The organism is Paenibacillus taichungensis (assembly GCF_003287275.1).
Classification (GTDB): domain Bacteria; phylum Bacillota; class Bacilli; order Paenibacillales; family Paenibacillaceae; genus Paenibacillus; species Paenibacillus taichungensis_A.
This window is the reverse complement of sequence record NZ_QEVW01000014.1, coordinates 1-57,671: the sequence shown is the minus strand read 5'-3', so window position 1 is coordinate 57,671 and position 57,671 is coordinate 1. Positions and strand designations below refer to the sequence as shown.

The window sequence follows — 57,671 nt, the reverse complement described above, 5'->3', positions numbered from 1 at the left end:
GCCAGTGCGCGTGAACCTCTGATGCAGCTCTGTGATCGCTTAAAATCCCCTATGGTCATTGCTTTGCGAGGCAAGGAATATCTGGAATATGATAACCCGTATTCGGTGGGACTCACGGGATTAATCGGGTATTCCTCCGGTTATCATGCCATGATGGACTGTGATGTGCTCCTGATGTTGGGAACAGATTTTCCGTACCGCCAATTCTTCCCGGAAGATGCGGTTGTACTTCAAGTAGATATTCAGTCTTCACACCTTGGTCGCCGTACAAAGCTCGATTATGGAGTGTGCGGAGATGTGAAAGCTACCATTGAAACATTATTACCTTATCTTACGGAAGAGCATAGCGACAAACATTTGCATAAAAGTGTGGAACGTTACGAGAAAGTTCGTAAGGAATTGGATGAGCTTGCCGTAGGTAAACCCGGAAAAACGCCAATTCATCCTCAGTATTTAACCAAGGTCATCAGCAATGCTGCAGCAGAAAATGCAATCTTCACCTGCGATGTAGGTACACCTACGGTATGGGCAGCTCGCTATATTGAAATGAGCCGCAATCGCCGTTTGTTAGGTTCATTCAGTCATGGCACCATGGCAAATGCTCTTCCACAGGCGATTGGAGCGCAAGTGTCTGATCCGGGAAGACAAGTGATTTCATTATCTGGTGATGGTGGCATTGCCATGCTGATGGGTGATCTTCTGACGCTTAAACAGCATAATCTCCCAATAAAAGTTGTCGTGTTTAACAACGGTGCACTCAGTTTTGTTGAACTGGAGATGAAAGCTGCCGGATTGCTTGAATCCGGTACCGATCTCGTAAACCCCAACTTTGCTATGGTAGCTCAAGCGATGGGCCTGGAAGGGATACGGGTTGAAGATCCAGCTGATCTGGAAGGGGCTGTAGAGCGTGCATTGCAGCATGATGGCCCTGTTCTGATTGATGTTGTGGTGAACCGTCAGGAACTGTCCCTGCCTCCGAAGATTAATATAAAACAGGCCGAAGGCTTCACCTTATGGATGATGAAGGCGGTGCTGAATGGGCGTGGCGATGAGCTGATCGAGCTGGCCAAAACGAATTTTCTAAGATAAGTATTAGGTTTTCCTTAGCAATATCGCAACATGTTCCACCGGCGTTCCGACAAAGTAAATGCATGAAAATATACTGTACATCTCACTAAAAAGAAGGGGAATGTTACACGCTTTTATTAAGGAGTTCTCCTTCTTGAGATGTGTGGAATGTGATGAATTATATAGTATGTATTCATATTATATGGTTTGTTTTTAAATTGAAACTCCTTTAAAATAGGTAAAGTCAGGCAGGATTCAAGGCTTTTTACCCTACATATGTTGCATTCCAACGCAATACCGCTTCATATCGAATTAATCGATCCGATGACAGATGACGAACACACATGGAGGAGATCAAAATGAGTCACAAAGGAAAAGTAGCAATTATCACTGGAGCAGGAAGTGGATTGGGCCAAGCGACTGCACTGAAGCTGGCAGAGAAGGGCGCATTTATTGTGGTCGTTGATCTCGTGGCAGAGACGGGTCAGGAAACTGTAAAACAGATTGAGAAGCTGGGCGGTAAAGCCATTTTTGTACAAACAGATGTAAGCAAGGCGAACGAGGTAGAGAATTATGTTAACAAAACGATCGAGGAATTCGGTCGAATCGACATGTTCTTCAATAATGCCGGGATCGCTGGTCCTGGTGTCAAACTAATTGAGCATACTATCGAGCAGTTTGACCAAATCATTGATATTAACCTGAGAAGTGTATTTTACGGATTGAAGTATGTGATTACCGAAATGCTCAAAACTGGCGGTGGTTCCATCGTCAATACGGCATCTACAGCAGGAATTGTGGGTGTTCAAGCAGTTGCACCTTATGCAGCGACAAAGCATGGCGTAGTTGGACTAACACGTACTGCGGCCATTGAGTATGGCAAAGAAAACATTCGTGTGAATGCTATTGCCCCAGGTACGATTGAAACTCCAATGGTGGTTCAGTTTGGTAAGGATAATCCTGAAGTATTCAAAGCAACCCTTGATAGCATTCCGTCCGGTCGTCTCGGTAAGCCTGAAGAGATTGCCAATCTGGTATCCTTCCTGCTGGGAGACGAAGCTCCTTATATTAATGGTGCTGTATATCCCATTGATGGTGCTGTAACTGCACAATAAGGCATTCATCAAACGGAATAAGAAAGAGAGGCGACTGTAATGTTACAGTGCCTCTCTTTTTGCGTGGTTTCATTTTATTCTTGAGCTTACGCTCCATTATGCCACATTGGAAGATTCGGTCTGAGCTGTTGTGGTAACTGCCGGACGATAGGCAAGTATGATGATGATCATTGCAATGACCACCCCTGCAGCTCCTATCCAGGTGATAGATGACAATGAAACTGCGCTGACGGCGATTCCCCCAATACCAGCACCCGCAGCCATGGCGAGCTGCATAACGGAACTGTTCAGACTTAACATAATCCCGGACGATTCTGGAGCCATTGTAACCAGATTATATTGCTGTGTTGGGCCGGAAGACCAGGCGGAGAAGGACCATAGAATTAACACAATGAAGATGGCCATACCTGAATGAGCCGTGATGTTCAGCATCAGCAGACTTATGACATGCAAGGCCATTCCCAGGATGAGTGTTCTCTTTACCCCCATACGATCTGCGCTGTACCCTCCCGATTTGGAACCAATCAGACTTGCGATCCCAAAAGCCAGCAAAGCGGAACTTAACAACGTTTCGCTCATGCCTGCAACAGATACCAAGTAGGGTGAAATGTAGGTATACGCAATAGAATAGCCTCCTAACCAGAAAAAGCTGACAAGCAGCGCAAATCCAATACGAGGTTGTTTGAGGAGCGCTAATTGTTTTCTCAAAGGAACGGGTGCTTCACCTTCAGATGGGGGAATCGTAGATGCAATAACAATCATGGCAATCACGCCCAAAATCGCGATACCTGCAAAAATCAGTTTCCAATCCCAAGCTGCAGCGACCATTCTTCCCAGTGGAACTCCCACGATCAGAGATGCGGTAAACCCTGTAATGACCGTTGCGATTGAGCTGGCCTGTTTGCCTGCGGGCGCTATTTTGGAAGCGACTGTCAAGGCAGTTACAACAACAACTCCGGCTCCCAGCGCCATGAGGACACGTGCGGCGATAAAGAGTCCATATCCAGGTAACAGGTAGGCCAAAACGTTACCTGCAACAAAAAGTCCCAGAAAGTATAGCAGCAGCTTTCTTCGGTCCATGCGGGATGTTAAGGCAATGATGATGGGCGTACCGAGTGCATAAACGAGTGAAAAGATTGTGATCAGCTGTCCCGCAGCAATCAACGATATATTCATGGTGTCCGAGATCCGATCCAGAATGCCCGCAATGACATATTCGGAGGTCCCTACAAGAAAGCTGACCAAGGCCAGGACATAGATTTTCCATGTGTTAGACATGAGTATATAACCTCTTTCTGATTGTAATTATTATATTTTTAGAAATATAGAAATAAAGACGAGAGAACAGGATTAAGATAAAACTAATCTACCAATGAGGCAAAGCGAGTACTTAACTTATCAAATGTACCGCGTGTTATAGCAAAAGGGTATTTATGCGACTATGATAAGGCTCAGCGGACTAGGTAGCATTACTAATCATTGATTTTATATTTCTAGTATTATAGAAATATAAAACAAAAATTTCACTTCTCCAACAGATAAGGAGCGAATCTCTGTACCGTGTCCGTATTCAGACTGTAGTAAATATACGTACCTTTCTTTTGTGAGGTCAACAAACCACAATCGGAAAGTTGTTTCAGGTGATGAGATAAAGTGGAGAGTGCTACGGTCACAAGCCGATTCTCCAAATCAGCTGGGCACAGGTTGCTTTCACCCGAAAGGATCTGAATGATTTTATATCTCGTTTGTTCACCCAGAGCTTTATGAATTTTGACGGCCTGTTCAGTTTCAATCGACTTGGATTGCATCAAAATCGGTCCTTTCGTCTTTATTTCTTATTTCTATAAATATTGAAATAACTTTATCATGTCTTTAGAAAAAAGTAAACTCCCCACGAAGATCGTTGTTTCCAGTCAAACTATGAAACAACTGAAAGCAAAACCTTTGCAGGGAGTTGGGAAGTCCATCTAAACTCATTAATTACAGGCGTTCAAGAGACTCAACGTAATCTTTGGCTTCTTTAAGAGACAGGTTTCTGGCTTCACGAGCCTTTTTGATTGCTATTATTTTTTTGCCCTGTTGTGCAAGTGCCTGCAATTCTTTATCAAGTTCAGTCAGCCCAGCCTTTGCCGGTGGAAGTGGAGATATATTCACTGCAGAATTGTTATAACTGAGAGGGGAGTGTGTGTTAAGGCCTGAACTATTCTCCAGACGTTCAACATCCCTTTTCAATTCATTCAACTGTGTCTGTAAGCTAATGACGCGAACTAATAAGATGAGAATAAGAAATAAAAAAACGACTAGAACAATGGTGTTAATTCCCATGCAGTCAGGTGCCTCGCTTTCCTTCCTTCAAATACATAACTATTTAAGCTGTACCGGGATCTCCTTAACGCCTCGAACAATCATTCCGGGTCTCCATTCAAGTTCATTAACATCCGTCTGAAGCTGCATATCGGGAAAGCGGCGAAGCAGTGTGTTAATCGCAATCTCGCCTTCAAGTCGCGCGAGAGGGGCTCCCAGACAGAGATGAATGCCTTTGCCAAAAGCCAAATGTGGGCTCTTCTCACGAGTGATATCAAAAACATCCGCATCCTTGAACTTCTCTTCATCCCGATTGGCTGAATCCAGTGCTACAATAACAAGTTCACCTTCAGCGATGTGATGTCCATGAAACTCTATGTCCTCGGACGCCCAGCGAGACGTGCTGAATTCAACCGGGCCGTTATAACGCAGCATTTCTTCAACAGCATTATGGATTAACTCAGGTTGCTTGATCAGCAGGTCGCGTTGCTCCGGATGCTCCAATAGCGCAAGTACACCATTACCAATTAGGTTAACAGTGGTTTCATGTCCGGCAATGATCAGCAGAGCGACAACACCAAGCAGTTCCTTTTCTGTGAGTTGTTCTCCTGATTCTTCTGCCACAACGAGCTGACTGATCAGATCGTCACCCGGCTGCTCACGTACTTTGGCAAACCAATTATTCAGGTAATCAATGAACTCCTGGGCATGCTTCTCAAACACTTCGGAATGCTCCGCACTTGTCGCATCGATAATGGAATTGGACCATAAACGGAATTTGTCCTGATCTTCAAGAGGTACACCCAGGATCTCGCTGATGACAATGATCGGTAATGGAAATGCAAACTCATCAATCAGATTCATCTTTTCCTGGGAATTGAGATTATCCAGGAGATCGTCAGCAATATCTTGAATATGGCTTCTCATGCCCTCAATCAATCTGGGAGTAAAAGCCTTCTGTACGAGTCCACGTAACCGGCGATGATCAGGTGGATCGGAAAAAAGCATGTTATGCACGAATATGTTTTGTTGATCGGGTCCATAACGTTTGACTACATCCTTGCTGAAACGGTTGTCTTTCAATACTTCCACTGCATCCTCATAGCGGCTAATAATCCAACCGAAATCACCATGAGGGAAAAGGACTCTGTGAATAGGATCATTTTGTCTCAGCTTTTCGTATACGGGGTAAGGATTCTGTGTAAATTCACGGGTGAATAACTCAGACTGTGAAGTTTCATTAGTACTCAAATGGTTAATCTCCTCTCATCAAAAGCTCGTATTGTTACGCATCTTATCTAAGGGATCATATGTTAATTTCGGTGGCTTCATACGAAAAGCCTGCACCATCTATATATTCAATATTGGAGCAATTGAAACCTTGTTTTTGACTAAGGGAAAGCTTACATATTTTAGAGGGAATAGCACTCGGAATAAGGAATAAAATCAATAGAAATGAAGTAAAGACACAGACTACTGGGCTGTGTTTTTTTGTGAGATTGGACTTAATCTGCTTGAACCATATTACGTGGTGTTTAATGAACTATAGGGACGTATGACCTATAAATTGAAGTTTTCTACAACAACAACACGGAATCAAATTAGTTTTGAATGCAACCGCCATGATGTAACGATATAAGTAATTCACAATTGTGCTATGCACCATGTCCACGGACTTATGAAGAATGCTGATAAGAAGGACGTTTCAACCATTTTTGTCGTTTTCTACGTTCGTTCAAAGGCTGCTGTGATAAGATAAAATGTAATAAGAACATACGATCTGTTTATGCGAGAGGAGAAACCTTGACGATGGAAATGCTTAAGCCGCCCGCCGAGACACTATATGAGACAGAATTAAGGGCACTGCGAGAAGAAGATACGGGAAAACGTCCTCCAAACTGGCTGCTGTCCCCAGCCTATGTCAGAGATTTTATTATTGGCAGGGATAAACCTGCCATATTGGACGGAGAAGAGATCACAATTACACGGAAATTTTATGGCAACGATGTTCTCATTGAACGAGCCGTGGTAACCTTGGCAGGAAATCGGGGATTGATGCTCGTTGGAGAACCCGGAACTGCCAAGACTATGCTCAGCGAATTGCTGACCGCGGCCATTTCTGGAACCAGTTTGAACACAATTCAGGGTACGGCAGGTACAACTGAAGACATGATCAAATATTCCTGGAATTATGCCATGTTGCTGGATAAGGGTCCATCCGAAGCGGCGCTTGTGCCCTCACCGTTGTACAACGGAATGAAGAAGGGGATTCTTACGCGTTTTGAGGAAATTACGCGTTGTCCTGCTGAAGCGCAAGATAGCCTGATCAGTATTCTCAGTGACAAGGTAATGAGTATTCCTGAACTGGACGGCGGTGTGCTGTTTGCCAAACCAGGGTTTAACGTGATTGCTACGGCGAACATTCGCGATAAAGGTGTCAATGAAATGAGTGGTGCACTGAAGCGCCGTTTCAATTTTGAGACGATCAAACCGATTAGCAGTGTGAAAATGGAAGCCAAAATTATTGAATCCCAGGCACGAAGCCTATTATTACATAGCGGAATAGACACCGAGATTAATACGGATGTGGTTGAATTACTGGCCACGACTTTTATGGAGCTTCGCACAGGAATGACGCGGGAAGGTTACAAGCTCGATACGCCCCAAGCGTCCATGAGTACGGCTGAAGCCGTATCTGTATATGTACAGAGTGCAATGACTTCCTATTATTACGAAGACAAGGGGATTGCATTGGATCGGCTGGTACAAAACATGTTGGGGACGATAGCGAAAGAAAGCGACAAGGATCTGTCCATTCTCAAAACCTACTTCTCTAAGGTCGTAAAGGAGCGTTCGAGAGAAGAAGGGATTTGGAAGGATTACTATGAGGAAAAGAAATGGATCGGTTAACAGGAAAAGCGGATTTGGATGTTGCCCGGTTACAGACGCTATTTGAGTTCCAAGTGTATAACCTGAACAACGGAACGCTTTATTTTCCCATACGCCATCATAGCCCGGCCTGTTCCTATCATTTGCTGCGATTGATTGAAGAATACAAGCCGGACATCATTCTAATCGAAGGCCCTGAGAGCGGCAATCCCTTACTTCAAGTTCTGGCTGATGAGGCGACGATACCTCCTGTCAGTCTTTACTACACCTATGAGAATGAAGATGAGAGAGCAGCCTGTTATTATCCGATGCTTCGTTACTCTCCTGAATATGTAGCGCTGAAAGAAGCAGCTCGGCTGAGCATCCCTGCGACTTTTATCGACCTGGATTATCATCATTTCTCCAAGCCCAACAAGGCAGAACAGCGTGAGATATCCATTCAAGACGAGACATTGCTTGCAGGGTCTGAGTTTATCCACCGTTTATGTCAGAAAACAAACTGTCGAAGTTTCGATGAGTTGTGGGAGAACGTATTTGAGATTGGTGGTCTGGAGAAGTCAACACAGGCATTTGTACAGGATGTATTTACGTACTGCACCTTATCTCGGATGTGTTATTCTTCGGAACGCTTGCACAGTACAGGTGATTTGGCAAGAGAAGCTCATATGAGAAGTCGTATTAAACAAGCTGGGCAGGATCATGAACGTGTGCTTGTCATCACTGGCGGATTTCATACGTATGGACTGGTGATGCCCGAGAATCATGTGACGGATTCAGAAGAGATGACGATGCAAGAGCATGTGAAGGCTCAGAATTCGGTGCATCAGCAGATGTATCCCATGGTCTACACGTTTGCCGAAGCAGATCGGCTGAATGGGTATGCAAGCGGTATGCCTTATGTGAATTATTACGAACAGATCTGGACCCAGCTGCTTCGGCATAAGAACTCCGTGTATAATTTGACCGCTTTGGACTTGTTATCACGACTAACCCGCAAGCTGAGGGAAGGGCATGAACATGTATCAACCAGCGACGCTATTGAGGCTTACAGCATGGTTCAAGGACTCGCAGGACTGAGAGGGAAAAGGGAAGGCGGAGTCTATGAGCTGATGGATGCAACCCTTTCTTCCTTTGTTAAGGGTGAACTTACGTTAGCTTCAGACAAACCTCTGCAAGAACTGCACAGCTTGCTAACCGGGGATGTCATCGGAAAAGTGGCTCCCAACCCATTCAGTATTCCGATCGTTGAGGATTTCAAAGAACGTTGTGGAGAATCAAAACTTCTAATTCGTACTACAGGCCAACATAAGAAGATACTTGATTTATATGCCAAACCAGATCATCGTCGGCAAAGTCAATTGTTTCAATGTATGGTCTATCTCGTTCCGGATTTCGCGAAGCGACAATCAGGCCCGGATTGGATTGCTCAGCGTGACATGAACCTTGTTCGGGAGACGTGGGTATATACCTATTCCTCCAGAATTGAGGCTCGATTAATCGAGAATTCTCTCTATGGAGGCACAATTCGGGAAGCCTGTACGCGCAAGATGGAAGAGGAAATGCAGGGAATACCGGATCATCACAGTGGTGACCTCGCCAAATCCATGCTTCAGGCTCTGCTCATGGGCCTGCAGGATACCGCCATGAAGCTGTATGAACAAGTGAAGTCAGCACTCCGAAAGGATGGAAATTTCTTGTCGTTGTGCGGAAGTCTGCATATTTTGAATCGAATTCAGCAGCATCGCAGACTTCTTGGGTTGTCTGAGGAACAGCAGCTCCTTAATCTCGTATCCGAAGCTTATAACAATGCCGTTGACAAACTGATACTACTCTCAAGAACGAATCCGGATGAACATGAAGCGATTGTCCAGGGACTAAAGCTGCTTGCCATGCTGGCGGAATCGTCCGAAGAGCATTTCCGGGATGAACCATTCAAGGCACACCTGGATGAACTTCTGTCAGACAGCCAGCTTCCGGCACAGCTGGAGGGGGTGTGTATTGCCATATCTTCAGGACTTGGGGACAGGCCTAGAGATGAGATCGTGGATCGGGCACGTGCATATATCCGGGGATCGCAAGAACAGACTCACCAGACTGCACTTTATCTACAGGGTGTTTTCTCTGTAGCACGGGACGCTTTTCTGTATGAAGATCAGCTTTTATCAGAATTGAACTATATGATCAAGCAACTTGATTATGAAGAGTTTATTCGCATGATCCCTGAGCTTCGCTTGGCGTTTACTTACTTTACCCCCATGGAGACAGGCCTGATTGCGGATCGGGTTGCGAGCTTGCATCAGGTAGAGAACGAAGAGATGTTATGGCCTTCCGTTGACGAGCGATTGCTGATCCAGACGAAAACATGGGATGAAGCCCTTCGGAAGGAGTTTGATGCATGGAAACTGATCTGAATGAGCTGGATAAAACCAAGGAAATGGTGAAAGACAATGCTGAGCTGAATCGGGTGGAAACCTTAAACCGTTGGCGCCTTATTCTAGGTGAATCCGCCGAAGAAGGACTGTCCAATGCAGAAGATTACTCCCCTGATGATTTTAAATATACCGAAGTCGATGAGATTCTAGGATATCTGTATAATCGCGAATACGGTGAAGAGCAGGGTTACAGAAAAGGGGGAGGTAGGGGCACCTCGGATCTAACCGTTCCCAAATGGTTGCATAAGGTCAGGGAACTGTTCCCGAAATCAACGGTAGAAATTCTGGAGAAACAGGCGCTTGACCGTTATGGTCTAACCGAATTGTTAACGGACAAAAAGCTGCTGGAATCCCTCGAACCCAATATGAACCTACTCAAGAACATCATGCAATTTAAAGGACGAATGAAAGGCGACGTATTAAAGAGCGCCAAGGAAATCGTACGAGTCGTGATTGAAGAGCTGCGACGCAAACTCGAATCTCAGACCAAAGCGAGCATTATGGGGAAACGCAGCCGTTATGCATCCAGTTCGGTGCGTTCCTTACGCAATTTGAATTTCAAGCAGACGATTACCAAGAACTTGAAGAACTATGACAAAAACAATCGAAGATTTGTAATTGATCGTCTATATTTTGACGGGAATATCCAGTCTCACAACAAGTGGGACATCATCATTGGTGTGGATGAGAGCGGAAGCATGTTAGATTCAGTGATATACAGTTCGGTGATGGCAAGCATTTTCTATCGCCTAAATGCACTACGAACGAAATTGTTCATTTTTGACACACAGGTCGTCGATTTGAGTGACAGGCTGGAAGATCCGGTAGATGTGCTCATGAATGTGCAGCTTGGCGGGGGAACACATATTACCAAGGCACTCCGTTATGGTGAGACGTTAATCGAAAATCCTGGTAAAACAATATACATTCTCGTTAGCGATTTGGAGGAGGGTTATCCGATCCAGCACATGTATAAGGCATGTAAGGATATTCTGGATACGGGCTGCAAATTGCTTGTGTTGACTGCACTCGATTTTAACGGAGATACTGTGTACAACAAACATGCTGCGCAGACGTTATCCAATATGGGTGCACATGTTGCTGCGATTACACCCAATGAGTTGGCGGACTGGATTGGCGAAATTATTACTTAATTGGTTATATACAAGATGATTTATACACTCATATTCAAGGAGGAATGTGTAATGTTAACCGCAGACCGCGCAGTAGAAGCTTTGGTGGAGAAGTTTGCAGAGGTGTGTTCCAATGAATATTCGTTGAAAACGGATCGGAGTTCGGAAATCATTGATTTTGTGATGGGAACGACAGACAAGTTTCCGGATATGATGGGAGGTTCCAGTCATTATGCCTACCAGACGATAGACGTACTCATGAAAATTGCCAAAAAAGATGACGGAGATATCTTTTTTCGAGCTGGAGCCATTGTAATTCATATGGAATCCAATTATTCCAGAAGAAATTCATGGAGAACCGATGGTTTTACACTCTGCCTTGGGAACGACTCCGAAGCTTATGGACTGAGTGGAAAGAGCAAAACCAATGATCGGATGGGCGGGTTGCTGTCCCGTTTGGAGAAAATCAATCGCTATGCTGGAGAGAAGGAAATTCTGGATGAATTGAAGAGCAGACTGAAGGGGAATTTCAAGGATGTAATCAATGGAATGATACTCCTGCGACTCTATTCAGATCTCAATGATAGCCCTTCTCATTTTGCCCAGGTGCAACAGTTCACTCAATCTCTGCCAACATTGTTTCAACATGTGATGACCCATGATACAAGTAAGCTGCGGAACGAATTGCATGCATTGATTGAGCCACTGGTGGTTTGCAATTTTCAAACGAAACATAACAGATCTGCATATGAATTGAATGATGAATTCCTCCGGGAGAAGCATAATCAGGTTATAGCTGAGAACTATTCGAGTTCTTCTCTCTCCAAAAAGGAGCAGCTGTCTTACAGTGAGTTCGACAAAACGATGATCCTTTTGAGCAATGCATTATTGTATTTGGTTAACATCAGTGGCGGCAAACAACGTTTCCTTGAAGATCAAAGTGAGACCGGTCTTATTTTGCTCGAAGCCATAAACCAATTACATGAGATCTATCCACTTGAAGTCCGTCGCTACTTGTTAAGCATGGATCCAAGAACAAAAAATGCTAATGAATTGCTGTCAGGGCTGTTGCCTCTAGACGAGCCATATCAACTCATCGAAATGTTGCGTAATGAACTCGAATCGTACACCATACCCTGGCAATTTCTGCAATCCGCGATTGTGAATGAGCCGCAGCAAGCGATTCGTGCATACCACATTTTAAAACCCCCGTTCCTCAAATTGTGTATTCAAAAAATGCTGGAGGACCATGGAATCGAAGTGCCAGATGTGGATGAAACGGTTGAACAAGCCGTGTTCAGTGCGCTTCGACATCCATTAGATGGAGGGAGACAGGGGCTTGCAATTGCACGATATTTGCACGGTGAAAGCTCCCTTGAAGAATACTGGGAAGATCCGAATAGTCGTGGGCTGTTTAATAACCTGAATCGTGACAAAAAGCGCGTTCATAACTTGATCAGCATTAGCTTCCTGCCTTTGGATTCGGAGGCGATGCGTCGGTTTGTGATTCTGACTACGTATCCCGAGTGGACTCTGGATATCGTTTCTGATATGTATCAGTCTTACGCGTTTAGCGGAGAGAAGCTGTTGGAACTTTACGGCCAAGATCCAGAGGTAAAACAAGAGAAATTGCTGTCCAGTCTGATTTCTCTCAACGGTATGACCGATTACAAGTACAAATCGATGCCTCAGGATGAATATCGCCGGATCATTCAGCAAAATCTGGACTTTGCTCTGGCACAGTACAAGAAACTACCCACGGACACGCGCATCATCATTTTGGAAATCACCTTTGAACAACGTCACGAGCTATCAACAAAACAAGTAGCTGAAGCGATTCGTGCCGGATTGCAGGATTCATCCAAAAAGGCAAATGGCGTGGCGTTATCTGAATTCAATCGGATTCCTGACCAGGACTTATACACGACAATATATCGTTCGGAGAAAAAAACGGGTGTGAAAGAAATGGCTCTGAGCGCCATCCGCAGTTTGGATAATAGCAAGGATATATACTTTGGGCTTCTGGAGGGTGAGAAGTCTGCCGAATGGAAGAACCTGATTCAAATTCTGCTGGATACCACGGATCAAAGCCCAGAGTATGCTCATGCGGCACTTGCAGATCAGGCAGATGCCAAAAAGCTGACCAGACTAAGCTGGTTGTCTTTGAACGATCTTCCTTCTCTGATACGTTCAGAGGACAATCAACCATTAGATGATCGAATCAAGCAGTATATCTTGGTGCAATCAATAGATCATACATCTGCTCCAAACGAAAGACTGAATGAACTACGTGAGTATGCAAGCGAGGAGTCGCTCGCAAGGTTTGCTAGCGAGCTGCTACAGTTGTGGATTCAGGACGGTGCTTCTGCGAAGGAGAAGTGGGTAATGTACCTCTCGGCACTCTTTGGCGATATTCAAATTGTGAATACATTGGCTCCCCAAATTAAGGAATGGACAGAAAACAGCCGAGGGGCCATTGCGGCTGATGCTGTAAAAGTACTGGCCTATCTTAAGGAACCATCCGCTCTCATGGCGATTGACAAGATCAAACGCAGTGTGAAGAACCGACAGGTTAAGGGTGCGGCTGAAGAAGCATTGCAGCTGGCTGCAGAAAATTTGGGACTCACCTCGGAACAGTTGGAAGATCGACTCGTCACCACACTTGGTTTTGATCAGAATGGAACGATGCAGCTGAGCTACGGGGAGCGTTCATTCCTGATAAAAGTGAATGGAGATCTGCAGGTGGTTGTTGTAAATGAAGAAACGGGTAAATCTGTGAAGAGTCTACCTGCTCCTGCACAGAAAGATGATGCTGAACTTGCAGCACATTCTAAGGCGCGTTTTACACAATTGAAGAAGGATCTCAAAACAATGGTTAACATCCAGGCACAACGTCTGGAAGAATCTTTGTCTAAACAACGGCTGTGGTCTGCTGATGAGTGGACAGCATTGTTTGTACAGAATGTAATCATGCAGAAATTTGCTGTAGGTCTGATATGGGGCACATATGAAGATGGTCAGTTGGTCACCACGTTCCGTTATATGGAGGATGGCACGTTTAATACCGTCGATGAGGATGAATACGAGCTGCCTTCGGGATCTCTAGTGGGATTGATTCATCCACTCGAACTTGACCAATCTACGCTCGAAGGATGGAAAACGCAGCTGGAGGATTATGAGATCAAGCAGCCGTTTGAGCAGCTGAATCGTCAAATTCATGTGCCTGAGGATGAAGACAAAAACAAGGTTGAATATGACCGCTTGCCGGAGTCTGATTTCTCTCCCACCGCATTCCCCAAAGCACTGGAGAAATACGGATGGATCAAAGGTCCAGCACAGGACGGCGGCTGGTATCATGAATTTTACAAAGAGTATGGAGATCTTGTCGCAGAACTGCGCTTCAGTGGTACCAGCATTTCATATTATGAAGGATTGGAAGATATCACGCTGGAATCTCTGCACTTCTTCAAACCCGGCAGTCAGAAACACTATTATTATAGCGATAACAAGTCCATTGCTTTGGGTGAAATTGCAGGTCGTGTGTTCAGTGAGACGATCTATGATATTTTAAGAGCGTCAGGACGTTGATCACGTGAGTGGATTTGAACAGAAATATCGGATATTTTTGGAGTTGTGTACGGAGGATTATTTGATTCGATACGCTAACAAGGGATTGTACAAACGGTCTCTGAAAGAGTTGGATAATGGCGTGACTGTGCAATACACCTGGAATGATGCCTCTGTGAGTTGTCAGTTGAATGATGGTACACATTGTACACTTGAAAATACACTGGATCATTGGCAGTGCTCCTGTCCTTCAGACAACATTTGCAAACATATACTGATTTCAATTTTGTATTATCAACGGGAACATCAGACAGAGGATACATTAAATCAGGGTGAAGCAGCGTCATCAGCAGAGTTGGAGCCTGAGTCTGTTCTGGTAACGGAGTCCCGCTTCCGCTGGATGATTGAATCGGATCTTGCTCCTTTAATTAAATCGTTTAGTTCTTCCTTGATTGAGGAGGTTCTGTTCCGATTAAGATATCCCGAGCAGATTGAAGTATTGGAAGATTCTCTTCTAACGGTGCGACTGGTGAAACAAGAAATTGAGGTTTCGTATACAGAGGAAGCTAGTCTCGCTAAGGCACTGTGCAAAATAAAACAAACTGCCGGCAATATGGCCAAGCTTGAAGCATTATTGCGATATCGTATGCAACAAGGTTTGGATGATACGGAAGCCATAAGTGGAAGAGTCCATGATACCACGTTTTCACTTCAAACGGTACGGGAATGTCGTTCCATGCTGGCAGGTCTGTTAAAGACGGGACTTGCTCGTCTACCGCAATCGTATATGGCTCAATTGGAGACACTGGCCATTACGGCCCATAGTGGTCATCTTCCTGAAATTGAGCGGAGTTTACGCGGGATTCAAGGGGAACTGCTACTGTTTTTTAACCGACACGTGCGGTTCTCCATGCAATCGATGCTTGATCGGGTAAGCAAGTTGTATCTTGCATTACAGGTGCTTGAACAAGAGAAGGTATCTGCGTTCAAACAAAGTCAGCTCATAGGCAGTTTCCGAAGTAAATACTATACGGTTCCAGAGCTGCATCTGTATGGACTGGGTGCTGATGCATGGCAGACACGCTCTGGTTACCGTGGAATCACTTATTACTTTTATTGCTTTGATGATGCGGAGATCTATACGTACAGCGATGTGCGGGCGGTATACTATGAAGATAATCAATTCTCATATCCAGAGCATTATGGTTCCTTCACTCCGTGGCTGCCCAATCTGACTTTTCGTCAATTTGCCGGGGAAGAGGTGCAGTTTCGCTCGGTCAAAGTAAATGAAGAGCATAGACTCTCCTCCGGGGAAGGTGCAAGACTTACGGTGCTGCCCCGAACAGGAGTTGAAGAGGTGAATCTGGGCAAGTACATGCAAGATGTAGCTTCCGTACTTGCTGAGGATTCACGCCCATTTGAGTTATTTTCCGTTCCGCAAGAGCGACTGGCAATGATTAAGGTTGCCCGGGTTGTAGAGCATCGCTTCGATAAGCAATCGCAGGACCTTATTCTAACCATGGAGAGTGACCAAGGGGAGACGTTGGATCTGACTCTTCCTTATTCAACGGAATGGGAGACCATGATCAAAAGGTTGGAGTCAGGTTATGGACCAAGAACACTCGAACAATTTTATGCTTTTGTACGTATAGAGCAACAACGGATATACCCGATCAGCTTTCTGAAGGGTCCAACAGTGATCAGTCTGAAACTGGATACGGGTTATGGAAGGACGGGGAGAATTGGAAGACTATAGTCAGTTGATGCAGAAGATCAGCAGCTGGTCAGAAGAGCTGTTGCTTCGCGGGTTATCCCAATTCACACTGAAAGATATTGAAGTATTGGAACAGCTTATCGTGGAGACCTGGAGGTTCCAAATGACTTTCCTTCGTGAAATACTGGAACTCATGATCGAAGAGGGCCGAAAAACTGCTCTGGGGAGCGGTAATGAGGAGCATATGTTGATTCATTATTGCCGCCTCACACAGTATGTACATCTCAGCACTCAGGAATCATCCTGAACTGATTGACACATAAAGAATTGCAGAAGCGTGAGCCTCTGCAATTCTTTTTATTTCATTTAAGTAAAATGGATTTCTGGATCGAATCTAATATGGAAGGGAGGGTGAGCATGAAGGAAGAACAGATCAGGGAAGCAGTCGCTAGACGTGACCATGAAGCTATGGAATGGGTGATGAATCACTATGCTGGATTGTTGTGGAAAATTATTTATTCCATATTACATAATGCCTCAACAGAAGAAATCGAAGAATGCGTAGCAGACACCTTTTTTCATTTTGGCAAAATCCACTTTCTTTCCAACCCGAGCGCAGTAGTTTGAAGAATTATTTGGCAACTATTGCGAAGCACAAAGCAATTGATCGTTACCGGAAATGGAATCGGAGAAGTGAGATTTTATATGAGGAGAGCATTCATTTCGTCCATACTGAGGACACACTCTCTAAATTAATCAGTAAAGAAAGGCAATTTGAATTGGCGCAGGCTATTGAATCATTTCCTGAACCAGACCGAGAAATTCTGAAACGCCGATTTTACGAAGGTCAGAAACCATTGGAAATTTCAGAAGCATTGTCTTTGCACGTCAGACAGGTTAATAACAAAATTTATCGTTCAAAACAGTGGTTGCGTAAGTGGTGGTTGCAGAGAAAATAGAGGAGGTGATTCCCATATTGAATCCAGGAGATCATTTTACGGAACAGAATCTAACCAATATCAAAAAATTATTCCATGAGAAAGCGAGCCTTGAGGCAGATTCGCCATGTAATTCACAGAAGAAGAGCACAAAACCAAATAAAAGAAGCACCCGTAAGTTAATCTATGTCCCCATTGCAGCTATCCTTTCTTTAACTATTGTTACAGGTGCAGCAGCGGCCATGAGAGTAATTGATCTTTCATCTATTCTGCAATTTTTGAGTGGAGATCGAATCAACATTCTTCGTCCGGTAAATAAGACCAGTGAAGATCGGGGCATACGCATGCAGACTCTTGGTGCAGTTCGAGACGGTAGTACAACTGAAATTTACATAGCCCTCAAGGATCTAACAGAAGACCGAGTGAATGCTTCGCTTGATGTATATGATTTTCATGTATCAGGTGGCCGGTCACATAACGCAAAGTTAGTGCAGTACGATCCTGCTGAGAAGACTGCGATTATTCGATTTCTGGTTCAGGGAAAACGGTTCAGCAATCGAATGAGTGTCCGGATTAGTTCTTTTTTATCAGGTGCAAATAAAGAGGAGAACTATGATTCTGGGCTCAATCTCTCCGAACTCCTGAGTAAGAAGCAGCAGAACGAATATGAAACTCTTGATCCACTCAATGACAGTATAAGCGGGTGGGGAGGTGAATCCGCTCTGGAATTAAGTGAACAGGAATTCATTCACGTACTTCGTCAGGATCAAACCCATATTAAGTTGCCTGGGATCAATTGGATGTATATATCCAATATAGGTTTCGTCGATGGGAAATTGCATATTCAGATTAATCCAAATGACGAGATGGGTAGATACAATCATGGTTATTTTTTCTTCACTGATGTTCAAGGGAACAAGCAGGATATCCCCATGAATAGTATCTCCTATGGCTCTTATATCAATGGCAGTACTAGATACGGTGGGAATTATGAGGAGTATATTTTTGATATTTCGGATATCAGTCAACTCAGCAAGCTTCAGCTAAAAGGTAACTTTACCAGTTATGATCAGTTCGTTACGGGGAAATGGGAAACGACTTTTGATCTGAAACAGGATTCCTTAAGCAAAACTGGAAAAGCAACTCTTACGCTGGATGAGGAAATACGTACAGACATTGTAGTCTCCTCCCTGGGTGTGACGCTTATGGGCAAAGGGGTCAATCAAATAACGCCTGAGAATCTTCACATGGAACTCTATCTCAACGATGGCACAAGCATTCTTCCCAAATTCGGGTTCCTGAACATTGACGACAATTTGATGAAGTGGATATCACCTCAGACAATACCGGTAAATAAAGTGAATTATCTGATGTTGAACGGAAAGAAAGTGTTATTGCAAGATCCTTAAGGAGGCTTACAAATAATAAAGTGGGCAGTCTTCACGACTGCTCTTTTTATAAGATTTTTCTATTCGCTTCAACTTTCCAAAGTTAACGGTTATATTTGCTCAGATGTCATATCCCCGCTTATGATGCATACCCATACCATTAGGCGAATGCTGTCTTAAGGAGGAAACAGGCGTGTCCATGAGCGAACCTCTATTAACGCAAATTGTCAATCAACATATCCCGGCTGACGCAACTGTCGTCACCATTGATAAACCGGTCAAACATCCGGCTATTTATGCTTCAGATTTAACGGGAGACGGAATGCCGGAGATTGCTGCTGTATATCAGCAGGGCGGAGAATTAATGCTGCTTGTTCTGAAATTTTACCAAGGTCACTGGATCAAGATGTCTTTGACGAAAGGCTTGGGTTATGGCGTTACCTTGCTGACAGCGGCATCTGTAACATCCACAGCGAGGAACAATCTCATTGTCGGCTGGCAGATCGGTGCGATCTGGTCGAAGCTTGCTGTATACGATTGGACGGAATCAGGACTGACAGATCAGGCGCCAAAAGATTTGTATTACAGCCATGCGGAAATCATCGATATGCCGGGTCACCACGGCAGAGATGGTAAAGTAGAAATTGCACTCTGGATTCATGATACAGGTGAAGCTTATCGGGTCGAAATCATCCGCTGGCAGAATGGGAAATGGGTTCCCGCAACAGATGTATACCCGTATTACTTCCCCAAGGTCGTACAGTATTACGAACAATTGACTGAACAATTTCCAGACTACACGTTCTATTGGTACTATCTCGCAGATGCCCAGTACAAGGCCGGATTATTTCCTGCTGCACTCGTTTCGGTCCAAAAAGCGCTAAGCTTCAGTTCCCCGTACCCTTCACGGGAAGTTCTGCTTGAGCTGGAAAAGAAAATTAGGCAAGCCATGGGTACAGAGGGTCCGCGTGAAACGACGTGGTTATTTCCGATATCGGTCAGGACAACGACTGGAACCCGGTGGGGTTATATGGACGCCCAAGGTCGTATTCGACTGGAACCAATACTTGACGATGCCCAAGACTTCCAACGAAATGGCCTGGCTGTTGTGGTAAAAGACGGGAAGACTGGCATCATCAATCTTAACGGACAATTTGTCGTTCAACCTGTGTACGATTCCATTAATTCTTTTTCAGAAGGTCGGGCCATTGTCATTGATTCCCAAGGGTTCAAGATGATTGATGAACAAGGCGCAGTATTGACCAAACGGGCATATCCCTTTATTGCCGATGTGAAGGACGGTCGAGCGTTGTTTTACCTTTCAGACAGCAGTCAGGCAGGTGGGGAAGTCAGTCGCTACGGTTATTTGGACACCTCTGGAAATGAGGTCATTCGGGCGCAGTTCGCTTCAGCGAACGATTTTCAGGATGGCAAGGCCGTGGTGCAGATCAAGGAAAATGAATATGCGTTAATTAACCAAAATGGTCAGCGGCTGGCGACGTATCCATATGCCTATGTAGGACCTCTGGGTAACGGATTACTTCCTTTTCAGAAAGAGGCATCGGGGAAATACGGTTATATCGACGAAAGTGGTCATATCCGAATTCAGCCGAGCTTCACATCGGCATTTCCGTTCAGTGGTGGATACGCTATTGTGAATACTGCGGAGGATTACAACTACATCTATGGCGTTATTAATACACAGGGCACATTTACCATCCAACCCGCCTACAATGACATTCGAGACCTGGGAGAGCATCGGCTGGCCCTGGGGCAAGCAATGGATCCCAAACAGTCTTTTCTAGGTTCGGTCTATGCAATTGCAGATGTCAATGGTAGAAAACTTTCGGATTTTGTATATACGGATGTATCGAATTACAAGGGAGGCCTGGCTTCAGCCACGAATGGAACACAAACGTTCTTTCTGGATCTAAATGGTCGACCTGCATCAGGATACCCCCGTGTAGAAGGCTCGGGCACACTTGAATTGGTAGCTCCCGATCTGATCAAGGCGTATGTGGATCAACGCGTATCCTATGTAAACCGGGCCGGGCAGATCATTTGGCGGCAAAATACGATTGTTCCGCTTCACCCACCTTATCGTGTAAGGGAAGAGAAATATAAGCCAAACCCTGATTACCTCGTGTATTATCCGCAGGTGGAAGGGTTAACCGATCAAGCTGCTCAACTTGCACTAAATGCGAAGTTAAAGGCACTTTCCCAAGTGAAGCCCATCCCTGCGGATCAGAAGCTGGATTACACATATACAGGGGATTTTGATATTACCTTCTACCAGCAGCAATTGCTTCAACTCAAACTCACGGGTTATAACTACCCTGCTGGTGCAGCACACGGCATGCCAACGATGATCTATGCGATCATTAATCTGAGCAGTGGTCAGATGTATGAACTCAAGGATTTGTTTAAACCGAACAGTGATTATGTGAAGGTGCTTAGCAAAATCGTAGGAGATCAGATCAAGAATGATCCACAGTACTCTTATGTTTTTCCGGACACCTATGAGGGAATAAGCCCGGATCAGCCTTTTTTTGTCACAGCAGATGCACTGCATCTATACTTTAGCCCTTATGAAATTGCTCCTTATGTCGCGGGATTTCCGACATTTACAATTCCTTTTACCCAGATCAAGGATATCATTAATACAGAGGGTTCATTCTGGAAAGCTTTTCACGAGCTACCGTAACTAATCCATTTCACCCCGTAACCTAATGCCTACGAATGGTGTTTAGATAGGGGAGGGGATTTGGGTTGTTGCTGAATGCTGTTCAACGTTTTCTGATTTTGGGAATTGAGTTCGTTATCGTGATACTGAGTGCCTTAATCGCACTTGAATTTCTGGAAGGGTTCAAAATCGCAACGAGTGAGTATTATGGCTTACGAAATGCGGGTCACATCTTTTTTCTTCTGATTTTCATCACCTTTAGTCCATACGTATTCGCATTTTATACTGTAGTTGTAAGTCCAATTTCATGGCTTCTGCGTAAATATGTCCCCTTTATTATCGCCAGGGTACTTATATATAGTGTCAGTTGTGGGTTACTAGGCTCGTGGGTATTTGATCAGATGTTCAGTGACTACATGATCGAGTCGTATTCTCTGAACCGAGCGACTTCCATCTGGCTATTTGCTCTTGCGGGGCTGATTTACGCAGTAGTAGAAAATAGGGTTATACAACGGTATAAAATGCGAGCAGAGAACATGGAAATTTCAAATAAGATTTGAGGGTGGTAAGATCTCTCAAAGAGATCCATTTTCTGCCCCGGATTATTCCTCACGAAGTTCGAAATTATTCATTCGTCATCGACAAGAGGCCATATGTTCCATATGGTCTTTTTTTGTTTGCCTCAATTTTATTTGAAATAAAACAGAATGATGCCATTTATTATCCGTATAGAGGTATTTTTGCTCCGTTTTGAGGTAGTAGCCGATCGATATCCTGTGAGATATTAATTGGGCGTATATAACACTGCGTGATATTGAGAATGATTATTAATGTCAGGAGGAGCAGGATGAACACCACATCTGAAGTATCCGGTTTAATGGAAGTAACCAAGGAGCGGAAAGGTTTGCTAATTACAGCAAGTATCTTCTCGGTATTATCGAGTCTGCTGCAAATGGTTCCATTTATCGGAGTGTATAAAATTGTCGAAGAACTGTTGATCCATGCTCGGGAGCCATCTGCCCTGGACAGGGATTTGCTGATGTATTGGGGATTCGTCTCTTTTGGAGCGCTGATCGCCGGTCTTATCGCACTCTATATCGGAGGAATGTGCTCGCATATCGCTGCGTTCAACATCCTGTACCAGCTCAGAGTAAAGCTTGCCAACCATGTGGCAAAAGTGCCGATGGGGTATCACACTCGAACTGCGACAGGTGAGCTGAAAAAAATCATTGAAGTCAGCGTTGAGAAAATAGAGAAGTTTATCGCGCATCAGCTTCCCGATCTGGTGAGTGCGATCGTCATTCCACTGGTACTGCTTTGCTATTTGATCTGGCTTGACTATCGTATGGCACTGGTCTTGCTTGTTCCCATGATTATCGGGTTTTGGCTGCAAAGCAGCCTCTTCCGAAGTGAACGTGGGCGTCAGGCATATCGTGATTTTCAGCATGCGATTGAAGAGATGAACTCAACAGGGGTGGAATATGTAAGAGGAATGCCGGCGGTAAAAGTATTCGGTATTACAGCGGACTCGTTTCTCACCTTTAAACAGGCAGTAACGCGTTACCGCGATATTTCGTTGAGAATAACCGATTTATGCAAGACGTCGTATGGCATGTTTTTCATCATCATTATTTCGCTGGTTACTTTTATTGTTCCGATCGGCATTTTACTTTTCAGCGGAAACGCAGGCAATCAGTCTTTCGCGATCACCTTTATTCTGTTTCTGATCATTACACCAAGTTTGTCCGCGCCACTCTTGAAGCTGATGTATCTGGGCAGTGGCATGCGTGAGATTGTGGAAGGTCAGAATCGAATCAAGGCTGTATTTGCCGAGTCGGTTGTACAGGAACCTCTCACTCCGCAAGTGCCCGATACATATGAAGTGGCTTTTCGGCAGGTATCCTTTGCTTATGAACAAAAGGATAGCGAAGCGTTCAAACCTGTACTTCAAGAAGTTGATTTTGTAGCTAAAGCAGGACAAATGACCGCATTGGTTGGACCTTCAGGTGGCGGAAAATCTACCATTGCCAATCTGCTTCTGCGTTTCTGGGACGTGCAGCAAGGCGAAATTACGATTGGCGGGGTTCCCATTCAGAAAATGGGGACAGAGAAGCTGATGGAGACGGTTTCGTTTGTCTTCCAGGACGTACATCTGTTCTACGATACGATTGAGGAAAATATCCGCATGGGCAATACAGCTGCATCATGGGATGACGTCATTGCTGCGGCTCGAACAGCTTGTTGTCATGAGTTTATTGAGAAGCTTGATGAGGGATATGACACCAAAATTGGAGAAGGCGGTACGTACCTGTCTGGCGGTGAAGCACAACGGATTGCCATTGCGAGAGCTTTACTCAAGGATGCTCCCATTCTCGTATTGGATGAAGCGACAGCGTACGCCGATGCAGAGAATGAACATAAGATCCAGCAAGGTCTGGCCCAACTGGTTCAAGGTAAAACGGTCCTGATTATTGCTCATCGTCTAACAACGATTCGTTCAGCTGAACAGATCCTGGTCATTCGCCAGGGTACCATTGTTGAGCGAGGTACACATGATCAATTACGCGAGGCAAACGGTTTGTATGAGAAGATGTGGCAGGCCCATATTCATGCAGCTTCCTGGAAGCTTGGAGGTGCGAAGCAATGAGGAACTATTTATACAACATATCGGGTGGTAACCCCCGCAGTCTGCTTCCATCCATCATAGCCGCCATTCTGGACGGGATTGCCAAGATCGTTCCGGCTGCGCTGCTCGTTGATATTTTCAATACGATATACAAATCCTTCGCTGAACCGGATAAGGGACTGGACATCCAGCGCATGTGGATGGTGTGCTGCATTCTGTTTGCATGGCTGTTGGTGGAATATGCGGCTTACTCTTCTCTCTATGATAAAACCTATCGGGCAGCATACAGCCTCGCCGCAACGGGGCGTTTGAAGCTGGCTGAACATATTCGTCATCTATCATTGGGTTTCTTCGGCAAAAGGGACCCGGGGGATCTGACCAATCTGATTCTGAGTGATTATGGGCAGGTGGAGCATACGATCTCTCACAATCTGTCACAGCTCATCAGCGCCATTGTGCTGCCGGTGTTGGCTTTTGCTGGACTCCTGTTTATAGATTGGCGCATGGCAGTGGCGATGTTCGTCGCTGTTCCACTTGGTGTGGCCTTGTTATGGATGACAGACTCCATTCAGGCTCGCTTAAGCGAGAATCATGTGAGAGCCAAGAACGAAGCAGCCAGTCGACTGCAAGAGTATTTAACCGGAATTCGTGAGATCAAAGCCCACAATATGGGCGGAGAACGATTTGAACGGCTGCGTCGTTCTTTTGATGAGTTGAAGTCGGCATCCATTCGGTTGGAAGGCATTATGGGTCCGATGATAATGGGGGCGATGCTGCTTGCGCGTTCCGGGATGACGTGGATGATTTTGGCGGGGAGTTATTTGCTTGCTGGCGGGGAATTGACATTGCCGATATTTCTGTTGTTTTTGCTGGTCGGTACAAAAGTGTTTGAACCTCTGACCGTTGCGCTGATGAGTTATGGTGAAATGCGATACTCCGCATATAGTGCACGGCGCATTATGGAAGTGCAGCAGGAGGCGCCAATGACAGGAACAGACAGCGTACAACCTAATCAGGCGATTTCGTTTGACCGTGTAACCTTTGGTTATGATGATGAGCTGCCTGTGCTAAAGAATTTGTCATTTACCATCCCTCCGCATACGATTACTGCACTTGTAGGGCCTTCCGGCAGTGGCAAAAGTACGGTTACCCGTCTCATTGCGCGTTTCTGGGATGTGCAGTCAGGTACCATTACGATTGGCGGACAGCCCATTAGCGGCATGGACCCGGAAAAACTGTTGGAGGATATCTCTGTTGTCTTTCAGGACGTCTATCTGTTCCAGGATACAATCGGTAACAACATACGTGTAGGGAAGAAAGAGGCTACCCAGGCAGAGATTGAAGAAGCAGCACGCCGGGCTTGCTGTCATGAGTTTATCGCAAGTTTGCCTCAAGGATATGACACGTTAGTGGGAGAAGGCGGCTCGACGTTATCTGGTGGGGAAAAACAGCGTATATCGATTGCTCGTGCGTTATTGAAAAATGCATCCATCGTATTGCTGGACGAAGCTACGGCGTCACTCGACCCGGAAAATGAAGCCGCAGTACAGCAAGCGATTAATGAGCTGGTCGCGAACAAAACGGTAATCCTGATCGCCCATCGTTTGAAAACGATCCAAAATGCGGATCAGATCCTTGTTCTGGATCAGGGCCAGCTTGTGGAACAAGGAACGCATGAGCAATTATTGTTAGGCTCGGGCATCTATTCGCGTCTGTGGCAATTACAGCATGATGCCGAGGGATGGCAGGTAAAGGTATAGCGACTCACGCAGTCGTCCAAACCAGGTAGATGAATTGACTCAAAAGGAGAATAATTTAAATGCTAAAACGAATTTATATATGGATTGCTTTATGCTCCATGCTGATGCTTACGGCTTGTGGAACGGATCAGACAAGCAGTCAGGAGGTTAGTTCGTCAGAGGGAACAACCCAAGCGACAACGAAAGTCATCACCAATCCAAATGGAGAAGAAGTTACGATTCCCCTTAATCCGGAGCGGATTGTGGATCTGTCCGGCTCAACAGAAGAATTACTGATCGTTGGCAAAACGCCTGTCGCTACCACAAGCGCCGATTATGGGCAGCAGGATCAGATCACTCCACCCCTTAAAGACAAGTTGGATGCCAATACCGTGGTTCTGGGGTGGCTCGGCAGCAAATTCAGTATAGAAGCAGTGACTGCATCAAACCCGGATCTGATCATTCTGGGAAAGGATTTTAATACAGATCAGTATGAAACCTTATCCTTGATCGCTCCGACGATTGTATTACCATACTCGTATTATGATTGGAGAGAACGTCTGACGTTCCTGGCAGATACATTCGGAGAAGAAACCAAAAAGGATGAGTTCCTGGCTAAATATGATGCAAAATCAGCGGAGTGGAAGCAAAAACTCGAATCGGCTGTGAAAGGTGAATCTTTTGCGGTCATTGAAACCTATCCCAATAATCTGGTGATCTATTCGAATAAAGGTGCGGCCGAGATGTTGTACGGCGAGTGGGGACTTAAACGCACAGAAGGTATTCCTGAGCCCGAAGGCTGGGGAGGCAAACAGATCAGTATAGAGGCGCTGATCTCCGTCAATCCGGACCAGCTGGTGCTGATGGAGAATAGCGAGAACAAGATGGAAGACAGCAAGGTATGGAATAACATGAATGCCGTCAAGGATGGCAAGATCTATAAAATCTCCAGCGTAGATAACTACAATTATTCTTATACGGCTATGGGACGAATGGAGCTTATGGATCGTTTGGGTAACATGATATTGGAAGGACAGAATTAACGCAGAACAGAAATATAACGAAAGCTTTAAAAGTTAACGATTCGCCATGGAGGGGCTTCTCAACAAAAGTTGAGAAGCCTTTCTTGATTCCTTGAATAGGATGATTAAGAACATAATGGAATATTTTTCTGTTATACTACATGGATATGTGTCTACATACATTCAACTAAATCCATATGAAAGGAGGCATTCATTTGAGAGAAGCGGGATTTTGGATTAGATTTGGAGCAAACTTGTTGGATGGAATTATCGTTTCAATACCTTTAGCCATTATTGTAGGTGTACTGACAGGGAATTTTGATCGTGACGAGCCTTTAGCCAAACTACTGGGTGGATTATATTCCATTTTATTACCTGTATTATGGAGTGGGCGAACGATAGGAAAGCGTATATGCGGAATTCGAATTCGAAAATACGGTACACATGAGTCACCAGGAATAGGAACCATGCTGATGAGAGTTGTTGTTGCAGGACTGGTATATGGAATCACATTTGGCATTGGTTTCATTGCAAGTATTATCATGGTGGCTGTACGAGAAGACAAACGGGCAATCCATGATTTTATTGCGGGTACCGAAGTTGTATGGGACTAAACATGAGAAAGCGAGCCCTGGCGTAATATAATTGTGTTATTGTATTCCACTTATCACTCATATTCACCCACACTACAGACGATGAACAGTGTTCATCGTCTGTTTTTTTATGCTCTCATAAGTACAGTCACAAACCCGCGCCACCACTGCAAATTCAAGGCATTGCAGATGATTATATAGAGAATTTCGTCTATCGTTTTGGCTAAATGATCATTTGCCTCTGACGAAATCAACATGTCATTTCATCTTTTGCGAATAGCGCTACAATGCGCTCTCCCTTACTCTGAGGTAGAGCACAGACATTCCCAAAAGGTGGAGGATAAGGTCATGAGAAGAAAAGTGTTATCTACGAGTTTGATGATCCTGTTATTAGGTACAACGATCCTGGGGTGTTCGTCCGGAGACAGTAAGACGGGCGAAGCTGATAAAGGGACACCAAGCGGGTCAACGGAAGCAACCACCTATCCGATTCAAACGGATAAGACGCTTACGTACTGGGGTGAAATTAACGGAAACCTGATCGGGGTCAAAAATTCGCACAGCGAAATTCCATTCTTTCAAAAATGGCAGGAAAAAACCGGTGTGCCACTCAAATTCACGGCACCACCGACCGGTCAGGTCAGAGAATCCTTTAACGTGATGCTGGCATCCGGGGATTTGCCAGACATGCTGGAGTACAATTTCATCGGCGATTTCCCCGGTGGACCGGAGAAAGCCATCAATGATGGTTATATCCTCAAGCTGAACGATCTGATTGACCAGTATGCTCCGAATCTGAAGAAATACCTGCAGGACAATCCGGATATCGACAAGATGGTCAAAACGGATAGTGGCAGCTACTATGTATTCCCGTTCATTCGGGGAGATGAGTATCTTCGTGTCTTCCAGGGACCCATCATTCGTAAGGATTGGCTGGATGAGCTTGGACTGCCCGTTCCGGAAACGATTGATGAGTGGACAACAACCTTGCGAGCTTTTAAAGAGAAAAAAGGCGCATCTGCTCCGTTCTCTGTTGTAAGTAAGCCACGATTCTTTAACGATTCCGGTAATGGTGCTTTCCTGGGCGCCTTCGGTGTAAACCGCGGATTCTATCAGGAAGACGGAAAGATCAAATTTGGTCCTGCGGAAGAAGGTTTCAAAGAATACTTGACGTTATTCCAGGAATGGTACAAAGAAGGTTTGATTGATAAAAACATCTCAACAGCGGATACCAAATCCGTTGACGGTAACCTCGCTTCTGGTGCTACTGGCGCTAGTGTCGGTAACGCAGGCGGAGGTATCGGCAAATGGCAGCCGCTCGTAGAAGCAAATGATCCGGATGCCGTTCTGGTCGCCGCACCATATCCGGTACTTAAAAAAGGGGATATTCCTAAATTCGGCCAGCTTAATCAGGGTTATGCCTCGGAAGGCACGGTTGCCATCACGACGGCAGCCAAGGACCCGGAACTTGCCGTTCGCATGTTGGATTACGGCTACAGTGAGGAAGGACACATGTTCTTCAACTTCGGTGAAGAAGGTGTCAGCTATAACATGGAAGGCGATTATCCGAAATTCACGGATTTGCTGCTGAAGAATCCGGATAAACTCGCTCCTGCACAAGCAATTTCACTATATGCCCGCAGCAGCTATAACGGTCCATTCGTTCAAGACAAACGATATGCCGAGCAGTTCTTTGCATTACAGACTCAGCGCGATGCCATTGATGTATGGAAGAATACACAGGCCGCCAAATATAATCTGCCTTCGATCACACCTACACCTGAGGAAAGCTCCGAATACGCGACCATCATGAATGATATCAACACACTCGTCGATGAGATGACCATCAAAATCATTCTGGGCAACGAATCGGTGGATCAATTCGAGAGCTATGTCGCAAAAATGAAATCGTTGCATCTGGATCGAGCGATTGAAATCCAGACAGCAGCACTCGAACGCTACAACAACCGGTAATTGTAAAAGGGGAGGGCACAGCCCTCCCGATTGAAAAGAGGTGAAAAGGTACATCATGAGCAATCGTCAATCCTTTAGAAGCCGGTTCGTGCGGGACTTCATGATGAACAAGTATTTATACATCATGATGATTCCCGTTATTGGATATTATTTAATATTTCATTACGGTCCGATGTACGGTGCAATTATTGCCTTTAAAGATTATTCTCCGATGAAGGGTATTTTGGGGAGTGATTGGGTTGGGCTGAAGCACTTTGAAGAGTTTTTCAACAGTTATTATTTCCTGCGTGTGCTGAAGAACACCCTTCTTATCAGTTTGTACACGCTGGTCTTTGAATTCCCCGCACCAATTATTCTGGCGCTGCTCATCAATGAAGTACGCAAGCGCACGTTCAAGCGGGTCGTTCAGACGATAACGTATATGCCTTATTTCATCTCTCTCGTCGTCATATGCGGTATTATTACGGACTTCACGAACGCGGATGGCTTAATCAACCGCCTGATTATGATGCTTGGATATGACGGTCAGGCGATGCTGCAAAAGCCGGAGCTGTTCCGTCCAATCTATGTTCTGTCTGAAATATGGCAGCGGATCGGTTGGGAATCCATTATCTATATTGCTGCGTTGATGAGCATCGATCTGGAGCAGTATGAAGCGGCGAAGATCGACGGAGCGAGCCGTCTCAAACAAATGTTTCACATTACGCTACCCGGATTGCTGCCTATTATTACGATCATGTTCATTCTCCGGATGGGTAATATGCTGAATGTCGGATTCGAGAAAATCATTCTCCTCTACAATCCGGTGACCTATGAAACGGCAGACGTCATTTCCTCCTTCGTATATCGAAAGGGATTGCTGGAATTCGGATGGAGTTACAGCTCGGCAGTCGGTCTATTCAACTCGGTGATCAATCTCGTTCTTCTGATTTCGGCGAACTATATCAGCCGCAGAGTGAGTCAAAACAGCTTATGGTGAGGTGGTAACTTTGATTAAGGAAAGCGGTTGGTTTGACCGAATCTTTACGATTTTCAATTATACATTTCTAATCCTGCTTGTCATCGTCACATTGTATCCGCTGCTCTACGTGTTATTCGCGTCCTTAAGTGATTCGGCGCAGCTGTTAGCAAACAAGGGTCTCCTGTGGAAGCCGGTTGGGTTCAGTCTGGAAGCTTACAAGAGTGTACTTGCCAATCCAGGTATAGCCACAGGTTTCCGTAATACATTATTTATTCTTGTGTTCGGCGTTATCGTCAACCTGTTCATGACTGCGCTTGGTGCGTATGTGCTATCCCGTAAAAACGTGATGTGGAACAAGGTGTTCATGTTCTTTATCGTGTTCACAATGTTCTTTGGCGGTGGGTTAATTCCACTGTACCTGGTTGTAAAAGGCGTCGGCCTGTTAGATACATTGTGGTCGACCATTCTGCCTTTTGCCATCAGCACATTTAACCTGATCATCATGCGAACGTCATTTATGGGCATTCCGGACAGCCTGGAAGAGTCGGCCAAGATTGATGGAGCGAATCACTTCACGATTTTGTTCCGCATTATTATTCCGTTGTCCATGCCAGTCATTGCCGTGATGATTCTGTATTACGCGGTAGATAAGTGGAACGGATGGTTCTATGCGTCTGTATTTATCAAAAGCCGAGAACTGTTCCCACTGCAATTGGTGCTGCGTGAGATTCTAATTGCCAATTCCACGGAGAGCATGTCGGCAGGAGCATCGGCCGGGGATCGCTTCCAGATCGGGGAAACCATCAAGTATGCGACGATTATGGTAGCGACGATACCAATCCTGTGCATCTATCCGTTTTTGCAGCGCTTTTTCGTGAAAGGTGTCATGGTTGGTTCATTGAAAGGATAAATCAGAGAATGGAAGAACGGTAAGGAGGTATGGGATTACATGAGCGTATTAAATGAAGTGAACAAAGACGTGTGGGATCAGATTAAAAGTAAAGCCGATCAGATGCTTGCAGCCATAGGTGAAAAGTCTCCGCATGTTGCTGGAGCAAATGGCATCTATGACGACATGAGAATCGATTGGTGGACCTCGGGATTCTGGCCGGGCATATTATGGATTGTGTACGATATGACAGGTGATGAGAAATATAAAGAAGCGGCATGGAATTGGGATGAGCGACTATCGGAACGTTTTCTAGAAAACAACTACTTTGATCATGACGTGGGCTTTCATTTCCTGCCTACTGCCGTCATCAAATTCAAGCTCACCGGAGATGCCGATGCCGCAAGGCGTGCTTTATTTGCCGCCAACTTCCTGGCTGGCCGCTTCAATACCAAAGGCAGCTTCATCCGGGCTTGGAATGGAGACATGCTAGGCTGGTCGATCATCGACACCATGATGAATCTTTCCTTGCTCTTCTGGGCATCTGAGGAGAGCGGAGATCCTCGTTTCAGCCATATCGCCAAAGCTCATGCGGATATGGTCATGAAGCAATTTGTGAGGGAAGATGGTTCTGTGCATCACATCATTCGATTTGATCCCGAGACCGGTGAACGTGCAGAAGCGATAGGGGGACAGGGAGCGGCACCGGATTCGGCATGGAGTCGTGGAGCCGCGTGGGCTTTATATGGATTAACGAATACGTATCGTTATACAGAGGACCCGGCATATCTGGATGCTGCACAGCGTGTGGCGAACTTCTTCATTTCCAGCCTGCCCGAGGATAGTGTTCCGCATTGGGATTTCCGTGCTGAGCCGGAAGAGGGGGAGGAGATTCCACGAGACAGCTCCGCTGGTGCTATTGCTGCTTCCGGATTGCTTGAGCTTGCAGATGTACTTCCTGATCCGGAGGGCAGACTTTATGCTACCGTCGCCAAACGTATCCTGAGTTCCTTGCGGGATCATTATGGAACCTGGCATCTTCCTGAGCACGAAGGTATGCTTCTCGAGGGAACCGGTCATAAACCGGCAGGTCAGAACATAAACGTTTCACTTATTTACGGTGACTATTTCTACATCGAAGCGAGTGCCAAATTAAACGGTTGGAAGCATCGCATTTTCTGAAGTCTTCTGAAATCAACAAAAAACATTCTCAACTTGATACCGAATGCCCGATAGACGAAATTAGTCTATTGGGCTATTTGTGCTTGATTTGACGGGGAAAATCGGGGCTTGCTACCCTTTTTGTCAATCGAATTGAACTTTTTATCTATATCCCAATCACGCTCTTACCGTTATAATAAATTCCTGATCCAAACATAGATAATCTACGAAGAGTTGGGTGATGAGTTGTTGCTAAACATTCGATATTTGTGGCAAAAACGTGAAAGCATAATTGTGACCTGGCTTGTCTCTTACAGTGCTGTTTTGATTGTGCCGATTCTGATCAGTTTGGTTATATACATACAAGCCAATGAGACATTGAAGAGTGAAATACATCGGGCCAACGATTCTTTATTGAAGCAGATGCGATATACGATCGATACTCAAGTTGATCTGATGAAGCGGTTAAACATGGAGATGACATGGAGCCCAAATCTGCAAACGCTGATGTATTCCAATCAGCCGGCCAAAGAGGCGCCTTATACGGCATACCAACTGGTAAAGGAACTTCGTCTCTATAAAACATCCTACGCATCCATCGATGAATTCTACGTCGTGTGGAAAAAAGATCAATCCATCCTCCGTTCAGGTAATATTCGGGATATGCGAACGGCATTTCATACCATACATAACACAGGTGCCATGTCTTTCGAAGCGTGGCGGGATCAGATTCTGGGTACAGAGACGAATCAGTTCGTCATACTGCCACATCAGAATGCAGCTCCGGCGGAGTCTTCCATTGCGTACATTACACGCCTGCCTGATGATTTGAATGGTCAGGAGACCGGTACGGTTGTCGTCATGGCGGATACGCGAAGATTCCAGGAAGCGATTGAGAGCATTTCGGGTTTTAGTGACGCCACGCTGCTGATTCTGAACCAGAATAACGAGATTCTGATGAGCAATCGTCCCGGATCGGAGGAATTGAAGCCATTCATGAATGGTAATCAGGTTCTTTTGGATAACGCCAAGGTAGGCAAGTCGGAGATGTTCTACATGGACTCCGCGGTTTCCGATCTGAAATACGCATTGATTATTCCCAGCAGCCTGTATTGGGAAAAGGCAGTATATGTCCGCAATTTTACGTATATCAGTATCGTGGTGAGTCTCATTAGTGCGGGTGTACTGACCTGGTTCTTCATGCGCCGGAATTACTCCCCAATCCAACAGCTCGTGGAATCACTAAAAGACAAAAATTCGCAGAACGAACCTGCTGATCGGAACGAACTTCGGTTTATTCAGAAAGTCATCATGAACACACGGTCAGAAAAGAACGAGATTGCCCAGCAGCTGCAGAAACATCAGCAGGTGCTGCGCTCCAATATGATTAATCGACTTCTGAAAGGCAAACAGGATACGCTCGTGCCTTATGAAGATGCATTCCGGTCCTTTCATATGCCGCTGTATTCAAGTGAATTTGCTGTTATCCTATTTGTCATCGAAAATGAAGAAAATCTCTATGGAAAGCTGCCAGGTATTGATATCAATGAACGAAACAAATTGATCCATCTCATTATTTCCAATGTGGTTGAAGAACTGGCTTCAGAGCGTCAGCACGTCGGATATGTAGCAGAAGTTGATGATATGATGGTTTGCCTTGTAAATATGAAAGCGGATTCTTCGGATTGGAACCAGGATCTTCATCACATTGCGGCAGAAGCGCAGCGCTTCTTGGAACGCTATGATATGGAACTTACGATTTCCATCAGCGGACGCCATACGTCGTGGATTGGCATTGCCGAAGCATACCAGGAAGCAGTCGACGCAATGGAATACAAAATGGTTCTTGGTAAGAAAGGCATCATTACCTATGGGGATGTACGCAGCGATGCGATGGCGGATGACCCGTTTGGCTACTACTATCCGCTTCAGGTGGAACAGCAGCTCCTTAATTTCATCAAAGCGGGAGATACAGACCAAGCCAGCGCTTATATGAACGAGATTACAGAGCGAAATTTTGATAAACCGATTATGTCACTAACACTCGCACGTTGCCTGATTTTTAACCTGGTAGGTACAATGATAAAGGCTATCAATGATCTGGGGGACAGGGATAACCATACGCTAACCCAATACCCGAATCGGATTGAGGACATTATTGCCGGGGATACCATCCAGGAGATGCAGGAGGCTTTGCAGAATTTGCTTGAGGAGGTATGTTCCTACGCCGCTGACAAGCGCGCAACGAATGTATCACAAGAACGTGAGGATTCTCTGCGTCATCTCAGTACCCAAGTCACACAGTATATTGAGAGCAACTATACAGACGTGAATTTGAACGTCAACGCGATTGGTGAACATTTTGAGCTTAAGGGCAGTTACTTGTCCAAACTCTTCAAGAATCAGACTGGTGAGGGTCTGCTGGACTGCATTCATAAGTGCCGTATCCGACAGGCGAAAGAAATGATGGAGCATAAACAAGAATCCATTACCGAAATATCCCGATTGGTCGGGTATAATGATGCAGCAACTTTCATCCGGGTATTCAAGAAATATGAAGGCATTACGCCCGGTAAATATAAAGAAATCAGTTAATTGATTTGAAAGGAGACCGGAACATGAACGTAAAGAGGGAGTTGGCATTCATAACAAAGGTGACAGGATTCATCCTGCTGCTTGGCATGCTGACTGCTTGCGATCAGAACGGGACAGATTCGAATGCCAAGCTGGATGAACGTTCCGGCTCATCAGAGTACCAGACCGTCTCAATTACTTCACCCAATGACGATGGAAAATTAACCTACTGGGCAGAATTGAATGGCAATGCAGCAAGCATTAAGTCCAGCTTCAATGAAGTTCCTTTTTTTCAGGAGTGGCAGCGGAGAACCGGAGTCAACCTTCAATTCATCCGGCCTCCCGCCAATCAGGCCAAAGAAGCGATTAATGTACTGCTTACGTCTGGAGAACTGCCGGATATGATTGAATACGAGTGGAGCAATTATCCCGGTGGGCCGGAGAAAGCGATCAAAGACGGTTATATTCTGCGATTAAACGATGTTATTGATCAATACGCACCTCATCTAAAACAGTACCTGTCTGAGCATCCAGACATTGATATGCAGATTCGCACAGCGAACGGAAGTTATTACGCGTTTCCTTTTATTCAGGGAGATGATAAGCTTCGAACCTATCAAGGTCCGATTATCCGAAAGGATTGGCTGGATGAGCTTGGACTTGATGTGCCAACCACGATTGCCGAATGGCATACGATGCTTCAAGCATTTAAGGACAAAAAGGGAGCTGACGCCCCGCTTACTTTTCTAGGTGTTCCGAATCCGTTGTTTGGTATCGAAGGTGGCGGTTTTATTGGCGCTTTTGGCATTAAAAAGGGGTTCTACGTGGAAGATGGCCAAATTAAGTTTGGGGCACAAGAACCTGAATATAAGGCTTTCCTATCCTTATTTCGTGAATGGTATGCAGAGGGACTCATTGACAAGAATCTGGCTGCTGTCGATTCGGAGACTCAGGATACAAACATGACCACGGGACGCAGCGGCGCGAGTATCTGGAATGCAGGGGCGGGGATTGGTACATGGCTACCCATCTTGCAGGAGACGGATTCCCAGGCAAAGCTTGTGCCAGCGCCATATCCTGTCATGAACAAAGGAGATCGCCCGAAATTTGGTCAACTTGCTCCCGCTATCGGTTCCAGTGGAGTCGCCATATCCAGCAACAGTCATCATGTAGAAGAAGCAGCACGGATGCTGGACTACGGGTATGGGCCTGAGGGACATTTGCTGTTCAACTTTGGCATAGAAGGTGTTAGTTTTGAGATGAAGGACGGGTATCCGACGTATACCGAGACTATTTTGAAAAACCCTGATAAGTGGTCGCCGGCACAAGCGCTTGCGATGTACACCAGAGCGAGTTATTTCGGTCCATTTGTGCAGGATACGCGATATATGGAACAATATTATATTTTGCCGGAACAGAAAGAGGCGGTGCAGCTATGGTCCAGTACAGATGCTGTTCTCCATCAGGTACCGACCCTGCCCAAAACCGAGAAAGAAAGCACGGAGATGTCAGTCATCATGCAGGAAGTGAACAAGGTGGTGGACGAGATGTCGCTTAAAATCATTTTTGGTATTGAGCCGGTGGATGCTTTTGATACGTATGTCGAGCAAATCAAGTCATTACAGATTGATCGTGCGATTGAGATTCAGCAACAGGCGTTAGAGCGATATAATCGCGCTGTATCCTCTAAATAAATCCTTATATTGTATAAAATAGGCATTTAAGTGTCGTTTTTGTTAATGTAATTTCGTTCCCTCGTGCTCTACAATCGGTTATGACATGCTGAGTTGGCATGCACATGACTCTTGCTTGAGCAGGATCGGAGGTGACTATAGGGTTTCTTGAAACCGCTCACATACTCTGGAATCCAAAAGGAGGAGAACGAAAGTATGCGTAGAAAGTGGCCTTTTTTAGTGTTGGCATTTACGTTGACCGTTGGATTGTCTGTACCTGGAACCCAGGAGGTTCGAGCGTCAGAGGGTGACTCACAGCCATCTATTGATCGTGTCGGTGAGAATCTGTCTCTGGGTACGGATGGCAGAAGCAGACTCTATCCAAACGATTGGTATCCAGGATTTAAAGATGAACAGGGAAGGTTTCTGCATGACTTTTCGTATGCCGGTTATCAGCGCGGGGAAACAGAACTACCTAAAACGCCTAAAAACAAACGTATCGATGTTACCAAATCACCGTACTTTGCTGATCCTTCAGGGAGTCGTGATGCAACGCAGGCTATTCAAAAGGCAATTGATGCTGCTGTTGCGTTAGATGGGGGTGTCGTGTATCTTCCCAAGGGTACATATCAGGTTAACCCTCAGGACGGCAAAGATTATTCACTAAACATTCCTGCAAGTCGTGTGGTCCTGAAAGGTGACGGGATGAACAAGACTCATATCTATAATGCACAGCAAAATATGAAAAACAAGGATATTATCCGGATCGGTAACGGAGATTGGAAGAAAACCGGAATTTCCACGAAACTTCGCAAGTCGGTTACTGATCCAACCGTCCTGCTACCCGTTGAGGATACGAGCGGGTTTGCAGTGAATGATTACGTGGTCATTTCATTCGAAACGACACCAGGTTTCTTACGTGAACTCGGCATGCAAAACAAGTGGTCGTCACGTCTCGGGAAAGTAGAACCGTTATTCTATCGCCAAATCGTGGGCGTAGATTCAGAGAACAAAACGATTACGTTAGACATTCCGACGCGTTATCCAATGAAGTTGCGCGATGATATTACGATTAGTCAGACCGCAGATCCGATTGTCGAAGTAGGTTTGGAGGATTTCTCGATCGCAAACATTCAAAATGCGAAATCGGGGCTTGGTGAAGATGACTTCAAAGTCGTTGGGACTGCTGGGTATGAAGCCGATAATGCCAAAGCGGTCAATGTGATTGCAGTGGCCAACAGCTGGATTCGAAATATTAACACCTATAAACCAGCCGGTAATTCAGATTATCATCTGTTGTCCAAGGGTATTATTCTGGACCGTACGAAGAACATCACTGTGGATCATGTAATCATGCAGTACCCGCAGTATCGTGGAGCGAATGGGAATGGTTATTTATATCAATTTATAGGCAATGATAATCTCATTAAGAATAGTAAGGCAATAGGAGCTAGACATAGCTTCACATATGCCAACTTCTCTGCGAACGGGAATGTCCTGCAAAGTTCGTATTCTGAGAAGCCTTCATTATTGACTGATTTTCATATGTATTTAAGCATGGCGAACCTGATCGACAACCTGGTCGTTAACGGGGACGGGATCTCTGCCATTACACGGGATTATGGATCATCCGAAACGAATCGTCATGGGGTGGTAACCACTGAAAGTGTGTTCTGGAATACGACCGGACAGGCGGCACACCCTAGTAAATCCGGCGTTATTGTAGAATCAGAACAATTCGGGAATGGATATGTCATTGGAACAAAAGGAAAGGACACCGGCGTGAACGTCAACATTGTGGGTTCCATACCCGATGCGAATACGCAGCCATTTGATATGGCAGAAGGCATTGGGGAGGGCGATCGTTTATCCCCACAAAGTTTATATCAGGATCAGAGCAAGAAGCGAATCAAAGATATTCATCTGGGGCTTCAATCCCTTTTGGTGAACGGCGAAGCTATCGGGGGTATGCAGTTTTTAAGAACCGATTACGTTCACACTTTGCCTTATGGCACAACCGAAACGCCGATCATCTCTGCAAAAGCTTATGCCAAGGATGCAAAGGTAAAAATTAAGCAACCGCAACAGACTAATGGAACTGGAGAGATCACTGTATCCTATCGGGGCCACAAACAGAACGTGCGAGTTAAGTTTAAGGTAGCTGAAACACCCGTACTTCCAGAGAATATCTCCATAAGTCCCAATAAAACAGTACCCGGCTGGAGAGTTGCAGGTAATGCGATCAGCGCAGGCGGAAGCGGAGAATTATCCTCTTTTCTAACATTAGATAATGGCGAGATCGTAAATATTGCAGAATTGAATGTTCCTGTGACGTACACATCAAGTGATGATACGATCGGATATACAGAAGGAACTACATTCCATGCAGTAAAAGCGGGAAAGGTCGACATCGTCGTGAGTTGCGTCTTTAATGGAGTAACAGTCGAGGCACGTGAGAAATTTGAGGTCAAAGAGCCTATGGCTGAACCGGAAGGACCTTTCGCTGTCATAAGCAAGGTTACGGCAAGTGCAGATGATGGCAATCTGCCGATCCATGCAATCGATCGTGATCCAGACTCCAGATGGTCTGCAGATGGAAAGGGACAATACCTGCAGTTGGAGCTTGAGCAACAGACTCAAGTAGGGCAGGTAAGCATTCAATTCTATAATGGACATACACGATCCAATTATTTTGATTTGGAGATATCAACTGATGGTATTAATTACCAAAAAGTGTTAAGTAACGTGGCCAGTCAAAAACAGGCGGCTTATGAGACATTTGAATTTGAACCGGCTCAGGCCAAATTCATTCGTTATGTCGGCCAAGGCAACGAATCGAATACCTGGAACAGTATTATTGAATTTTGGGTGCACGAGAATTAAAAATGACGTAGTAGGATAAAATCAGAAGAAATTCAGAATCAAATATAATATGCGTTCATTATAAAGCTGTAATGGGCGCATATTATATTTAAGATAACTGATTTGTGTGATACGACAATTATAATATGCGAGATCACATATTTATCCATACGAAATTAAAAATATATCGGGGGTTATAAAAAGAAAAAGCCACATTTATCCATGATGTATGGAGTGAGTTTTGAATCATCAGTTAACTGAAGAATGTGTTCGTAATAACTGTTTCACAAAACTCGTATTTTGTACATATGTAATATTGCGTTTATATAGTGCCTCTTGTATGTACATTGACACAAAAAAACCTTATTCAACACCTTCCGTTCTAAATAAATCATGATCAATAAAATAACCCATGCAATCCTATTCCCAGGACTGCATGGGCTTACTCGCGGAAGAGCAAAGCATGCTTAAAATATTATTTTTGCACCGCTTCTTTCAGAATTTTGACCTTTTGTTCCTTGGACATATCCCATGTGGTTGAAATGCTGTATTCGAATCCGCCTTCATGCCAAAAAACGTATTTTGGATAGATATGTGCCGGTAAGTCATCCTCAAAGAAACCTTTTTTCTTGTTTCCTTCTGAGTCTAACATATATTTAGAAATGGCCAGCGTATCGTTCCCGTTTGTATATTCAAGACGGATGGTTGCCGCCTCTTTCCAGCTTATCTTTTTCGCGTAGATGGGTTTTCCGCTCTTCTTGCCTTCCGCCCTTATTTCATCAAGGAACCTTCCTTCGGTTGGAGCTTCAATTCTCGCTTTGGAAAACTTATATCCCTCCGGCAAATTTTTGGGCTGCTTCAGAATGGAACCCTCCAGAGTGGAAGCTTTTTTCAAGTAGTCCTCGTAAGCAGAGAATCTTTCTACCGCTCCCCAATAACTCAGGTCGAGACCGTTGTTAAGATCCTTATATTTATAATACAGAACGTACATATCACCTGTCTCTTTACTTAGCTTCTTCACTCTATTGGTCTCATCTTCGATATACTTCTTTTCCTCTGGAGTTAGAGCCTTGGCTGCTGCTTCTGCTTTTTTTCGGGCCTTTTCCAGTTCTTTCTTATAGAACTCGCGGTCTACATCCCCCTCGGGATAGATCATATCCGGATCATTATTCAAAGCAGCGTTTAAATCCTGTTCCGATTGCACGGAAGCCTTTGGTGTTACGCTCCCCGCATCGCTTTCCTTGGCATTAACTAATGTCACGCTGCCAAGCGCGAGAATCATCCCCATCCCCAGAATGGACAGGCGGTATGATTTTTTATGAAAATGTTTAATCATCGTAAGTCTCCTTTTCATTTGTTTATGCGTGGCGGATAGGCCGGCAAGTCCCGGTTGGCGTTGGTTTCCTGAAAAATGCTCCAACACATGGATGATCGTTTGTCCGTATGCAATATTTTGCTGCGGGTTCATCCGATTCAAGACACATGCATCGCAGGCCATCTCCTGGTCCTGTCTTGCTTTATATACGGCTAGCCATAATAACGGATTAAACCAATGGATGATCAGGATGATATGGATCAACCAGTTCACTGCGACGTCCCGCCGCTTAATATGTGCAAACTCATGCGCGAGAATATATTGAAGTTGATCTTTTTGCAGCGTGATGAGCAGACTGGGCGAAATGACAATCGCTGGCTTGCTAAAACCGACCACGGCAGGTCCGGGAATTCGATCGCTGGCCACAAACTGCACTTTTCGCTTTACGCCTAATTGTTGTTTCGTCTCGTGAAACACTGCCAATAGAAAAGGCGTATCCATTTTTCGGCTTTCGCGCAGGGCTTGTTTTAATCGAAGCTGGTCGTATACCGTTTTCGCGGCAAGAAGTAGCACGCCCGCAAGCCAAATCGACAGCAGCATATTGTTGGAGCCATTCCACCAAAGGCCGCTCTGCTGCACGGGTCCCGATTCAAGGGATGGATCAGGTACTTCTGAAGTTCCACTCACTTCCGGGCCTGTAAAGCGCTCAACATGAATCGTCGCCTCGCTTATTCTCCCCGCTTCCTCCCAACCCGATGAAGTTTGAGTTTGTTTATGAATACCGGGCGCTATGGCCTCCAGGGACAAAACATTGTATAGGCTAAGCGAGGATTCCGGGGCCCAAGGGAGCAGCAAACGAATGGCCACAGGAAGCCAAAGCCAATATTTCCATCTGGCTTCAATCTTGTTTCTTAATAGAAATTGCAGGATTAGGACAAGTAGAATCAGGATGGAGACCATGAACGATCCGCGAATTACCCAGCCTAAAAAAGACAATAAATTTTCATGCAATGTAAGACTCATCAGGGCTCTCTCTTTTCTGTTTCCCCGTCTTCTCTGCGGTTTTCGTCAAACAAAGCCTTTAGATCCTCGATTTCTTGTGCATTCAGTTTTTTATCCTGTAGAAAGTTGGCCAGCATTGGCTTTAAAGCCCCCCCATAAAGTTTTTTCATGAAGGACTTGGTTTCAGACTGCAGATACTCCTGCTCGCTGATGATCGGATAAAATAGTTGGGTGCGCTTTGAACCCTTTTCCAGTTTCGCACCCGCTGCTTCCTTCTGCACCAGACGGCTGAGGAGCGTCCGGGTCGTATTGGGGCTCCACCCCATTCGATCCGTCATTTGTTTTACGACCTCGCTGGAAGGGCAGGACGGATTTATCCATAATACGCGCATAATTTCCAGCTCTGCATCCGTAATCGGTGGTATTTGATTCATGCATGAAACCTCCAAAGTCAATTTACTTAGACTACATATGTAGTTACAATACACATGCTACATTTGTAGTTTAGTAATGTCAACTTGTTTGTCAGAGAGTAATTTCCTCGTTTTTGTTACACGCAAAAATGCTTCGTACCGCTAGTCCGACATGATGATCCACAAAAGAAACCCACTGTAATCACATTTTGAAGCACCTGTTCGAGAAAACTTTTAGCTGACGTAAAGTGTTATTTTTTCACGGCTGCTTTTAGCATTGCGATTTTCTGTTTCCGTGAAATATCCAACGAAGAGGTTGAAATGTTGTATTCGAATTTGCCACCATCATTCCAAAAAACGTATTTTGGAAAGATATTGGCCGGCAGCGTATCATCAAAGAAACCTTTCTTCTTGTTTTCCTCCGAATCTACCGTATACTTGGAAAAGCCCAACGTGTCTTTTCCGTTCGTATATTTAAGACGGATGGTTGCCGCCTCTTTCCAATCTATCTTTTTCACATAGATGGGCTTTCCGCTCTTCTTACCTTCGGCCCTTACTTCATCAACGAATTTCCCTTCGATCGGACCTTCAATGACCGCTGATAAAAACTTATATCCCTTTGGCAGGTTGGCGGGCTGCTTCAGAATCGATCCCTTCAGGGTAGTTGCTTTTTTCAAGTAGTCCTCGTATGCAGTGAATTCATGTACCCCTCCCCAATAACTAATATCAAATCCGCTATTTAATTTTGGGTACTTATGATACAGGACATACATATCACCCGACTCTTGAGCCAACTTCTTCACTCTTTCAATCTCTTGTTCGATAAACTTTTTTTCCTCAGCAGTTATAGGCTTGGCTGCTTCGGCTGTTTTTTTAACAACGGCTTGTTGGGCTTTCTCGTAGGATTGCGCCTTCGCCACAAGGCTTACGGAAGAACCCATTAATAAAACGCTGCTTAGTGTCGCAATGGCTACTTTCGTTGCTGCTTTCATTTGGTAATGCTCCTCTCCTATAATTTTTTTGTAAACTACAGTTGTAGTTCGGAATTAATACTACATCTGTAGTTTAATAATGTCAATACGGTTTGTTCAGAAATTTTTCAGTTTTCGTTAAACACAAAAAAAGCCGCTAATCTAAGCGACTTATTATGGGACCATGTTTTTTGTCCCTCAACCAGTTTAGTAAAGCGGAATTAAATTGATTAAATCCCTTCAGTTTGAGCCTCTTTAATTCCTTTTACGTTTCTCTTTAGCAAGCCAGCTCAGTACCCGAACATCAGATCCCGTATGAGCTGCACGATCCCTTCCAGTTCTTCATACTTATGTGTATCCAGAATGGAAACGTCGATGACCACAACATTAATTTTGATCAACCACTGCCAATCTTCATTCTGATCTTTGGTTGATACTCTAGCGTGTTATTTTAAGCTGCTCTAAAGACATACAAAAAAAGGATCGTCAGCAATTCTGCAACGATCGCTATTGTCAGTCCGCTAGTTAAAAACAGCAGATGATCATTTTGATGACTTCTCAGTTAGTTTCCCGTTAGTTTTACGAGTTTTAATAATTTCTTGCCAGTTAGGAGGCAAGTCATAATCCCTAATGTGCTTATACTCAAGAACTACTACTGAACCGGAGTTATCTATACTAAACCTCATCGAGTCGAGTCCAACATCCAAATGAGGTCCTACGTACGGGATTGTTTTAACCTGAACATCAATATGCGAAGAATGATATTTAACGTCTACATCAGTTCCATCCAAAAAAGGCGCATACGTAGGTGATACAGTTAATTTACTTATATAGTATTGGTTAATCTGTTCCTGTATTTTTGGAGCTAACAAAGTAAGTACAAGTCGCTTCAATGGTTCATCGTTTGGCTTTGCACAGACGTGCTGTATTGTCCCAAAGAAAATGATAACTGTTAGCAGTAATCCGATACATCTTTTCATTTCTAAAGCCCTCATCCTAAGCAATTTTTAAGGGTAGTTTTCACTAAATGAAGAGAATTTATTATGCTATCCTGTCTGTTAGTTTAATGAATTAACAGGCAAAATAACGATTAGATATAAGCCTAATCGGCAATAGGAGCATGTTCTCGTCCAATACGGTAATCGGTACAAGTTCTTGTCCTTGGCTCGGGACACGAACTTGTACCGATAAAATAAAAAAGCCGCTAAAATATCGACTTCAATGGGACCATGTTCTTTTCTTTCGACATTACTCGACATTATACAAATCCGATTTTACTTGCATCAGGTTTCATGGAGGGCTCACCGGGAATTTTGAGCTTCAGAAGCTGAAATAACGACCTGCTTTTTGGTCGCTACGTTATAACCGATAAGTTCATAAGAAGTAGTACTGATCTTCTTTTTCCAGATTACATAATTACCTTCAGAAGAGATTTTAGCATTATACAGACCGGGGGTTTATGATCATACAAGATTTTGTCCAGCTTATAACCATTTAGGACTTCTACAAAATCTTCTGTCAGTGTGAAACGCACACACATACGATCCTCTCCCATTATAAATCTTTGTTCTTAACCTTCATCTAATTCTACCATATTTTATGGCTAAAGCCTTTCTTTAGTCTACCCGCTTTGGATCATATCCTCTTATTTTAGAGCCACTTAAGCACTAAGGTTGTAAAGCATGTTGTTCTTGCTTTTGATACAGATGCGGTGTCCATTCTTGAGGTTCAAAAGACCTTGGATTTTGTGCTGCTTTCTTTTCCAGAAAATATATGGTAATAATTAATCGTAGATATATGTATTTATAACAAAGCAGGAGCACAGGCCAAATTCATGGTCTATGCTCCTACTAATGATTAATTAGCAATGCTATGGAATTTGTAATAAAGCCAAACCATACCATCGTTTAATTGTTTTACCGAAGTTAGTTCTAATGATTGCCCTGCTGCAGGTAACTCTTCTGTTTCACTCTTGTATTCGAAAATAGCAGGCATACCAGAAAGACCATCAATTCCTGGGTACACTAGAAGACTAAGTTCATCGATAAGACCTGCTTTTAGGAAGTTACCATTAATAATGCCTCCTCCTTCAAGTCGTAGCTTTGTGAAACCAAAATCAGTCCCTAGTGTCTCCATTGCCTTATTAATATCTTTGCCGTCCACTCCACCAAACAGGTAAGAAACATTCCGATCACGTAGATGCTCAAGATAACGATCCGAAACTTGTTCACTAAGAATGGTTACAAAGGAGTATTCTGAATCCTTATCATACTGCACTTTGCCACCAGGATCTGTTACAATAAATGTGTTTGTGCCGTTTCTTTTTCCAAAAAACGGTTTACGCTCTTTCGTAGACGGTTCACCATTATGTTCAAAAGTCTTCAACGAAAGAAAATCCTGCAAAGTTACCCTTCCTAGAATGGTAGCTTCTCCCCCTACTTCTTCGGCAACCTGAACATAAATATCCAGAACTTCATCAAGACTCTTTCCGTTAAACGGTTTACTGTAGCGTGTAATATCAAGTCTGCCATCGACTGTCGATTCCATATGGCAAATAATTGTTGGTTTCATACAATTCATTCCTTTTCTTATGAGATTTTTTAATACCAAAGCCCATTGTATTACCGCCTCGCTCATTTCCATTTAGAAATTCGTACGTTTATACTGAGCTCTTCATTAAGAATAGGATATTGAACTATGAAATACTCTACACAATCCCGGCAGATTATTGCCTAATCCGCCCATTGAAATAATAAACTCTAACCCAGTAACATACCAGCAGCCCTCATTCGGCTAACATCCCGAAACGGTGGTTCACCAAACTCCCGTTTATATTCCCTGTTAAACTGGGTCGTGCTCTCATAACCAACTCTAAAAGCAGCAGCAGTCGCATCGAGATTATCAAATAACATCAATCGCTGTGCCTCGTATAAGCGCAAGCGTTTTTGGAATCTCAGAGGACTGTATGAAGTCACTTTTCGAAAGTGTCGATTAAAAGTGGATTCAGACATGTGGACTTGATTGGCCAACTTCTCAATCGACAGAGGTTCACGAAAATGAGTACGCAACCAAGTGATGGCCTGAGCTACTCGGTTTATTGGTGTTCCCTGAGTGGCGATCTCACGTAGACACCTTCCGAGCGGGCCAGTTATCAGGTAATAATGAATTTCCTTAATAATCAGAGGTGCTAAAATAGGTATTCGTTGTGGATTCTCCAACAAACTAATTAGGCGCAAGAAACTGTCTGCGATTTCCAACGTTGATGCAGCCGAGCAAATCCCCCAATGATCATCATCGTCTGTTATATCATCAAGTGGAACCTCGGTAGCTAGTTGAGCAATTTGAGAAATATCCAAAGACAGTCTTAAGGACAAAAAAGGGGCTTTCGAAGTTGCTTCTATTTCGCTGTTGATACAAGGCATATCTAAACCTGAGACCAAATATTCTCCTTCACCATATTCCATTTTTTCATTGCCCAAAATTGTCCTTTTGCGGCCTTGAACAATCAGATCAATAACTGGTTGATACACACAACTTTCATCTTGATTTGGAACATCTCGCCGAAGAAGAAGTAATCCTCTCAGAGCTGTGTCTGTTTTTTGAGGTTCTGGCAGAAGATCCATAAGTTTTCCAATTAACTGGTCGTAAATCATATCAATATCTCTCGATAAGTTGTCAGTTTTCATATTTTTCCCCTTAGAATATTCCACCAAACTCACCACCGTTTTTGTTTTAAATTTTAAATATAGCATAAATGTTCTGTACAATAATCCATTAAAGAAAATAGGAGATCTATATGTGCAAATAGTATCAAGCTTTTAATAGAATTACAAAGAAGTATAGTAGTTAAATGTATCTACAATAAAAAAATAAGTTACATCATTTTTAAAGAGTTTAATGAATTGAAGGGCAAGATGACGATTAGATACACGCCTAATCGGCAATAGGAACATCTTCTTGTCCAATACGGCAATCGGTACAAGTTCTTGTCCTTGGCTCGGGACAAGAACTTGTACCGATAAAACAAAAAAGTCGCTATAATAGCGACTTAAAAAGCACCAAACGAGCGCTGCAACTCTGTTACAATATCTGACGACTATCTTTAAGTATAACATCGTGTGCACTACCCTCAACAATACTTGTAGAAGAAACTAAGGTTATCTTAGCATTTTTTTGTAGTTCAGAAATTGTTAGGTAACCACAATTACACATTGTTGAACGTACTATGCTTAAAGAAAGTCCAACATTATCTTCCAAACTTCCTGCATAGGGTACAAACGAATCAACTCCTTCTTCAAAAGAAAGTTTTTCGTCACCGCCTAAGTCATATCTTTGCCAATTTTTTGCCCTCGTACTTCCCTCTCCCCAATACTCCTTCATATAATTACCGTTTATATTCACTTTTTTAGTGGGGCTTTCATCAAATCGGGCAAAATACCTTCCTAACATTAGAAAATCTGCTCCCATAGCTAGTGCCAATGTAATGTGATAATCGTGTACAGTACCTCCATCGGAACAAATTGGTACATAGATTCCTGTCTCATTAAAATATTCATCACGAGCCTTCGCTACCTCGATTAATGCGGTAGCTTGACCTCTCCCTATGCCTTTTTGTTCTCGTGTAATACAAATTGCACCGCCGCCAATTCCTACTTTTACAAAATCGGCACCAGCTTCGGCAAGGAAACGGAAACCTTCTTTATCAACTATATTTCCCGCCCCAACTTTTACAGTATCACCATAATTCTTCCGGACGTATTTAAGAACAATCTTTTGCCATTCTGTAAATCCTTCGGAACTGTCAATACAGAGAACATCTACTCCAGCTTGAAGTAATGCTGGAATTCGTTCAGCATAATCCCTAGTATTAATACCTGCGCCAACCATATATCTTTTTGATTCATCAATCAACTCATTCTCATTTTTCTTATTAGTATTGTAATCTTTTCGAAATACCATAGAAATCAATCTTTGTTCGTCATCAATGATTGGAAGACAATTTAATTTGTGCTCCCATATCATATTATTCGCTTCTTTTAATGTGGTATCTTTATTACCACAGATTAATTCTTCGAATGGTGTCATAAATTCTTTAACTTTAATATCTAAAGTCATCCGACTAACTCTATAATCTCTGCTGGTTACAATACCTACTAATTCACCTCTAGAACTTCCATCAATTGTTACTGCTACAGTCGAATGATTTGTCTTTTTCTTTAACATTAACAGTTCGTCTAAAGTACCTTCAGGAGATATATTTGAATCACTAACAACAAATCCAGCTCTATAACTTTTAACACGAGCAACCATTTGTGCCTGACTTTCAATAGATTGTGATCCGTAAATAAAAGAAAGTCCACCTTCTTTTGCCAAAGATATTGCCATTGTATCATCAGAAACAGACTGCATAATTGCTGATGTCATAGGAATTTTCAAAGACATAGGAGGTTGATTTCCTTTTTTGAATTTCACTAAGGGTGTTTGTAAACTTACATTTGCCGGTATACACTCTACAGACGAGTAACCTGGTATTAGTAAATACTCACCAAAGGTGCGCGATACTTCATTCAGATAAACTGCCATATTATTTTTCTCCTTGTTCTTGAGTTGTTTTTTCCATAAGTTTATATAGACCTTGATATAATCCCATAAGTGTCTCATCATCGAAGTCAGTAAATAACTCCTCTATATACTGTTCTTCCTCCTTACCTCTTTCCAAGTAATACTCTTTACCTTTAGATGTTAAAGCAACACGTAAAATCCTTCTGTCAGTTTCATCTTTTCCTACTTTTGCAAAACCTTTTTTCTCAAGAATATTTATTATTTTTTTCACATTCTGACTCGAGGTACCGACAATTTGAGCAATATCTTTTAGGTTAAGAAAGTAATCATCATAAAGAGAAATATTCCACAACACAAAAGCTTGTTTTAATGAAAGATCCTTATATCTTCTATCGCCTAAAAGTTGCAAGCGGTTAGACAATGTGAAAATTGATCCATAAACATATGCTTTAGGTGTGATTTTTTTTTCGACTGGAGATCCCATTCTCCCACCTCCAAATTAGGTAACTGGTTATGTATTAAAATATCTAACTAGTTACCTTTTGTCAAGTAACTAAGAGGATACAAACGAAAGATTTAATAAAGAAAGTGATCTCTGCGGGGTGCCTGCGTGTCTTCGTTAACTTGTATGATTCGCTTTTTTAATACCTAGCCGTCCGTGTTTATCTCTTATCGTGTTCGTTGTCCTATAACAATGAGAACATTTCCATGTATTATGAAATTAGATATTTATCTAATCTCAAATAGGAACATGTTCTTGTCTATTTCGGCAATCGGTACAAGTTCTTGTCCCTTGACAAAAGCTTAAGGTAAATCTACGCTTTCACAGTTGAATGATTTTTGATCATATCAAGAAACTCTTCCTCGCCATTCAAACGTACTGAATCAGCATATTCCCAGATGAAATAAGGAGCGAGACTTTTAGCTATATCTTCCCAATTCTCTCCTTGATGTTTCAGAAGAATTTGTTTAATTTCTTTTGTAATCGATTCGAAATCCAGCCTATTTACTATAAAACACCCCGCACCTATTATAATATCTGAGCCGTCTCTAAGTTCTCTTTCGAGCGCTTTAGGGGTTATGATTGTAAAATCAAAATTATCCTCACCATCAGAATCTTCAGTTCCTATACATGCTGTACCTGACAAATAAAAGTCGTCTCCGATGTCTTCGGATTCTGTAAATTGCAATTTTCCATAAATATTAGGATTTCCAATAATGATGAGATCTTTCAAAACAGGTTTTATCACGTCACTCACCTCTTTTATTTTACTTGAACATGATAATTGGTAAGTCTCTATTCCCTACTTTATTCCATTTAAAATAAGCTCCTTGTATTTAGCGTTTTCTGAGGAAAGAGCATTATATTGATACAAGCTTAAAATTATTTATATAAATATTTCTCATCACCATTTTGCATTCCAAAGTAATGCAGTCGGTAACCCTCACGGAAACGTACCATCAACTTATCAATGAACAAGTCATTTCCAAGCTGAATGTGCCCCGTCAAATAGAGCGTAATTAAGTATTCCTCGAAAGGAAGATTTCCTAAATACATTCCCTCTTCCTCTATTTTCCCTCGAAACACATCGATTTCTTGTTCAGCATAATAGGCTTCGGTTAGCCGGCGATGAATTTGTTCCAATGTAAAAGGACTGGGTATCTCTTAGGTCAAGTATTTCTCGTGTATTGTTGATCACTTCTGGTGTAAAAAAGCTTTGGAGAATGTTTATCCCAAGGCTTTAACAATTATTTTATGTTTCCTCCTAAATGGAGGATAACATCATCTAATTTAGCGTCTATTCTCCCGATAATGTTGCCGCTAGCATTTTTAGGTCGTAGATCATGGTATTATTGTGTTCAACTTTTCTCAGAACAGGAGTTAATTCATAGGCTTTCATGAATTCTCCTTGTTTCATTCCTGTAGTTCTCCAAATACCTGTTGATGGTACAAAATTTCTTGGTTTCACCTTTTACTGGGATAGTTATGATACACAAAATAGTATTGTGTACCCAGATACTAAGACCACTAACGAAGAAAGTATGAAAATCATCTAAAGTCATATTATAGACTCGTACTTGTTTGTGCAATAACTTAATGTGATCCATTCTGAGAGTATTGCCATCACTTTGAACAAATAAATCTGCAACCTTTAGGTCTTTGACATACTGCCATCCTTTACCCTCTACCCAAAATGAGTGATTGTAAGTTGATTCGATAACATGGTTACCAACATAGACTTTGTAAACTTCATCTGTTTCATGGTTAAAGGTTGCAGTTACTTCTTTATAAGCTTTCTGTCCAGTTGTATCGTCTTTCGAAAATACCATATCTCCGACCTCAAAATGAGTGTCTATAGTGCGCAGTTAGTCAATAAAGGCAGCCGATCATGTGAACTGCTTTGTTGTTTTATTGAGCTAACGTTCCCCCGTTAGCTTAATCACTGTTTTAATTTGTGATACGCTTCGGCGTATTATCTGTAAAGCGAAATCGAAGGCACCCTATAGGGTGCCTTCGATGTTCTTACTGTCTCTCTTTGGCAAGTTGGATAAACGAACTCAAATCCATCAACCAACCTTGTTGGGACACTCGTTCACTTTACAGAACGTGCAAGTGCTGCAACAGAGCCACGGAAATCGGGTCTGCCGTCAGCCGTCCACAAAAGCTCCGTCACAAATGTATGACGATTCGGATCGTACAGCGGATCTCCTATAATGTTCTTGTATGTTCTTGCGTGGAACACAAATAGTGTCTTATCGTCGTCCTCTGACACCGTGAAGGAATTATGACCGGGACCATACATCGAAATGCTCTCATCTGTCGAGAAAACCGCTGCTTGCGACTTGCGCCATGAGGCGGCATCGAGCAAATCAGCATCGTCATCGGCTTCAAGTAGGCCCATGCAATAATTGAAATCAGTGGCGCTAGCCGAGTAAGAGAGGAATACCCGATTACCCCTGCGAAGAAATGCCGCGCCTTCGTTCACTTTATAACCTATGATCTCCCAGTCATATTCTGGCATCGAAATCATCGTTTGTTGCCCAGTCAGCGTCCACGGATTGCTCATTTTAGATATATACAGATTAGAGTTACCTTCGATATTCGGATCCTTTTGTGCCCATACGTAATAACGGCTGCCATTATGCTCAAAAGTAGTGGCATCGAGGGCGAAGCTTTCCCATTCGGTACGAACCTGCCCTCTTTCCATCCAACTGCCTTCGAGCGGATTGACATTTTCATTCTCTAGCACGTACATCCGATGGTCGAACAAGCCTTCATTCGTTTCCGTCGTGTGTGCGGCAGCGAAATACACGTACCATTTGTCATCAATAAAATGCAGTTCGGGTGCCCAAATATTGGCACTAAGGATACCAGTCTCGCGCTTTCTCCAGATCACTACAGGAGTTGATGTAACAAGCCCCTCAAGGCTCTGGGCTCTACGAATTTCAATCCGATCATACTCCGGAACGGATGCTACGAAGTAATAATAACCGTCCGAATGTCGGTAAATAAAAGGATCTGCTTTCTGCTCGATCAATGGTTGAATGTCATGTAGCACTCTTTGTTGGCCTTCCATTCTATCACCTGTTTCATCATAATATATACTACCCTTTAACAGCACCTGCAGTCATACCGTCTATGAAATATTTCTGGAAAGCAATAAACAGTATGAAAATTGGAATGATGGAGAAGAAGGAGCCCACGATCAATAGGTCATAGTTATTGCCATAAGGAGTTAACAACGTTTTCAAACCGATTGGAAGTGTAAATTTACTCTGATCTCCCAACACCATGAATGGCCACAACAGATTATTCCAGCTATTCATACCAGTCAGAATCGCCATGGCCGCAAAGGATGGCTTCATAATCGGCATAATTAGTCTGAAATAAATCGCATACTCGTTTGCGCCATCGACCCGCCCAGATTGAATAATCTCTTTGGGTATGCTTCTTAGATATTGCCTGAAGAAAAATATTGTCCCGGCATTGGCTATACCCGGCAGAATGATTGCTGAATAGCTATTCACCATTTTCAAATCATTAATTAGGCTGTACAAAGGAACCAGCAGTATTTCGAAAGGCACCATCATAATGAGCAAAACACATATAAAGAGGAAGTTCTTACCTTTAAAATGATATGCTGCAAAACCATAGGCAACGAATGCGCTTACAAAAAGGGTTAAAACCACCTGCACGATTGTTAAAGTCATACTGTTCCAAAACCATACAAAATAATCATGTTGTCCAGTAAACAGATAGATGAAATTGTCAAAACTCATGATTTCAAAATCCAAACTTAGGTTAAGACCATATCTTATTAATGATTCGCCTGGTTTAAAGGAAGATAGGGCCACTGCATAGAATGGAATCATAATTATAACGAATAGCATAATAAATAAACAAATAATCGCTATTCTGGAAATAAAATTATTCCTCGTCTGACTTTTGCCCACTTTAATCCTCCTCCTTTTTGAACATTCCACTAAGTTTCAACTGTGTTAAATTGATAACCATAGCAATGACTAACAGAACGATACCAATTGCAGCTGCGTAACCCAGCTTATTTTTCTCAATCCCTTGTCTATATAGATATCCGACAATGGTTAAACCAATGTTTTTGGGTGAATTATTACCGTTAAACATCATCAGGCTCTCGGTAAACATTGCTAAACCTGCATAAACACTAATTGTCGTAACATAAACCGTGGTCGGCTTTAATAATGGCATTGTGATCGTTCTAAACTTCTGCCAAGCAGATGCCCCGTCAATTGAAGCAGCCTCATAATATTCATTGTCAATGCTTTTCAAACCGGATAGATAGTAAAGCATATTAACACCTGTCCATCTCCAACATGCGAGGATTAACAGTGCTGCCATACTCCAATTTCCGTCTTTCAAAAATTTAATAGGCTCTATACCAAATAGACCCAGGAAACTATTCATTAATGAACCTTCCATTTCACCGAATGTAAGGCGGAAAATGGTACCCGCAACAGCGACAGATGTCAATGCAGGAAGAAAGAACGAAGATTTAAAAAACTCTCTTCCCACCATTAACTTACTGTTTAACATAACGGCGAATAACATGGGAAAAGGAATTAACAGCACTAAGGTTCCTAACATGTACACAACGCTATTTTTAATAGCCGTCAAAAACACTTTATCTGTGAATAATTTCGAATAATTCGCTTCACCAATCCATTTAGGATCCTGTCCCAACATCCTATCTTGAAAGCTCATTACGAATGAATTTGCAAGCGGATAAGACCAGAATATCAAAAATATGAGTATAAATGGCAATACAAAAACATAAGGCGCAACTTTTTGAGAGTATACAAATTTCTTTATCATATTCTCAATCTCCCTTGACTATGGTTAAACCTGCCGACCACTATACCTGCCGACAGGTTTAATCAAATCATTTACTTATTATATTTATTTCAATTCTTGTTCAATTGCTGCTTGTGCTTCATCCAGCGCTTCCTTCACATCTTGGCCATCTTCAAAGATCGCATTCAAAGTAACCGTATTGAAGACATTGCCGATCGTCGGTGAAGCTTTAACGGATTTGATCGCTTGAATTTCGTCTTTGATTTCATTCAAAGTATCAAATGCATTTGTTTTAAAGTATTGGACGTACTCGTTATCAGGGTTTTTAGTTACAGACTCATCTTTCCATACTTCCATGTTGATTGGGTCGAATCCAAGCGTGTTCCAAATTTCAGTAGTAGCTTCTTTCGAAAGCTTAGCAAAGGCTACAAATTCTTTTGCCAACTGAACGTCTTTACCATTCTTAGTAACAACTGTGCCAGTACCGCCTAAGCCAACGGAACGAGGATTACCTTCTTCAAATACAGGCAATGGAGCAATTGCATACTTACCTTTAAGGTCCTTCATTTCGTTTACAAAGCGGGACATGTACCACTCAGGCATCAATGCGCTTGCGTAGTTGCCTTTGTTATATTCACCTTTTGCTTCTTCTGTATCCGGTTGTCCGCCAGGGATCGTATGAATAACATTGTTCTTCTGCAGATCGACTAACATTTCATACGCTTTAATCATTTCAGGCGAGTTAACTTTTGGATTGCCATTTTCATCTGTAAAATCAGCGTTTTGCTGAGCTAGCAGCAGCGATGCTTGCCACGTAGCTGATGTATCAGCAGTACCTAAGTACTTGCCAGTCTTTTCATAAACCTTGATACCTGCTTGTTTGTAATCTTCCCAAGTTTTGATTGTCTTGTAGTCAACACCTGCTTGTTCGAGAATTTCAGTGTTGTAGAAAGCAAGCGTAGCACCTACGTGATAATCAAAGCCATAAACCAGGTCGGCTTTGGAGTAAATCTCGACACGTGAAGGAACAACAACGTCTTTGTATGGTGCAAAAACATCATTCAAAGATTCCAGTGGAACGTTGTCACCTTCCAAGAATTTAGGGAATTGACCAAGCTCGATATCCGCGATATCAGGAGCACCCTTTCCACTTGTAACTGCCAATAAGAGCTTGTTGTGCATATCATCGTAAGGCATAACCGTTACATTCAACTTAATCTGTTTGCCTGGGTTCTGTTGATTCCATAACCCCAGCATTTTATCCAAATGCTTACCGTGCAAATCTACGAAAGTCCAAAATGACAATTCTGTAGCATTCTCACCAGCATTAGCGCCTAACTGCTGTGTTTCCGTTTTTGAATCAGAAGGGTTACCACATGCTGTAAAAACAAGTGACATAATAAGGACTGTAACGATGGAGATTAAAGCACTGCGTTTTTTCATTTGTTCGTCATCCTCTCTTTTTATAATTATGCATTTGAAAAGTCGGCTGACTAGTTAGTTTTGTTAATTTAAGCGGGTTCAATCTACCTTGGCACCACCATCCTTAACATAATTCTAACCGTTCAAAGAAAAGACCCCTTCGCAACAATTTCTCAGATTCCATATTGTAAGCGCTTTACATGCCGTATTATAATATATAAGAAATATGCTTTATATAACCAATTGATTATAAAATCATAAAGTTTATGGGGAGATGCAACTTTTTGAAAAAGCTGGCGCTCTACAAACAAATTCGAGAAGATATTCTACAGAAAATTAAATCAGGGCAACTTCGGCCAACGGACCGCATTCCTTCTGAGCAAGAACTAATGGACGCATTCAGAGTAAGTAAAATAACCGTCAGGAACGCCCTAACCCTACTAGCTGACGAAGGATTAATTATACGCGTACAAGGCAAAGGCTCCTTCGTCTCTTCTAGTCTTGTTGTTTCTAGCATCAATTCTCCGCCATCCCCACGCAGCGAGTCCTCCATGCCGCTCATCGGCTTCATCATTCCGACGATGAGAACCCGTGTCATTCAAAAGCTCGTTGACTACACGGAACAATTCCTGCAAGAAGCCGGCCTCAGCATGGTACTAAGCATCACGCGCGAGTCCTCCTCTATTGAATCAAACGTCATTCGTACACTAACGGAGCTCGGTGTGAGGGGGCTGATCGTTTTTCCGACAGAAGATGAGAAGTATAACGAGTCATTACTGCGTCTGTCGCTCGATAAATTCCCGTGTGTGTTCATCGACCGCTATCTGCGCAACATTGAGACGTACACCATTACATCCGACAATTACGGCGGTGCTTACAATGCTGTCTCCCATTTGCTATCCAAGAGTCATCAGCGGATTGCGCTCATCTCACCTGAAAATGCCAATACAGCCATCGAGGACCGCACGCTCGGCTTCGAGCAGGCATACACAGATCAAGGCATCTCAATTGACAAGGGCTTGTGGTGTCACATCCCTCTCGACATTCTACGCAGCGATCAAGCATTGGACTATGTAAGCGAGTTCTTGCAGGACCACAGTGGAATTTCGGCAGCCTTCTCCTTGACTGAAGAAACCGCACGCCTTACTTCGGCCGCTATCAGTCTTCTGAACGATCACTCAAATATCGATCTGCTATCGTTCGATAATCCACATCTTTCAGGCGTTGCTTATGTACAGCAGGATGAACAGGAAATGGCACGAACAGCCGTAAAACTGTTACGTGAACAAATGGAAGATGTTTATTCTCCTAAGAACGCCGTCATTCCCGTGCAACTCATCTTCCCTTGACAGGACAAACGTTTCAGCCAGGTGATAGATGAACTGGGCATATTGATTGGTTTTACCGGCGATGTTGTTCATGATTGTCTGACCAGTTATTTTAAGACTCACTACCAATTCGGTGATGCTTCTTGCAACGCGCATCTTGTACGGGAATGCTAAGGTACTTCAGAGCATAATGATCATGAATGGTCCAGACGAATGGCGGAGCTGCTGCGGGAAGGATGTTCGAGGGGGATATAAGTGAGAATCATCAAAACACAACAAGATTGGACGTACTTCACCGTGCAAAAGCACATTCGCTGCCAGCATCGACACTTCTGACACTTTTCTTTCCAGCCTCGGGGAGTCTTCTTCATTCACGAAGCCCTCTTCCCTCCGTGGGTGTGACGAGGATGGCTCCCTGGTAATGAAGAAGACCACAAATCTCGGCTGTAGGGTTAAGACCAGGTAATAATGTTGAATGTAACCAATGGCTTGCAAGAGGTGATTGATTAGCTGACTCCAGAAAAAATGAGACAAGGCCTTTCTTGTCCGACACGGATTGAAGATAGAAAGTCAAAAGCGGTTGGCTTTCTGGACAACGAAGGTCAGATTCTAAAGCATGTCCGAGGCCGCCATCAGAATTTTGATAGGCATGTACAACATTACCGACCAAAGTAGGATGAGCACCTTCAAAGAGAAACTCAAATAGTCGGCGTTCCAATAAAAGCACACCTTGAGACATTTATCATATTCGTGATTCATGATCTATCCCCCTTTTTCGAGGAGTTACTTTCATTTTCAGGAGATGTAAACGTCTTTGTCCTGCTACCTACCTTTCAACTAATCTGAAGAATTTTCCTGTTAGTTTTAAAAAGCAGCCGATCACAATTGGTCAGCTGCTTTCTTATTGTATTGAGTTAATGTTGCCCGTTAGCTTAATGAAAGTTGCAGATTGCAAACACAATATAAGTTTTAAAACCTCTCCGGATTGTTCAATGAAACAAAGCAACCCAACCCCAATTAA

General features: G+C 43.6%; 45 protein-coding genes (1 of these 45 running past the window's edge). 25 read left to right on the top strand and 20 right to left on the bottom strand.

Going from position 1 to position 57,671, the window contains the following annotated elements; genetic code table 11:
- Together poxB and DC345_RS20245 are read left to right on the top strand one after the other, a co-directional pair.
- Positions 1 to 1,089 carry the 3' portion of a ubiquinone-dependent pyruvate dehydrogenase gene (gene poxB / locus DC345_RS20250; protein ID WP_113054627.1) on the top strand. It extends 639 nt beyond the left edge of the window, so the window shows 1,089 of its 1,728 coding nt (coding positions 640–1,728); its start codon lies off the left edge, out of view; it ends in the stop codon at positions 1,087 to 1,089.
- Positions 1,090 to 1,427: 338 nt separating this feature from the next.
- On the top strand, positions 1,428 to 2,183 hold the full coding sequence (locus tag DC345_RS20245) for an SDR family NAD(P)-dependent oxidoreductase (RefSeq protein ID WP_113054626.1): 756 nt from the start codon (positions 1,428 to 1,430) through the stop codon (positions 2,181 to 2,183).
- A 96-nt stretch (positions 2,184 to 2,279) separates the two neighbouring features.
- Here DC345_RS20245 and DC345_RS20240 read toward each other — a convergent pair whose 3' ends face one another.
- The 4 genes from DC345_RS20240 to DC345_RS20225 form a co-directional block, all read right to left on the bottom strand.
- The gene (locus tag DC345_RS20240; RefSeq protein WP_113054625.1) at positions 2,280 to 3,461 is read right to left on the bottom strand and encodes an MFS transporter; all 1,182 of its coding nucleotides are present in this window, start codon (positions 3,459 to 3,461) and stop codon (positions 2,280 to 2,282) included.
- Positions 3,462 to 3,706: 245 nt separating this feature from the next.
- Positions 3,707 to 3,991 (bottom strand): ArsR/SmtB family transcription factor, encoded by a 285-nt coding sequence (locus DC345_RS20235; RefSeq protein ID WP_181586670.1) that lies wholly within the window; start codon positions 3,989 to 3,991, stop codon positions 3,707 to 3,709.
- Positions 3,992 to 4,163: 172 nt separating this feature from the next.
- Entirely contained in the window at positions 4,164 to 4,508 is a 345-nt protein-coding gene (locus DC345_RS20230; RefSeq protein ID WP_113054624.1) for a ribosomal L7/L12 family protein, read from the bottom strand.
- 39 nt (positions 4,509 to 4,547) lie between these two features.
- A complete protein-coding gene (locus DC345_RS20225) occupies positions 4,548 to 5,738 on the bottom strand; it encodes a cytochrome P450 family protein (protein WP_113054623.1) in 1,191 nt (396 codons plus the stop codon).
- Between the two features lie 558 nt (positions 5,739 to 6,296).
- Between DC345_RS20225 and DC345_RS20220 the strand changes: the two genes are divergently transcribed.
- The 22 genes from DC345_RS20220 (at position 6,297) to DC345_RS20120 (ending at position 39,326) form a co-directional block, all read left to right on the top strand.
- Positions 6,297 to 7,397, top strand: coding sequence for an ATP-binding protein (locus DC345_RS20220; RefSeq protein WP_113054622.1), 1,101 nt, complete (start codon positions 6,297 to 6,299; stop codon positions 7,395 to 7,397).
- Complete coding sequence (locus DC345_RS20215) at positions 7,385 to 9,787, top strand: DUF5682 family protein (protein WP_113054621.1); 2,403 nt, start codon at positions 7,385 to 7,387, stop codon at positions 9,785 to 9,787. The genes DC345_RS20220 and DC345_RS20215 overlap by 13 nt, the downstream gene beginning before the upstream one ends.
- 23 nt (positions 9,788 to 9,810) lie before the next feature.
- Positions 9,811 to 10,962 carry a VWA domain-containing protein gene (locus DC345_RS20210; protein ID WP_397333716.1) on the top strand — a complete coding sequence of 384 codons (1,152 nt, stop codon included), beginning with the start codon at positions 9,811 to 9,813 and terminating at the stop codon, positions 10,960 to 10,962.
- A gap of 51 nt (positions 10,963 to 11,013) precedes the next feature.
- Positions 11,014 to 14,529: a DUF4132 domain-containing protein gene (locus DC345_RS20205; RefSeq protein WP_181586669.1), complete on the top strand. Its 3,516-nt coding sequence runs from the start codon at positions 11,014 to 11,016 to the stop codon at positions 14,527 to 14,529.
- Positions 14,530 to 14,533: 4 nt separating this feature from the next.
- The gene (locus tag DC345_RS20200; RefSeq protein WP_113054618.1) at positions 14,534 to 16,264 is read left to right on the top strand and encodes a hypothetical protein; all 1,731 of its coding nucleotides are present in this window, start codon (positions 14,534 to 14,536) and stop codon (positions 16,262 to 16,264) included.
- Positions 16,251 to 16,529, top strand: coding sequence for a hypothetical protein (locus DC345_RS20195; RefSeq protein WP_113054617.1), 279 nt, complete (start codon positions 16,251 to 16,253; stop codon positions 16,527 to 16,529). Before DC345_RS20200 ends, DC345_RS20195 begins: the two co-directional genes overlap by 14 nt.
- Positions 16,530 to 16,639: 110 nt before the next feature.
- Complete coding sequence (locus DC345_RS31805) at positions 16,640 to 16,849, top strand: hypothetical protein (protein WP_181586668.1); 210 nt, start codon at positions 16,640 to 16,642, stop codon at positions 16,847 to 16,849.
- A complete protein-coding gene (locus DC345_RS20190) occupies positions 16,780 to 17,181 on the top strand; it encodes a sigma-70 family RNA polymerase sigma factor (protein ID WP_113054616.1) in 402 nt (133 codons plus the stop codon). Before DC345_RS31805 ends, DC345_RS20190 begins: the two co-directional genes overlap by 70 nt.
- Positions 17,182 to 17,198: 17 nt before the next feature.
- Complete coding sequence (locus DC345_RS20185) at positions 17,199 to 18,569, top strand: hypothetical protein (protein ID WP_113054615.1); 1,371 nt, start codon at positions 17,199 to 17,201, stop codon at positions 18,567 to 18,569.
- A gap of 172 nt (positions 18,570 to 18,741) precedes the next feature.
- Positions 18,742 to 21,252: a WG repeat-containing protein gene (locus DC345_RS20180; protein WP_181586666.1), complete on the top strand. Its 2,511-nt coding sequence runs from the start codon at positions 18,742 to 18,744 to the stop codon at positions 21,250 to 21,252.
- Between the two features lie 65 nt (positions 21,253 to 21,317).
- Positions 21,318 to 21,791: a hypothetical protein gene (locus DC345_RS20175; RefSeq protein WP_113054614.1), complete on the top strand. Its 474-nt coding sequence runs from the start codon at positions 21,318 to 21,320 to the stop codon at positions 21,789 to 21,791.
- A 287-nt stretch (positions 21,792 to 22,078) separates the two neighbouring features.
- Positions 22,079 to 23,878 (top strand): ABC transporter ATP-binding protein, encoded by a 1,800-nt coding sequence (locus DC345_RS20170; protein WP_113054613.1) that lies wholly within the window; start codon positions 22,079 to 22,081, stop codon positions 23,876 to 23,878.
- Positions 23,875 to 25,617, top strand: a complete 1,743-nt coding sequence (locus DC345_RS20165; protein ID WP_113054612.1) for an ABC transporter ATP-binding protein — start codon at positions 23,875 to 23,877, stop codon at positions 25,615 to 25,617. The genes DC345_RS20170 and DC345_RS20165 overlap by 4 nt, the downstream gene beginning before the upstream one ends.
- A 59-nt stretch (positions 25,618 to 25,676) precedes the next feature.
- Positions 25,677 to 26,639: an ABC transporter substrate-binding protein gene (locus DC345_RS20160; RefSeq protein ID WP_258530732.1), complete on the top strand. Its 963-nt coding sequence runs from the start codon at positions 25,677 to 25,679 to the stop codon at positions 26,637 to 26,639.
- A gap of 194 nt (positions 26,640 to 26,833) precedes the next feature.
- Positions 26,834 to 27,232, top strand: a complete 399-nt coding sequence (locus tag DC345_RS20155; protein WP_397333694.1) for an RDD family protein — start codon at positions 26,834 to 26,836, stop codon at positions 27,230 to 27,232.
- A 327-nt stretch (positions 27,233 to 27,559) separates the two neighbouring features.
- A complete protein-coding gene (locus tag DC345_RS20150; RefSeq protein ID WP_113054610.1) occupies positions 27,560 to 29,185 on the top strand; it encodes an extracellular solute-binding protein in 1,626 nt (541 codons plus the stop codon).
- 55 nt (positions 29,186 to 29,240) lie between these two features.
- Positions 29,241 to 30,164 carry an ABC transporter permease gene (locus tag DC345_RS20145; RefSeq protein ID WP_072732961.1) on the top strand — a complete coding sequence of 308 codons (924 nt, stop codon included), beginning with the start codon at positions 29,241 to 29,243 and terminating at the stop codon, positions 30,162 to 30,164.
- 10 nt (positions 30,165 to 30,174) lie between these two features.
- The gene (locus tag DC345_RS20140) at positions 30,175 to 31,056 is read left to right on the top strand and encodes a carbohydrate ABC transporter permease (protein WP_063563855.1); all 882 of its coding nucleotides are present in this window, start codon (positions 30,175 to 30,177) and stop codon (positions 31,054 to 31,056) included.
- A gap of 39 nt (positions 31,057 to 31,095) precedes the next feature.
- Positions 31,096 to 32,217 carry a glycoside hydrolase family 88 protein gene (locus tag DC345_RS20135; RefSeq protein ID WP_113054609.1) on the top strand — a complete coding sequence of 374 codons (1,122 nt, stop codon included), beginning with the start codon at positions 31,096 to 31,098 and terminating at the stop codon, positions 32,215 to 32,217.
- A 228-nt stretch (positions 32,218 to 32,445) separates the two neighbouring features.
- Positions 32,446 to 34,791 carry a helix-turn-helix domain-containing protein gene (locus DC345_RS20130; protein ID WP_181586665.1) on the top strand — a complete coding sequence of 782 codons (2,346 nt, stop codon included), beginning with the start codon at positions 32,446 to 32,448 and terminating at the stop codon, positions 34,789 to 34,791.
- A 23-nt stretch (positions 34,792 to 34,814) separates the two neighbouring features.
- The gene (locus tag DC345_RS20125; protein ID WP_181586664.1) at positions 34,815 to 36,464 is read left to right on the top strand and encodes an extracellular solute-binding protein; all 1,650 of its coding nucleotides are present in this window, start codon (positions 34,815 to 34,817) and stop codon (positions 36,462 to 36,464) included.
- A 195-nt stretch (positions 36,465 to 36,659) separates the two neighbouring features.
- Positions 36,660 to 39,326, top strand: coding sequence for a discoidin domain-containing protein (locus DC345_RS20120; RefSeq protein WP_113054606.1), 2,667 nt, complete (start codon positions 36,660 to 36,662; stop codon positions 39,324 to 39,326).
- A 454-nt stretch (positions 39,327 to 39,780) separates the two neighbouring features.
- Here DC345_RS20120 and DC345_RS20115 read toward each other — a convergent pair whose 3' ends face one another.
- The 15 genes from DC345_RS20115 to DC345_RS20045 all read right to left on the bottom strand — a co-directional run bounded on the left by DC345_RS20115 (position 39,781) and on the right by DC345_RS20045 (position 55,343).
- Positions 39,781 to 41,643 (bottom strand): M56 family metallopeptidase, encoded by a 1,863-nt coding sequence (locus DC345_RS20115; protein WP_113054605.1) that lies wholly within the window; start codon positions 41,641 to 41,643, stop codon positions 39,781 to 39,783.
- Positions 41,643 to 42,056 carry a BlaI/MecI/CopY family transcriptional regulator gene (locus DC345_RS20110; RefSeq protein WP_113054604.1) on the bottom strand — a complete coding sequence of 138 codons (414 nt, stop codon included), beginning with the start codon at positions 42,054 to 42,056 and terminating at the stop codon, positions 41,643 to 41,645. Before DC345_RS20110 ends, DC345_RS20115 begins: the two co-directional genes overlap by 1 nt.
- A gap of 230 nt (positions 42,057 to 42,286) precedes the next feature.
- Positions 42,287 to 43,027 carry a hypothetical protein gene (locus tag DC345_RS20105; protein WP_113054603.1) on the bottom strand — a complete coding sequence of 247 codons (741 nt, stop codon included), beginning with the start codon at positions 43,025 to 43,027 and terminating at the stop codon, positions 42,287 to 42,289.
- Positions 43,028 to 43,548: 521 nt separating this feature from the next.
- Positions 43,549 to 43,986: a DUF3888 domain-containing protein gene (locus DC345_RS20100; RefSeq protein WP_258530731.1), complete on the bottom strand. Its 438-nt coding sequence runs from the start codon at positions 43,984 to 43,986 to the stop codon at positions 43,549 to 43,551.
- A gap of 877 nt (positions 43,987 to 44,863) precedes the next feature.
- Entirely contained in the window at positions 44,864 to 45,643 is a 780-nt protein-coding gene (locus DC345_RS20095; RefSeq protein ID WP_181586663.1) for a dihydrofolate reductase family protein, read from the bottom strand.
- Between the two features lie 122 nt (positions 45,644 to 45,765).
- Positions 45,766 to 46,692 (bottom strand): AraC family transcriptional regulator, encoded by a 927-nt coding sequence (locus tag DC345_RS20090; RefSeq protein WP_181586662.1) that lies wholly within the window; start codon positions 46,690 to 46,692, stop codon positions 45,766 to 45,768.
- Positions 46,693 to 47,086: 394 nt separating this feature from the next.
- Complete coding sequence (locus tag DC345_RS20085; protein ID WP_113054599.1) at positions 47,087 to 48,589, bottom strand: IMP dehydrogenase; 1,503 nt, start codon at positions 48,587 to 48,589, stop codon at positions 47,087 to 47,089.
- Between the two features lies 1 nt (position 48,590).
- Complete coding sequence (locus DC345_RS20080) at positions 48,591 to 49,052, bottom strand: MarR family winged helix-turn-helix transcriptional regulator (protein WP_113054598.1); 462 nt, start codon at positions 49,050 to 49,052, stop codon at positions 48,591 to 48,593.
- Positions 49,053 to 49,383: 331 nt separating this feature from the next.
- The gene (locus DC345_RS20075) at positions 49,384 to 49,818 is read right to left on the bottom strand and encodes an Imm8 family immunity protein (protein ID WP_181586661.1); all 435 of its coding nucleotides are present in this window, start codon (positions 49,816 to 49,818) and stop codon (positions 49,384 to 49,386) included.
- Between the two features lie 134 nt (positions 49,819 to 49,952).
- Positions 49,953 to 50,213 (bottom strand): hypothetical protein, encoded by a 261-nt coding sequence (locus DC345_RS20070; protein ID WP_258530730.1) that lies wholly within the window; start codon positions 50,211 to 50,213, stop codon positions 49,953 to 49,955.
- A 242-nt stretch (positions 50,214 to 50,455) separates the two neighbouring features.
- Positions 50,456 to 50,926, bottom strand: coding sequence for an HINT domain-containing protein (locus DC345_RS20065; protein WP_258530763.1), 471 nt, complete (start codon positions 50,924 to 50,926; stop codon positions 50,456 to 50,458).
- Between the two features lie 236 nt (positions 50,927 to 51,162).
- Positions 51,163 to 52,146, bottom strand: a complete 984-nt coding sequence (locus DC345_RS20060; RefSeq protein ID WP_113054595.1) for a glycoside hydrolase family 43 protein — start codon at positions 52,144 to 52,146, stop codon at positions 51,163 to 51,165.
- A gap of 28 nt (positions 52,147 to 52,174) precedes the next feature.
- A complete protein-coding gene (locus DC345_RS20055; RefSeq protein WP_113054977.1) occupies positions 52,175 to 52,960 on the bottom strand; it encodes a carbohydrate ABC transporter permease in 786 nt (261 codons plus the stop codon).
- A gap of 64 nt (positions 52,961 to 53,024) precedes the next feature.
- Positions 53,025 to 53,921 (bottom strand): carbohydrate ABC transporter permease, encoded by an 897-nt coding sequence (locus DC345_RS20050; RefSeq protein ID WP_113054594.1) that lies wholly within the window; start codon positions 53,919 to 53,921, stop codon positions 53,025 to 53,027.
- Between the two features lie 84 nt (positions 53,922 to 54,005).
- Positions 54,006 to 55,343, bottom strand: coding sequence for an ABC transporter substrate-binding protein (locus tag DC345_RS20045; protein WP_113054593.1), 1,338 nt, complete (start codon positions 55,341 to 55,343; stop codon positions 54,006 to 54,008).
- Positions 55,344 to 55,588: 245 nt separating this feature from the next.
- On the opposite strand from DC345_RS20045, the gene DC345_RS20040 reads away from it, so the two are divergent.
- Entirely contained in the window at positions 55,589 to 56,671 is a 1,083-nt protein-coding gene (locus DC345_RS20040) for a GntR family transcriptional regulator (protein ID WP_258530729.1), read from the top strand.
- Positions 56,672 to 57,017: 346 nt separating this feature from the next.
- Here the strand turns inward: DC345_RS20040 and DC345_RS31525 are convergent, their stop codons facing one another.
- On the bottom strand, positions 57,018 to 57,389 hold the full coding sequence (locus tag DC345_RS31525; RefSeq protein ID WP_146752148.1) for a hypothetical protein: 372 nt from the start codon (positions 57,387 to 57,389) through the stop codon (positions 57,018 to 57,020).
- Positions 57,390 to 57,671: the final 282 nt, after the last annotated feature.

Excerpts from the sequence above, each read along its gene's own strand:
- DC345_RS20245 (WP_113054626.1), top strand. The coding sequence starts at position 1,428 with ATGAGTCACAAAGGAAAAGTAGCAATTATCACTGGAGCAGGAAGTGGA.
- DC345_RS20240 (WP_113054625.1), bottom strand. The coding sequence starts at position 3,461 with ATGTCTAACACATGGAAAATCTATGTCCTGGCCTTGGTCAGCTTTCTT.
- DC345_RS20235 (WP_181586670.1), bottom strand. The coding sequence starts at position 3,991 with ATGCAATCCAAGTCGATTGAAACTGAACAGGCCGTCAAAATTCATAAA.
- DC345_RS20230 (WP_113054624.1), bottom strand. The coding sequence starts at position 4,508 with ATGGGAATTAACACCATTGTTCTAGTCGTTTTTTTATTTCTTATTCTC.
- DC345_RS20220 (WP_113054622.1), top strand. The coding sequence starts at position 6,297 with ATGGAAATGCTTAAGCCGCCCGCCGAGACACTATATGAGACAGAATTA.
- DC345_RS20215 (WP_113054621.1), top strand. The coding sequence starts at position 7,385 with ATGGATCGGTTAACAGGAAAAGCGGATTTGGATGTTGCCCGGTTACAG.
- DC345_RS20210 (WP_397333716.1), top strand. The coding sequence starts at position 9,811 with ATGGTGAAAGACAATGCTGAGCTGAATCGGGTGGAAACCTTAAACCGT.
- DC345_RS20205 (WP_181586669.1), top strand. The coding sequence starts at position 11,014 with ATGTTAACCGCAGACCGCGCAGTAGAAGCTTTGGTGGAGAAGTTTGCA.
- DC345_RS31805 (WP_181586668.1), top strand. The coding sequence starts at position 16,640 with ATGAAGGAAGAACAGATCAGGGAAGCAGTCGCTAGACGTGACCATGAA.
- DC345_RS20190 (WP_113054616.1), top strand. The coding sequence starts at position 16,780 with ATGCGTAGCAGACACCTTTTTTCATTTTGGCAAAATCCACTTTCTTTC.
- DC345_RS20170 (WP_113054613.1), top strand. The coding sequence starts at position 22,079 with ATGAACACCACATCTGAAGTATCCGGTTTAATGGAAGTAACCAAGGAG.
- DC345_RS20165 (WP_113054612.1), top strand. The coding sequence starts at position 23,875 with ATGAGGAACTATTTATACAACATATCGGGTGGTAACCCCCGCAGTCTG.
- DC345_RS20160 (WP_258530732.1), top strand. The coding sequence starts at position 25,677 with ATGCTAAAACGAATTTATATATGGATTGCTTTATGCTCCATGCTGATG.
- DC345_RS20150 (WP_113054610.1), top strand. The coding sequence starts at position 27,560 with ATGAGAAGAAAAGTGTTATCTACGAGTTTGATGATCCTGTTATTAGGT.
- DC345_RS20145 (WP_072732961.1), top strand. The coding sequence starts at position 29,241 with ATGAGCAATCGTCAATCCTTTAGAAGCCGGTTCGTGCGGGACTTCATG.
- DC345_RS20135 (WP_113054609.1), top strand. The coding sequence starts at position 31,096 with ATGAGCGTATTAAATGAAGTGAACAAAGACGTGTGGGATCAGATTAAA.
- DC345_RS20125 (WP_181586664.1), top strand. The coding sequence starts at position 34,815 with ATGAACGTAAAGAGGGAGTTGGCATTCATAACAAAGGTGACAGGATTC.
- DC345_RS20120 (WP_113054606.1), top strand. The coding sequence starts at position 36,660 with ATGCGTAGAAAGTGGCCTTTTTTAGTGTTGGCATTTACGTTGACCGTT.
- DC345_RS20115 (WP_113054605.1), bottom strand. The coding sequence starts at position 41,643 with ATGAGTCTTACATTGCATGAAAATTTATTGTCTTTTTTAGGCTGGGTA.
- DC345_RS20110 (WP_113054604.1), bottom strand. The coding sequence starts at position 42,056 with ATGAATCAAATACCACCGATTACGGATGCAGAGCTGGAAATTATGCGC.
- DC345_RS20105 (WP_113054603.1), bottom strand. The coding sequence starts at position 43,027 with ATGAAAGCAGCAACGAAAGTAGCCATTGCGACACTAAGCAGCGTTTTA.
- DC345_RS20100 (WP_258530731.1), bottom strand. The coding sequence starts at position 43,986 with ATGAAAAGATGTATCGGATTACTGCTAACAGTTATCATTTTCTTTGGG.
- DC345_RS20095 (WP_181586663.1), bottom strand. The coding sequence starts at position 45,643 with ATGAGCGAGGCGGTAATACAATGGGCTTTGGTATTAAAAAATCTCATA.
- DC345_RS20090 (WP_181586662.1), bottom strand. The coding sequence starts at position 46,692 with ATGAAAACTGACAACTTATCGAGAGATATTGATATGATTTACGACCAG.
- DC345_RS20085 (WP_113054599.1), bottom strand. The coding sequence starts at position 48,589 with ATGGCAGTTTATCTGAATGAAGTATCGCGCACCTTTGGTGAGTATTTA.
- DC345_RS20080 (WP_113054598.1), bottom strand. The coding sequence starts at position 49,052 with ATGGGATCTCCAGTCGAAAAAAAAATCACACCTAAAGCATATGTTTAT.
- DC345_RS20060 (WP_113054595.1), bottom strand. The coding sequence starts at position 52,146 with ATGGAAGGCCAACAAAGAGTGCTACATGACATTCAACCATTGATCGAG.
- DC345_RS20055 (WP_113054977.1), bottom strand. The coding sequence starts at position 52,960 with ATGCTATTCGTTATAATTATGATTCCATTCTATGCAGTGGCCCTATCT.
- DC345_RS20050 (WP_113054594.1), bottom strand. The coding sequence starts at position 53,921 with ATGATAAAGAAATTTGTATACTCTCAAAAAGTTGCGCCTTATGTTTTT.
- DC345_RS20045 (WP_113054593.1), bottom strand. The coding sequence starts at position 55,343 with ATGAAAAAACGCAGTGCTTTAATCTCCATCGTTACAGTCCTTATTATG.
- DC345_RS20040 (WP_258530729.1), top strand. The coding sequence starts at position 55,589 with ATGGGGAGATGCAACTTTTTGAAAAAGCTGGCGCTCTACAAACAAATT.
- DC345_RS31525 (WP_146752148.1), bottom strand. The coding sequence starts at position 57,389 with ATGTCTCAAGGTGTGCTTTTATTGGAACGCCGACTATTTGAGTTTCTC.